Raw genomic sequence first — 50180 nt, 5'->3', positions numbered from 1 at the left:
CCATTTGATCACATGACAAGATGTGCATCTACCTTAAATTTATGATTTTTATCAAAATCATTAGGGGATTCCTCAGGGCTAAGCCCTTAACAGCATTATCAATCTGTCTTGTATAAGGCTGTAACTGATGATACACCGTCAGTTCTTTTTTTAGCTCTGTCACCATAACGCTTTTTGCACCGGCTCGAAGCTGGCTTAAGGAGAGCCCATCTTTGTCATCGATAATAGTATTTAGAAATCCGTGTAGTTCAGATGAAACATGAATACGAAGCTTATTATTTAACGCCTTCTTGACCTGTTGGATAACACGACTGATAAGCTTTTGTAAGACAGTATATTTAGGGATGGCAATTCTATGCGTTGCTAGATATTCAGCGGCTGCATCGAATAGATAACGAGGCTCAAGCCAAGCTTTGCCGACCATAACAAGATGTTCGTACAGCGGCGCAAAGTGCAGACTTTCGTCCCATTTCTGATAGTTTAATAACCTCAGTATTCTTTGATATATACGGTCACGCTGCATCTTATTAATGCTGAAAGGCCTGATCCCTTTGCCTCCTTGAACTTGCGTTGAAATAAACTGCATATCGTCAAAGATGAGGTTAAAGCTAGGTGAAAGAATCACAGGCTTAGACTTAAAATACCCTAATAACGCAATGAAATAGCATCGGTGGTTCCTTAGGCGAATACTTTTCAACTCTGTTAACTCGATCTCGTTTGGCGTAAAATACAATCGTTGTTGTTCAAGTGATAATAGCGGCGGAGAATATAGATCAAGCTGCTCAGCTTTGGTAAGAATTGATAGTTCGTTTTTAATTAAATTAAGTTTAAGGGGTTGTTAACCTCATAATTTGCCATACTTTGGAGAAGTAACCCACCTTTGTATGCCTTTAAATATGGTGAGTATGGCGATTTATGTTACTTTAGAGGGGAAAATCCCTAGAACCCCTATCTGGAACGGCAAGGCCTGCTGGAACGGGATGTCGAAAACAGCTATCTGGCCTCGGATGCGGTGGATGACGACCCGATGACACCCCTGCTGGGGCACTCGATCACTTACCGTATCGCTGTCGGTTCACAGGCGGGGCGAAAGGTGTTCACTTTGCAAACTCTGCCGACCAGTGGTGATCCGTTCGGTGACGGGATTGGCAAGGTAGCCGGGTCCAGCCTGCACGCCGGCGTGGCGGCCAGGGCCGATGAACGCAAGAAGCTCGAACGGCTGTGCCGGTACATCAGCCGCCCGGCGGTATCCGAGAAGCGGCTGTCGTTAACACGAGGCGGCAACGTGCGCTACCAGCTCAAGACGCCGTACCGGGACGGCACCACGCACGTCATTTTCGAACCATTGGATTTCATTGCAAGGCTGGCCGCCCTGGTACCGAAGCCCAGAGTCAACCTAACCCGCTTCCACGGGGTGTTCGCACCCAACAGTCGGCACCGGGCGTTGGTCACGCCGGCAAAACGGGGCAGGGGCAACAAGGTCAGGGTGGCTGATGAACCGGCAACACCAGCACAACGGCGAGCGTCGATGACATGGGCGCAACGGCTCAAGCGTGTTTTCAATATCGACATCGAGACCTGCAGCGGCTGCGGCGGCGCCATGAAAGTCATCGCCTGCATTGAAGACCCTATAGTGATCAAGCAGATCCTTGATCACCTGAAGCACAAAGCCGAAACCAGCGGGACCAGGGCGTTACCCGAAAGCCGGGCGCCACCGGCTGAGCTGCTCCTGGGTCTGTTTGACTGACGAGCCTGAAGGCCAACGATACCAATCAAAATGCTGCGTTCACAGCGCCGCGGCAGGGATCCGCCGTGCTGGTTGTCGGAAAAGGAGCCGCTAGTGGGAAAGAGGAGGGTAAATTTTCAGCGTTGCTGGCTCCCCGTCAGCCGGATTGGGTTGCATCGCAGGGGTGTCGAAAGAGTCAACTGCGGTCCAAAGCTGTTGGACTTGGGTGAAAAGGGCGTTTATTCTTCCTATACGTATGATTCAAACTGCAGATGAGTTACATTTGAAAGAAAAGGTGAAAAAACCAATTGAGAAATTATTGCATGTGCTTAATGCCTCAAATAAAAAATTAATTATTCAATACCGATCATTATGAAACTATCATTAATTGTTGCCATGGATAAAAATTTTGGCATTGGTAAAGACAACGATTTGTTATGGAAATTGCCGGCTGATATGAAATTCTTTAAAGAAACTTCAACAGGTCATGTAGTAATAACCGGACGTAAAAATTATGAATCTATTCCTGAGAAATTTAGACCCTTGCCAAATCGTGAAAATGCCGTTTTAACTCACCAAATCGGCTATCAAGCACCAGGAGCTCATGTCTTTTTTTCACTTACTGAATGTTTAGAGTTCTATAAAAATGAAACCGAAAGAACTGTTTTCATCATTGGTGGGGGACAAATTTATGCAGAAGTTATGCAGCGAAACATCCTTCAAGAAATGTATATCACACAAGTAGATGGAGTGTTTGACGCAGATACTTTTTTTCCTAAATTTTCTGAATCTGAGTGGAATAGTGAAACTGTACTGAAACAGGGTATTGATGAAAAACACGCTTTTGCTTTTGAAATAAAAAAATATACACGTAAATAACTCTAAAACTTACTGTTTTTGTTGAAATGTTTTGTATGTAACGGTTTCAAAACTTCAACGACCTTACTAACTTTGCCTCCTTATGATTTTATGTATAGCTGAAAAACCTTCTGTGGCAAAAGATATTGCCGAAGTAATTGGTGCAAAACAACGCAACAACGGCTTTTATGAAGGAAATGGCTATTGGGTAACCTGGACTTTTGGCCATCTGTGTACATTGAATGAACCCCATGATTACAAAGAAAATTGGAAATACTGGAAATTGGAAGATCTGCCAATTGTACCTAAAAAATTTGGCATTAAACTAATTGATAACGATGGAGTAAAAAGGCAATTTGCTGTTATTGAAAAATTGGTAGCATCTTGTTCTGAAGTCATCAATTGCGGGGATGCCGGGCAGGAAGGGGAGTTGATACAAAGATGGGTATTGGCACCTGGTCAAGAAAGCGGGCCATACCCACCAAGTGGCCAAGACGGGCGCGGTCACCCTGATCCAGCGTTTTGGATCGGCGCTCAATCTGAATGTTCACTTCCACATGCTGTTTCTCGACGGTGTGTATGTCGAGCAATCCCACGGCTCAGCGCGTTTCCGCTGGGTCAAGGCGCCGACCAGCCCAGAGCTCACCCAGCTGACGCACACCATCGCCCACCGGGTGGGTCGCTATCTGGAACGGCAAGGCCTGCTGGAACGGGATGTCGAAAACAGCTATCTGGCCTCGGATGCGGTGGATGACGACCCGATGACACCCCTGCTGGGGCACTCGATCACTTACCGTATCGCTGTCGGTTCACAGGCGGGGCGAAAGGTGTTCACTTTGCAAACTCTGCCGACCAGTGGTGATCCGTTCGGTGACGGGATTGGCAAGGTAGCCGGGTCCAGCCTGCACGCCGGCGTGGCGGCCAGGGCCGATGAACGCAAGAAGCTCGAACGGCTGTGCCGGTACATCAGCCGCCCGGCGGTATCCGAGAAGCGGCTGTCGTTAACACGAGGCGGCAACGTGCGCTACCAGCTCAAGACGCCGTACCGGGACGGCACCACGCACGTCATTTTCGAACCATTGGATTTCATTGCAAGGCTGGCCGCCCTGGTACCGAAGCCCAGAGTCAACCTAACCCGCTTCCACGGGGTGTTCGCACCCAACAGTCGGCACCGGGCGTTGGTCACGCCGGCAAAACGGGGCAGGGGCAACAAGGTCAGGGTGGCTGATGAACCGGCAACACCAGCACAACGGCGAGCGTCGATGACATGGGCGCAACGGCTCAAGCGTGTTTTCAATATCGACATCGAGACCTGCAGCGGCTGCGGCGGCGCCATGAAAGTCATCGCCTGCATTGAAGACCCTATAGTGATCAAGCAGATCCTTGATCACCTGAAGCACAAAGCCGAAACCAGCGGGACCAGGGCGTTACCCGAAAGCCGGGCGCCACCGGCTGAGCTGCTCCTGGGTCTGTTTGACTGACGAGCCTGAAGGCCAACGATACCAATCAAAATGCTGCGTTCACAGCGCCGCGGCAGGGATCCGCCGTGCTGGTTGTCGGAAAAGGAGCCGCTAGTGGGAAAGAGGAGGGTAAATTTTCAGCGTTGCTGGCTCCCCGTCAGCCGGATTGGGTTGCATCGCAGGGGTGTCGAAAGAGTCAACTGCGGTCCAAAGCTGTTGGACTTGGGTGAAAAGGGCGTTTATTCTTCCTATACGTTGTCGGCAGCGGGCCAAAAAGGAATACGTCCATGCCCATCGAGGTGAAACCGGCTGTGAGCGCGGGTTCAAGCATATAGCCCGACAGGCGCGTATCCTTGCCGATCACGACACGATGGCGGTGGTCACCGCGACGAAAGACACGGCCAGCCGCCATGCCGACGCGCAAGGCGGTTTCCGCCGTCATCGCGCCTTCGTTGGCTTTGCCACGAATACCGTCTGTGCCGAAATATTTGCGCACCATAAGGTCGATTATCCTGTCGTCGGGTCGCCCTCAAAGGGGACATGCCTGCTGAACCGCGAATATAGAGAAATATCCCGAATGTGCAGTTAACGAATTCTTGCGGTTTCTTTCAGCGCCGCCAATACCGCCAGCCCGTCGCGCAAGGGGCGCGGCTCGTGTGTGCGGATGAAGTCAGCTCCACCTGCGGCGGCGGCAAGCTCTGCAGCGAGTGTCGCGGCCCCGACATCCCCCGGACCACGGCCTGTGAGCGCGCGCAGAAAGGATTTGCGCGAAACAGACAGAAGCACCGGCAAATCGAAGCGCAGCCGCAATTCATCGAACCGCGCCAGCACCGAGAGCGAGGTTTCGGGAGCAGCCCCCAGAAAAAACCCCATGCCGGGATCAAGGACAAGGCGGTTGCGTTTGATACCGGCACCCGTCAGCGCCGCGATGCGCGCGTCAAAGAACGCCGCAATGTGATCCATGATGTCGCCAGCGGGTGCCTCGCGCCGATCTGCCTGCCCGTCTTGCACCGAATGCATAACGACGAGTTTGGCAGATGATTTCGCCAATTGCGGATAGAACGCAGCGTCTGGAAAACCGCGAATATCATTGAGATAGGCCACACCACGCGACAAGGCATAGGCTTGCGTCGCGGGTTGATAACTGTCGAGCGAGACGGGAATGCCATCTGCCTTGAGCGCGTCCAGCACCGGCGCGATACGCGCGATTTCTGTGTCGGACGAAACAGGCGCGGCGTCGGGATTGCTGGATGCCGGACCGAGGTCGATCACATCTGCCCCCTCGGCCATCAGCTTACGCGCCTGCGCAATGGCTGCGTCTGGCGCCAGATACCGGCCTCCATCGGAGAAACTGTCCGAGGTTATGTTGACGATGCCGAAAATGATGAGCGATTTATTCATGGGGGCTTCTATAATAATAATAATCGAGCATGAGTCTCATACGGATGCTCGGGTCGAAAGGGAATCCCCAGGCGAGTAACCTGTTTGCGGTGATCCATTAGCTGCAGGAGCAGAATAGCATACATCTGGAAGCAAAGCCAGGAAAGCGGCCTATGGAGCTGTGCGGCAGCGCTCAGTAGGCAATTTTTCAAAATATTGTTAAGCCTTTTCTGAGCATGGTATTTTTCATGGTATTACCAATTAGCAGGAAAATAAGCCATTGAATATAAAAGATAAAAATGTCTTGTTTACAATAGAGTGGGATACAGACACGCTTGATATGTTTGGAGATCAGCCATGACAGATCCACTCAAAGCCCTTTTCGGCAAGCCTGATTACTCCCATATCGTAAGGGACACCACGGCCACTATCAGCATCACAGCCGCTGAAATGGCCGCTGTTTTGGAGGCTTACGACAGGGGTATAGACACGCTGGACGGCACCACCAGAACGGCGCTGGATTCCGTTATATCGAAACTCAAGGACGAGGTATGGCCATGAGCATGTATTACATCAAGACAGGTCTGGAGTACTGGAAACCCAAGGGCTACGGGTACACCAAGAGCCGCGAGGAGGCGGGGGTTTTCACCCTCAAGGACATGGAAGAATTGAACCTCGATGGCTGCACCCTGGAACGCGCCGAAGTGGCGTTCCTGGACGAGGACGGCCCCAGTCCCGACCTACCCCACCGCGTCACCCTGCCCCGCGATTGAGCGGGGCGCTGGAGGGTTTCAAAGGGGCACCCTTTGGCACGGGATATGTGTCAAAAACGGAGTTTTTGTAAACATATCCGACGTGCCTGTAAATCCGCGCGATTACTGCCAGCCCTTACACCCCGGTTGCTTAGGGTTGGTTGAAAGTGGTTTAGGGTTGGTTGAAAGTGGTTTAATGTTGGTTAAACAATGGTTTAAGGTTGTTCAAGGTTGGTTAAAGTTGGTTGAAAAGGGTTAACGGCCCCTGCTGCGGTCGCTGCGCTCCCGTTCCCGCTTGGCCTTGAATCGCTCTTTGATCTGCTGGGCGCGCTCCTGCTTCTCCTGCTCGTTCTCCTGCCGCAATTTCACCGCCTGCCGGATCAGTCCCGCTACCTGATCCTTGGATAGCCCCTTAAACGGCTCCTGAAGGGCCTGTAAGCGTTTTTGCTGCTGGGCTAGGGTTTCCCTTAGCTCCTTGGCTCTTCGCTCGTTCTGGGCGCTTACAGCGGCTTTCTCGGCCATCGGCTGCACAGACCCCATTATTTTGGCGTTCAACCTTTGCGCCACCCCTTCGACCGTCTCCACGGCTCCGAACACCTTCTCGGCCAGTGACACCCCCTTGACCTTCTGGGGTTTCAGCTCGTCAGGCGTCAGGTGTGGCACGTCTCGGCCTGCCTGCTGGATCGCCCCATAGTGGGTTTTAACTCGCTGGTGTGTGGCCCTGCTGCCCTCGATGCCCCGTTCAAGCCCCAGATCGGCCACCCGTTCGGCGTAGCTGGTCTGGTCCTGGCTCATCTTCGTCCGGTTGCCAATGAACTCCTTGGCACTCAGGCGCCCGTCAGCCGTCCGAGGCACCACGAACGCCGACAGGTGCGGGGTCAGCTCATCCCGGTGGATCGTGGCCGTGACCACGTTCTCAGCGCCGTACTTGTCGGCCAGCCACTCGGTCGATCGCTTGAAGAACTCCCGCTGCTGGTCGGCGCTTGCGGTCTGCCACCACTCCGGCGAGGCGCTCATCACGTATTCGACCGCCAGCACCGCATCCTTGCGCCGCTTCTCCGGCAACCGCTCCCTGAGCTTGCCCATCGCCTCATCGGTCGATCTGGCCGCCAGGTGATCGTTGTCCGGTGTGCGCTCCTGATCGGCGTTCGGCGTCTCGCGGTCGCGGTAGCAGTGCTGCAACGCAGCCGCCACCGTGCCCATGCTGTTGAGCTTCTTCGCCCTCATGATCGCAAACGCCATCCGTCCCCCTCCGCACTGTCAGATTGCTGCCAGCCCGTCGAGGTACGAATGTGCCTCCGGCGGGCCACTTCTTTGAAGTGTATACTCACTAGACTTTACTCCGTAAAGTACGTGACCGCTACGCGGTTGCAGCGGCCTGCGGCCTTGCTCTACGGGCTTCGCCCTGCGCCTCCCTTCGGTCGTTGCGAACACCTTGGGGCGCTGCCCCAAACCCCGCGTTCGCCACGTGGCAGGGGTGCAGGTGGCCGCGCCGCTTCGCTCTGCTCTACCTGCCCCCTTGCCTGAGCGTGGGGGTCACTCCATCACGTCAAGGGTTCGCTTCGCCGGGTGCTCACCCGATCCCTTCCGCTTCGCTCCAGGGCTGCGGCTTCCGCTCCCGCCCTTGACGCTGCCGGAACGACCCAGCCTCTGGCTCTGGGGTTGGGAACGAAGGGAGCGCAGCGACCGCAGGCCCCAGCCCCCGAGCCTCACGGCGGCGAGTGTGGGGAGTCCAGAGGGGCAAAGCCCCTTTGGGCCTAGCGCAGCGGAAACAAACCCTCTCGCCTCTGGCGAGGCATTAACTCCAAGGGAGCGCAGCGACCGTCAGCAGGGTGCCAAGCGAAGCGCCGGCGGGACGGCAGTCCCTTAGAGGAGAAGGGGAAAAATACTAAATGGGGTTTGTTGCCCATCCCCTCGAAATTAACCTTAAGCCTGTTTCTTAAACAGTAATTTGAGTGTTAAACAATTATCAAAACGTTTTAAATTTTTTGATCTTTACTTAAAATTAGGGGGCGCAAAGTTTTTCAATAACTTACATCAACTGAGGTTTATATCGAGGGGATGGGCGCAAAACCCCAATCTATTTATAGGCGCTTTTGGAGAGCTTCTAAATCAACCGACAACGTGGATGTTGATTTTGGCTGTAACACTATTATTTGTTGCCAAAGTATTTTCACGCCATATCAAAGGGAAAATAGGCGAGTGGGCTTTATCAAAAATATTAAATAAAAAATGTGGTAATAATTGCATAGTACTTGATGATGTTACTCTTGAAGTTTCCGATGGAGATACTACTCAGGTGGACCATGTTGTTATTTCCCCAGCTGGAATATTTGTCGTTGAAACAAAACATTATAAAGGCTGGATTTATGGCAAGGAATCAGATCAATTTTGGACTCAAAAGATATTTAAACGTAGCTACAAGTTTCAAAATCCGTTCAGACAAAACTATAAGCATGTGAAAGCAATTCAATCTCTTTTGCCTAGCATTCCCCAGGAAGCGTTCTACTCGATTGTAGTTATGGTAGGTGAGTGCGAATGGAGGAGTAAAAACACACCAAAGCTACTATTCACATCCGGTTGGAAGGCCGCAGATTATATTTATGAACAATCCAAGGAAAGCTCTTTTATCGACATTAATAGTGTTTATGAGAGTCTAGAGTCTGCACGTTTAGAAAAGGGGCTTAAAACTAACTTTAAGCATGTGAAAAACCTCAAAGCTAAACATCGTGCTTGAACTTAGCACTCAGGGCAGTGTAGTAGCGGTTTGCATCCTACACTGCCATCAGTCACACTCCTTTTCATGTTCTTTGTGAACGGCTCTTTTCATTGCGGCAGGGTGAACATAAAGGTTTGCTTTACTCTCATCACTATCAAGAATCTCAATATAGAAATGACCATGTTCTTCGGCCAACGCTGGTATTTGCTTCCATTTTGAAGAGTTCACAGATAGAGCAATTGGGGCTACTTGCCTCCCATTATCGTCAAAGCCATTATCAATGTGATCAGCTAACAAATAAACTCTATTCGAAACGACAGCAGTATTTTCTTTAAATAACTCACTGTAAATAGCTAACGTACTCTCAATTAAGTTGAGGAATCCGTAAAACTTTTCAACATCATTGCCATAATTATTAACAAGAGATTTGAGCCTCCACAATTGCTCTTCCAACTTGTCACCTTTCTGCCCAGCGTAAATAAGAGCTTTAATATCTTTTCTTGTCTCCTTGTATGCTGCTTTTTTGAGTAAGGATTTCAGATAACGCATAACAATCGCATTTCGCTGGTGGAGAGGCACAAACCGACGTGTATCGCTACATTCCATATAAAGGTGTAACAATGTATTGATTACTAAGTCATTTACCAATTGTGGATAATCACCTCTTTTTCTTCTCATTTATCACACCTCGCACTTAAAGAGTTGGTTTAGAACTGGTGTACCGAAAGTACAGTAATCGGTACACCTTACAACCTGTTCATTCTCGATTTAAACCATAATAACATCCTTAAATATCAGTCTGTTATGATTATTTATCTAGATGCAAAACAATCAAACTGTACCGCCATTCAATTCTAACGTATTAAAGGTACACTTGTTTGTAACTGTACCGTATTTGGCATACTATTGACGGTATACTTGATTTTTTTGAAGAGAAATGATTATGGAAAAGCGGCAACAAAGTCCTGCATTGACTTATTCAGACGTAAAAGGTGTCTGTGACCGTCTACATGCTTCCGGAGAAAAGATAAGCGGCAATCGAGTGATCGCAGAACTTGGCAGAGGTTCCAAAGGAACGGCTCTAGGCTTTGTTAGGCAGTGGCGTGAAGAGCTCGAAGCATCCCAGGCTCATTTAATGGAATCAATGGGATTCAGTGATGCATTTGCTGACTCATTTATGAAAGAGATGGGCAGGTTTCAAACTGCTATTGAATCTCGCTTTGAAGAAACGCTACGTGCTGCTAAAAGTTCCGAAGCAGAGGCTCTTTCTGCCTTAGCTGATGCTGAAAGCAAAATAGAGCGCCTTCAATTTGAAGTTCAAAAGAAAGAACAGTTGGCACAGGAACATAGCGAACAACATGCAGCGGCCAAATCATCTTGGACTACTACTGAACAGACACTGCGTGATCAACTAGAAGAAAAGAGTAGGGTGATTGTTGAACATCGAACTCAGATTGACCGATTAACCACAGACTTAGCCAAAGCGGAGATGCGTCTTGAGGACAGCAGTAAGCTGGTAGAAGAGGCTCAATCTAACCGTGAACAACTACGCTCTGAGTTAAAAGATATCCGCGAAAAACTCACCCAAGCAGAAACACAAAACGCGACTATAAGTGCTCAAAATGAAGCACTCCGTGAATCTTTAAAAGCAGAGAAAGAATCGCATCAAACAACTCAGGATAGAGTTAACCATCTTCAAGAGCGGCTTATGCAATCAGAGAAAGGGTTGGGGCGACTGGAGACAATTAGCGAAGCTCTCGATACCGAAAAAGCAGCTCACGCGGCCACTTCAAAAGCAAAAAGCAAACTTGAATCTGATTTGAATTCCGAACGCAAAGCTCATATCAGTACAAAGAAAAAATTGTCGCAACTTGAGGTGAAAGATTAGTTATGAGCGAAACTAAATTGTTTGGTGAAGCTTTTAAAATCTATAACAAACACCAGCGTGTTGTAGTTCAGTTCCAGTATACAGAGACCCAAAAGGATGAATATCCTTCGGTCACAATCGAGATTGCGCCACTTCTTGGCACTGATGCAAACTGGCAGGAAAAAATTTCCGTCCAGTTGACAAGGTATGAGCTTACCAGCTTTACTCAGGTACTGTTCGGCCTTGCTCGTTTATCTGAGGGGGCTTATCACGGTTCTAAGCGTAACAAAGGTTTCAAATTACAACATAATGGACCCGAAGGGATTTCACTATCCTTATCAGAAGCAGGGCAGGTTAAACAGTGTTTGTTTAATCCGCAAGAACGTACTGAATTAGGTTCGTTTATCATTCGACGTCTTGCTATGGGATGGAAAATGACGGTTGCTGATGTGTTGGCAATACTCCGCCAAAGCGCTTTGCTTGAGAGAACAGCTAAAAAAACAGAGAGCTAGCGTTTTGAAACCATAGCGATCATCAGCAATATTACCCACCAAGGCATAGAAAATACAATTGTGGCAGACATAATAGATACACTGTAAAGCCAATAACCAACCACCATTTCGGTTAGTGGATAATAAGCCTCGAAAATGAAGACAATCCCCGTTAATAACACTCCTACGGCTATCGCTCCCTTCCATGCGCTCTGCATATCAGCTTTGCTTGGTGTCGAGTGAAACGCCACAACGCTGCTGATCAGCATCCAGAGCCAGAACTGAGGCTCCGAGCTCACGGAAAGAATCGCAATACCAGCACCAGAAATGCCGTACTGCACAGCATAGAAAGCATCTTTGACTGGATCGCCCGTTATTCCCATAGGAATTTCTACTATGCGCCAAGCCAGCGTATCCAATAAGCCTGGAAGCATTAGCTTTGTAGTTAAGTATATGACTGCACCAGCTCCTATCAAAGGAGCAATACCAATAAAGAAAAGCCCGACATTTTGCAACGGTGACAACACGTTCCATTGATGCTCGACGTATCCCAAGCGGCCATGCCCAGCTGTGTATTCAAAAAACTTTATTTTGGTTATTCGGTGCCGAAAAAGGAACGCCGCAATAGCATGACTGAGTTCATGAATAGGCACTCCAATAGCTGCTGTAGCTAAGTACACCCCCCGGCTGGCTTTATTGCGAAGCGCAATAGGGGTTAACAACTTTCCAATAAGGTTTTGAATAATGACCACCAGCACAATGGGCTGCAAACCAACTAAAAACCATGTCAGAAATGATACGAGCATGTTAAATTACCAACCTCTTACTTGCATTTCGCATTTGCTCATCTTTGATGCGAATATACCTTTGAGTGGTAGTAACGCTAGCATGTCCCATCATATCCTTTAAGGTCATGATATCAACGCCAGTTTCCAATAAGTCGTTCGCGTAAGTCCGACGCAAATCATGAGGAGAGCAATGCTCTAACCCAGCTTCCATTCGTCGAGTTCTCAAGATTTCGTAGATTGCCTGATCTGTCATTCGACTGTCTTGTACATCATCATGTCGTCGAATTCTTGGAAAAAGAGGCCCAGGCTGTTCACCTCGAACATCATTAACCCACAATTTTAATCTTCTAAGCGTTCCGTCGGGCATAAAGGCCAATCGTTCTTTATTACCTTTACCCATAACTGTAATTGCTTGTTCTCGCCAATTTATATGGCCTAGATCTAGGGCCACTATTTCACCTCTCCTTAAACCGCAGCCTAAAAGCACCCCAAAAATTGCACTATCTCTAACTCCTTTACATCGTGAGTCTTCATCACACACTTTGAAAAGCTGGGCAACTTCATGACGTTCTAGCGCTCTCCCTTTGGGAATTCTTTCGCCACGCACATTCTTTATTTGCTTGATATGGTGATAACTTTCCATATCAATCTGCTTCATTGTCCATGCTTCAAGAGCGACGCCTTTTAACCCAGCAAGATAGGTGTTAATGGTGTCTGGAGCTCTTCCTGCATCAATAAGCAAGTCAATAATACCCTGGACATGGTGGCGTCTCATTGTCCCCCAGTCACAATGAAACATGCTTTGGTTGCCCGTCATTTTGGCTACATTATTCAGGAAGTAACCCATTTTTTGACGGCTAAGCTTTGAGCGGAGACTAAGTAAATAGGCTGATGCCGCGTTAGTTTTTATACTGCTCTTAATCTGTTCTGCGGTGATCAGCTCTCCTTGTTGTTCCGCAGTTATTATGTTGTTAGCGTGATATTCCATGTTGGTTTCTCTTCTTTTCATGCACGTTGTATCGAGAGTAGGGGCCACATTCACTGATTATTTTTTAAGCCCTAAAGCTACCATCAATAAATCTACGAACTTCTGGGATATTGTTGGTTGCTTTTCTTCTTTAGGAGCTTTAGCAGCTTGTTCATATTGCTGGATCAAGGGTTCAAACCGTACTGGATTACATAGCAATTTATATACAGTCATATTTGGGCTCTCAATTGGTTTATTGCTTTCAAAACCGAACTGATCCACCAGGTATTTAGCAACAGCTCCACTGCGTGAACGACCAAAATAGCAGTGAACGTAGATTTTATTCACTCCAGAAGAGATTAGTTGAGATATGAAATTTTTTAGTTTCTCTGCCTGTTCTGAATCAATATAAGAACAATAGCGCATTCGAAACTCATCTTTATGGATGTGGATAGCGTCTTCACTATAGCCTCCATCAAAAAAAGAATCTCTGTATATCAGCTCCCAGGAACCTAGTTCAGCTAAAGGTTTTCCCGGATCGGTGATAGAAATCATTGCTACTCCGGGCTCTGGGTGAATAGTCTCAGCCTCTCTCTGGCTAACAAAAATAACTTTTCCGTTACACATTGGCTTCTCTTCGAGTGTTCTTTTGGGACAATAAAGGGAATTTTGTCTTTGTTTTGTTAGAACAGCTTTGTATCTGGCTGTTTTTTAATTACTTTTACTCTTTGTTCGTTTGGTGCAATCTTGGTTTTGCTCGCTGTTTCACTAGAACAGTCAATACCTGCTTGCGTCTTTGGGGTGGGAATCTAATAGTTCTTTGGCCTGGCGTTCACCTTCTGCTGTATTAACTGGAAGGGTTGTATAAACACCATAATGGCGCATGTCTACAATATAGTCTCTACAGCATAGAGCTACATTATGAACTTTGCCCTCTGCATCGAGACCACCAAAGGTATGACATGGCTGAGTAAACATTCGCTTGCACTTTGAGCAACGAGCGCTGTTTTTGTTGATCACTCTACTTAGAACTTTTTCAAACTTTGTTTTATTTAGCATATGTTACCTCCAGAACCTAAGCATCTTCCGTGACCGCGTAACAAATAAAATCCATAGCTGCTCGTTAACACCGTGCTCAAGAGTATGTTTTTTCATGTCCTCTTTTAGTTTATAGAACTCCCTTTTAAACAAGACATGCCGTATAAGGGTAACTGCAAAACCAAGAGTTGAAAGTACTGCTGCTACTAGTGCCATTTCAGTTAAATCCACGATTTTCCGCCTCCGTACCTTGTTGTGCCGAAATATGAAAATAAAAGTGTGTAGGTAAAATAAAGTTTGCCAACATACAACTCTATGTAGAATAGAGTTCGCCAAAATGGATAACGCCACTGCTAAACCACCCGGTATATCATGGTTTTAGAATAGGACGGCTATCGTTCCTTTTATCCACTCAAAAAGGTGCTTATACGTGACTTTATGCCCCTCGTGCGCGAAAAGTGAGTCGCAAACTATTCGACCTTTAAATTTTACAAGCTCTACTTTGGAAAAGGTACATTTTCGTAAGTAGAGAATTTAAGGTTAATATTACACCAGTTATTGGCTGTTCTGGAACAATAAAGTTTGTACAGTGACCAGAAAGTTTGTACATAAAGGCAGGTTTGGAATAATAAAGTTTGTACACTAATTTCTAACCTTCGCTAAATCAGAACCTTAGAGACCATGAGTTTTGTAGGGCAGAGCTAGGTCCAGACGCAGCAGCAAGCAGACAATACGCGATAGTAACAAAACTTTATTGTACCGATTGCTGTAAGTGCCTGATCTACTGTCCTAGCTGTGTACAAACTATATTGTGCGAAAACATTGGCTTGTGGCGACAAAAAAGTCCTCCCTCAGGTTGCATATTTCACCACCAGCCAATCCGGTTGGTTTTCGGCTAAAGTCTTGCGAATTATTCCACTCGGAATAATTGACCTTTGGGTGTATAATCCCACGGGGTTCTTATGGGTGAAACAGCATGTTCTTGTTAAACAATACAAATTTTGACATTAGCACTGCCGAGGAGATCCCTGAACGCATTCAGTTATTGATTGACTCATCATCTCCGCTAGAGGCAAATCTAATGACAATCGTAACTCAACGGGAAATGTATCTTGCCAACTTTTCCCGGATGAATGATCAAGAGAAATCCAATTTTGTCGCTTCGTTGACGCGCATGTTCATGCGTAACTCGTGGACTAGATAATTTTCAAGGTGTTTTGTGAATTTCTATCAGAAAGGAGGAAGTGAATATTTATTTGTCTGTGACCTGTTTAAGGAGCTTCGGAAAAAAAGCAACTTATCTCAGGCTGACGCGGCCAACCATATCGGTGTTAACCAATCTTTCATTTCCAAGTTCGAAAATGGTCATACTGGGATTGACCTATTTGATGCATTAGCTCTCCTTGACTTGTATGGTATCGATCATGTTGATTTTTTCTATATGCTTGATCAGTTTAAAAAAAAGGAGATTAGAAAAGGTGCTCTACTCGACTACTTTTTATCAAGAAGCTAAACCTAATTACTCCAAATCCCTTTCATTAGATTAAACATCGAGTAGTTTAAATTCTTGCGTTCATCGCCTTGCGGGTAAGGATGCTTGTCATGATGTTCTTTAGGCACATCTGAAAGTAAAGTGTCCATAACAAGCCAATCACAACTTATTCCTTTGCTTATAAGTGAGTCCTGGACAAAAGCTTCAAAAGCCCTGGCTAACATCTCGCTTCTTTCTATCCAGTATTTTCGCGCTCCCTTCTGGCCTGCCAGTTTCTGTGATTGATTGAAATACTTAGTACCAGAGCAAAGTTGCTTAGTAATGATATTCCTCATAAGGAGAATGTTTTTCCTGAACTTATCAGGTGCGTTTTCCATGTCTACGCCAGTAATAAACTCACTGATCAATTTACCCTCATATCCTCTAGACCTTGCCAGAAGAGCATCAACTCCGTGGAACCACTCGTGAGAAATTGCACCAGGTCCACTCCGCCGAGTCAAATTGATGATATTTAGGTCTGGCTCATAATGGGCGCTTGCTTTCCCCTGCCCCCTTGCGCCGAAAGCTATGCCAAGTTGTCCTCCAAGCCCTATCCATCCGTCTGGTATCTCTAATATATGAGCTAATACCTTGAATGCATAAAAGCTATTGTTTACAAACAGTTGACGTTCTTTGTCTGGCATAGAGCTCCCAAACTGAACTCCTCTAAAATTGAACGTGTTTATGAATTGTTCTGGTGTAACATCATAGCTGAGCTGTATGTTTCTTATCGTTTCGATTTTCTTTCTGGGGATATAGGGCGATACATCTAAATTCATGTGACAACGTAATGCATTTATAGCATCCGTTTCACTTTTGAATTTGTTAGGGAACTCTTCTGTTTCTTTATATACAAACCGTTTTCCTTGTATCGAGCACAGTCGGTAGAATCCCCCCTCGAAGGCCACCGGAAATAGGTCAACATTGTATGGCTTGATTGTATAAGGCCACCCTAATTTTGGCAGCAAATGAATTAAAGATGATTGTCGTAGCGTCAAGGCAAACGGAGTTTTGTAGGTTCTATTTTCACCTCTACCAACAGCGTACAATGGGTAAACATCTCTAATATGTTGCCTACCAGTTTTCTTAGGGATACCCATCCGACTCCGAAATCGTTCCGGTAGCAACTTTACATCATCATTGTCAGCTACGTTTTCAAACAACTCTTGCAAAACAAGTAGTGATTTTTCGTATGCGTTTGTCCATTGCTCTTGACTGACAGATGGCTGAGCTGGACGGGGGTTATTCCTCCAACCAGAATAGTAAACCGATAAATATGCGCATACTTCAACTGACAGACCATCATCACACAATTCTTGCCAATTAGGTTCCGGCCAAATTGATTTAAGGCTAATGTTTGTGTCGCCGTTATCTTTCCCTAATACCAAATGCTTCTTTGCAAAAGGTAAATACTCTCCGGTGTCGTCTAACTTGCCCATATAATAAGACTCTTGGTTCTACTATAGAATTACACTTATACACCAGAGAACACTTAGTTAACTAACGCGGAAATGCCCAATCTCGGCAGATTTATAATGCATGAACAAAGCCTTAAAAATCCAGCCTTCTTACCGATGCTTGTTCGCGTACTTGAGTTGGGTTCAATTGAAGTGCTTGGTTCATATGGTGTACTCCTTTCAAATGGGTACACCAACCCCAAGAGGGTGATGTACCCTCGTGGGTTATAAAAAGTGAATTAATGCTGTTTATTTATGGCGACCAGCTATCGCACATCAGCGCTCAAGGCACTTTCCTAAGAAACCTGTTTAGGATGCTTAGGAAAGCGAGGGGTTTCCCCCTGCGCTTTTGAACTATCCCAGGTTAACGACAGGGATACTTGCAACATTGACATTGAATACCCTGTCTATAACACTTTTTGCGAACTCAGCTACGGCGTATCCAATTGCCGAGTCCTTCTTATTTACACATATTTCAATTCGGGAAAAAGGAGTCAGGGGCAATGTTTCGCCTTCATGCTCAGAGCTATATTCAACAAGACATTCCCCATTTTCATCAGTACAAACATAAAGTTTATTGTTTTTAATCAAAAACCAGTCTGTAGCAAAACTATCGTGGTAAGTAAGACTACTAGTTTTTGTTACAACGACAGCCTGATAAAACCTTTGAACCTCTCCACCAGAAGCAATGTGTTCAACAACATTAATATAGTGGTATTGATATCCATCAATATTGCTATCGGTATCAATAATCACTTCCTGCCTTAATGAAGTGTTAAAAATATACTTAATCATTGTTATCTCCTTAGTTTTTAAGGAGAGAGCCCCTAGAGGGCACATCTCCCTCCAGGGTTAAACTGAAAAATTAATATTTATTCATTCAAAGTTAAAAACCATCGCTTCATTGGAACAGTAACTTCAATCATTCCATTACCACAATAAGCTCCCCAAAAGTTATAAGTAGTCTCAAACATATCGAACTCGAATAGTGTTTGAATATGCTTATCAGTAATGGGGTTAAATGGTCCACCGCAGCCAACATGCATCGCTATGCCATAATCTCGCATATCGAAATCATCTAGGTTTTTTCCACCCACAGAAGCTATCAAATTCTCACCTCTGATTTCACCTTCACGTAAAAGCAAGACTGCTTCTTCGTAACTCGCATATTGTGTCGTTAAATTCACAATATGGCCATGCTTAGGTTTGTGTTGTTCCGATAGTGATTTCAGTAGTTGCTTCACACTCTGAAATCTTGCGTAAAGCCCTGGCGTGAATTGTCCTGCGAAAGTTAAGTTCGGACAGATCAACTCAAGCATGTCGTCAGGTATAGAACTAAGCCCCATTTGCTTTGCAAGCGGCTCAGCTTTTTTCATTGCATCTTCAACTACCATTGGGTTTCGAAGATGTTGCGGCATATCCATAGTTATTCTCCTTTGGTGAGACGAACAGACCCATCAGGTTTGGTTCCCCTCAGTAATTAGATGGTCCGGTAGCTAAAATGCTACCGGAGTTTATTAACAATCTGAGCTGCCTGTTCTGCAAACGGCCCAGAGTAATGTATGTCCATTTTTTTTGAACACCAGACAGTTCCAATTATTAATTGGTTGAAGTTTCTGTCTTTGTAACGTTGACGCATCAATTCTAGATAGGCGCTCTCATCACCTTCCCACCCCAAAGGAGGTGAGAAGGGACAAGTAGCTTCGTTACCTGGCTCAGTGTTTACTTCTGCTAGGTTATACACGCCCATAAGCACCTGCCCTACGCGCAATAAACTCGCGGAGTGTACTAATCGGCGGGAATCCCATCTGTCCTTGAGTTACCAGGACATCGTTCCAATCTATACCTTTTGCACGAGGTGGAATGGGCAGCTTAGGTAACAGCACATGAACTGTATATCCTTGCTTTTCAAGCTTAGATTTCAGCACATTTGCGGAGCGTTCCCCTGTTAGCGACTTATCCTTATCTGCAAAGATAACGACAGTGTGGATGTCTAACTCGTCTGGAACTTCAAAGTTTTCCAAAAGAGTAGCATTCACTGTGGACCATGTAGGGATGTGAGTAGCACGGAACCCAGACAATGCTGTTTCCAAGCCTTCTGCCAAACCTAATACTCCTTCTGTTGGCATACCTAAGCGAACTGCACCGCCAGTGACACTCAATCCATCAGGAACAGGCATCATCTTTTTAGCGCATTCTACTTTGGCCTTCTTACCACTTTTGGTCAGATATGTACGATGTAAAGTAACCAAGTTTCCTTTCGCGTCTCGGATGGCTTGTACTGCGGCTGGAAATTTTCCAACCTCATTACCATCTTCATCGTAATAGGACATACTTGGGTGGAATCGCAGGCTGTCTGTCTGTTCTACTACATCATGTGCAAACAAAAGTTTGCGATTGACGAAATAGGCACGTAACGGCTCAGCTGCTGCACAGTTAAAGGGCAAACATTCATTCCAGATCTTCTCAATTTTTTCACAAAGGCGAGCATTGTAAACACGTTCGCGTTGAGCTCTCTTTTGCATTTCCTCTTGAAGTTCCATCAACCAAGGCTTTGACTGCTCAGCAAAGAGCGGAACAACCTTGCTTTCTGAATGTTCTTGTTCAACTACGGCTTCTTGGTGATGCTCAACAGGGCTACATGAAGAATGATTATCCTCATGTTGTTCTGTCGGAACATTTGAATCAGCCCATGACTCTTCGTTATAAGAACCAGGAGCAGAGTGAGAGACATAGCTGCTGTTTGAAACCTTTGCCTGCGCTACAGACTCTGGTTTAGCAGTACGAACACTCTTAGTTTTCACTTCAACCAACCACGTATTGCGATGTGTTTGAACTGGTTTCTCACCAATGATCTCTCCAGTGCCTTCTTCAAATACAGGCTGCATTACGGTAACAGCTTCACGTCCCAAATTTGTGAGAGTGACTTCATCACCATATACAGCACCGCATTCTCCGATTGCTCTTTCTAGATCAACGCCCCAAATCTTACGTTCATTGCCCGTTGATAAACGAATGTAAGCAAAATAGCTTGGTTCATTTATCGGGTCGTCCTGGTAAGGAGCTTGACCGTGAGCAATTAAAGTGCCCTGATACTTAGGGCGACGATTTGGATCGTATTTGGTGTTATTCACTTTTGCCGGAGCAGATTGCTGTGCTCGGCGCGGTGAACTTGTATTATTGGAGCTTTGCTGACGCTTGAAATGCTTTGGAGCCATCAACAAGTCACCAACTTGCTGTAGGCATTCAGCAAAATCCCACCCTCTTGCTTGGTTTAATAGCTCAAAGCCATCATGCCAAGAACCGCAAGAACAAATAGCACCACCTGTTTCGTGAGCATCTTTGAACATACGGAAGTCTTTTTTTCCACCATGAAACGGACATGTAACATGGGACTTTCCCGCTTTTTTGAGTGCTGGTTCCAGTTCAGGCATTAAATGCGCCAAAATGAAAAGCCATTGACCCTTAGCGAGGCTACGAACTTCGTCTGCTTTATAGAAATATGAGTTATCCATAGTGTTTCTCCTTAGCTGAAACCCCGACATCGAGGCTTCCCTAAGTCCCCCCGTATCAGGGGCTTTAGGGAAACCCCGACACCGGGAAAAAATAGCCAAGGAGGCTCCCCTACCGGAGATGCTCTCCCCGGCTGGGGTTTGATTTTGGGCTATTGACCATTAACTCTGCGTATGGCCTTACCCAAGAAGGATTGCATCAGGTGATTACCTGATGATTTGAAGTAAGTTAGCCAGTCGATCCAATTCCACTTAGCGTAATCATCAAGAGATGGAGGATTAAAAGCTCCCCAAATCTTACTGTTTACGCCTTCGCGGAGAACGTAAGCTACTTTCTCGATTACTTCTTCTTTACTCATTAGAGTAGAGATTTTGCAAGGAGGCATCATAATGAGGCTCTCTGCTTGTTCATGAGTAATCTTCTCTATGGTGCCAGCGTTGATATCCACGACAAACGCTTTGGTTTCTGGTCCTTGTTCTGACCAGATCCAATACGTTATATGAACGGGATTAACGCCAAGTCCGACCGGAACGATTTGAGTTCCAGAAGGACGCAGTAACCAAACGAATTTACCGCTTGGGTTGCTTTTGAAACGTTCGAGCTCTTTACCATCAATCTCCAAATTAGATTTGAAATGGAGAGGTAGTTTTTCCGCATTCGAAATTTCAAGCATACGTTGTTGCAGATGTTGCAGAATTGCAATGTTAGACATAGGTGTACTCCTACAGTTTGCAGGTACACCTGGCCCATGTCGGGTTGGTGTACCCGACTGGGTTATGAAGGGTGAAAGAGAACTTTCACTTAAATTGAATGCTGTTTGTTTTTAGCGACCAGCTATCGCGTCTTCACTCTCAATGAGAGTAGAATTCGTCACTTTCCGTTAGGTGCTCTATAACACCTAAGGGAAAGTGGGGGCTTTCGCCCCTCACTGTTAATCATCGTAGAAATATCCTTGCTTGTCACACGACTCTGATGCCGAATAGGCTTCATATCGCGCATTTTCGTTAAACGAAAATTTCAGAGGATAAGCAATTGAAGGCGGAGTTTGCTTTGTTAAACGTCCATTCCATTCATGCTGTTCCATTGTGCCAGATACTCCATCGACGGTGAACATTTCATCATAACCATTTATCTTTACAATCGGGAAGTCAAACAAGCCAAGAGCTTCTATCACCATCACCTTGTCTGAACAAGCATAAACTTGCTTGTTCTTATCTCGGTAAAAATCAAAGCCACAGCTCAGATAAACCCCTATGATCCGCAAAGTTTCGTCATCCATTCCAGATGCAATGTTCTTATCTAAGTTTGCTTTTGCCAGCCAGACATGGGCGTTGACTCCACCAAATATGCCATAGCCCTCGTAAGCATTTTCCTGTAATGGTTTCTGACCATGAGGTTGTAGTAAGTAAACAGTGCGAACTTGACGTCCAGAATATACATTCGAGATGCTTTCTTTTGAATCACACGTTTTCCAGCTAAAAAATCCCATAGTGTTTCTCCTTCAATTATTTAAATCGAAGGGGGTTGCCCCACAAGGGGAGCAAGCCCCCCTCTAGGGTTAAGTAAAAATGTTAGGCCGCTTTACGAACTAACGATTCCTGCATTTGATGATGTTCTGATATAGCATTTTTGAGCTGTATTTTACGAACTTCTGCTATGGCATTACTGACCAATTCGCGGCGGTAACTTCCATAACTTCTGTCATTAACATCTATAACCAGGCCACCTATAGATTCAGATGCTAGTTCCTCTTCCGTCTCTCGGTCGAGGATCTTAGCTTCCAACCTCAGATAGCGCTGCTTACCATCAACAATATCCTGTATTGTTTGTAATGCTAACTCTTCGTCCCAGCATCCAATATCAAAGTCATGCTCGGGATGCTCTTTAAGCTGGACTGTGTAGTCAGCTGTATTAAACTCCCAGGAAACAACTTCTTCGTATGGCGTACCTTCCACCAGCGCATAGCCTTCGGCTTCAAGCTGTTGGGATGTAGATTTGATGTCATGTTCGAGACGACTCACAAAGTCGTTCCAAATGCTTTGCCATCTAGTGATGTGCTCATCAGTCACTTCACCTGTTACCAGACCAGCGGCACGAATCGCTTCAAAATGCTCCTCAGAGAAACTTTCAAAATCGACTTCATGACAAAGATCCATGCAGTTATAGTGGCTGTACCGATGCCCATGAGAGTTTCGCTCAATCGACATTCTGCAACATCCTATATCTGCTTCCCTTAATATTTCCAACATAGATAATGCTTCTTTACGAACCAAAAGGTTTTTTACGCGAAGTACGGCGTTTTCACCTGCTGTATTTGGGTCATAAATTCGCAGCATAAGCTTCTCTACATCATCCTCATCGAGGTTTCCATAGAAACTCATACCATCACCTTGACAGTAACTAAGGCTGTACTCGATTGTCAGACCTTCTGGGTAGCCAAGTTTTTTCAGTTGGTTATTGAAATGAGTTTTAATCATAGCTATCTCCTTGTTTTTTTGAGGAGACACCTCCCCCTAAGGGATTGGTGCCCCCTTAGGGTTTTAATGATTTCGGATTTAATAGTTAAGCACAGATGTCCAAAAGACCTTTCCGAGCGATCAACTGATGCTCTTCAAAGTCTTCCGGTGCAGAAGTGTCATAACCTTCACCATCGCTGTAATCTGGAGTACCCAGCACGATGATGTTGCCTACAACAGGTGAATCTGCACCATGTAATATACAACCGAGCTTGATACCGCTACTGAACAGTCCTTCTTCATCAAGATAAAGACTGACTGTTTTTCCATTCGATAGCTCCCAATCAAAGCTCTGGACCATGCTACAGCCGATTAGCTTATACATAGTTTGTAATCCGTCTTCTTTTGGAATATCGACTGGAGTGCAGCCTTCTGCGGTTATTAAATAGCCTTTGTTAGTGGCCTTAGACATTGCTTCATCACAAATTGACATGGAATCCTCCAAATATGTCATTGAGGGACACCAAGGCCCCAAAGGGGCTTTGATGCCCCGTTAGGGTTTAAAGATTGGTTTACTTATACGGTCACAGCGTCGATATCTAGGTATTGGCGGCAACCTGTTTTAGGGTGACAGCGGTGGCGAAAATTGTGCTTACCACCTTGCGTACCCATGTATTGCCAGCACTCTCCAGTAACTGACTCTTCACAAACCGCGTCGCCATTATTTAATGGATGTTGGGCCAATTCGTTCCACATTTTGTCCCATTCATCTGTATTTCTTTGTACTAGTTTGAAGTCATTATTATTCATACTTCGGTACTCCCAACCCACTGCTTTCCAAGGTATGCCTCAACTCCCATACGGGCCCATTCCGAAGAGATGGTTAACATGGAAAGTGTTTCATGAGTCCAAGGTGCAGTTGGCTTGATTCGTTTGAGCTCTTTGCCTTCGAGATCTGTCAGAATAAGATCTGATTGTTCATTTCCAGCAAGAATATCTGGCTCTCCCGGACGCTGATCAGTAACAAATTTGATGTAGCAACCTTCGTCATCGCTACATGACAGCAATTTATCTACTGACAAGTTAAGTCCAGCACCGAACCATTGATCTATTGCTTCGATCTCAGGGAAATCAGATTTCAACTGAGATACAACGCCAATCATCTTGTCGAGAGCATCTTGGAACTCCAGCGCATTGCCAGCTGCCACTTCAAGTTTGCACTTGATATATGCAGCGTAGGTATCGCAGGCTTTCACCAGTTGCTGTTCATAGCCACCTGGGGCAAATGCTTCCGCGACTGCACCTTGAAGCTCCAAAGGTAGCGTGTGAATTAACTGCTCCTCAGCAGCTTTTTCAAGTCGCTCGAACTCCCTCGCCAAAGTGTCATTAGCCTTTTTTACTGGCGTCACAACATCCTGACAGAGAACTTCGGCTACATCATGTAGTGCTGCGTGGGAAAGCATTTTGGCAAGATCGACCTTGTTCCCCTTTTGGTTTGCGACATGACCAGCGAGAAGAGCAAGCAACGTAACGGTAGCACTATGCTCCAAGACTGATTCAGGCTGTACTGAATGCATCAGTGACCAGCGTTTTATCAATCGTTGACGCAAAGCAAGTGCTAGGAATCCATAGTTTGAATTTGACATAGTATCCTCCAATGAAGTTTGAAGGGTACACAGTTACCACATAGGTCCCGTGTACCCATGTGGGTTAAGTTGTGAGAGTCCTTGTGGACTGTTCTTGAGGTGTATTTTCGGCCTGACACCGAAATATTTAATCAGATTTCTGATGGAATGTATTCCATTCAGAATGTAGTTGCTGCTTGTAGGCCAGCTACCTTTCAACGTCAGCAAAGCCGACATTTTTTTTAGTCTATCGCCAATCCAAATGGTTCACGAAACGTCTATTTGCCCTTTTAGGGCGTTTGGTTCTCATAAGTAAAAAACCCCAGCAAAAATGCCGGGGTTTTTGTTTACTAAGCCACTAATCACATCAGACATCAGCCAGTGTTTGATCACATACAGCTCTCCACCGTGCTTAGTGATCACTACTTTTGCTGCTGAACCGCCAAATTTGGCAATATTTGCAGCGCGAATGAATAACGGGTGTTTCATCAGCACAAACTGACGCAAGCATGTCAAGTTGATGTTGCATAGTATCCTCCGTAAAAAGTATGGAGGGCGCACGCCCCCACAGGGACATACACCCCCGTGGGTTTGATATTGAAATATTAAGGAATGATCGGCAGCCAATTATAAATGCGATATGCAATGTATAAACAAGGCACTCCAAATACGAGCCCCCAGAACTGCGCTACTGCATATTGTTTTGCATTCTCAAACCATGCGGCCATATCGGTAAGTAACGGGGGCCAGTCAAACGAAATGGCGACCAAAAGCGGCACCAAAACACACAAACTACCCACAACAGTCAAAACCGATACAATAATATTTCGTTTTTTATGATCGTATTGATACATAAGCTTATTTCCTTCTAGAGTGGGCTCAGAAGCACCCTTCTGGAGCTTCTGAGCTTTTGGATAGGCGTTAGCCTAAAATGATGGGAGTGATCCCAGTGAAAAAACCAAGAATGCCGAGTAATGCGCCTACCACTCCAAGACGGATTGATAAGCGAATAGAGAAGTCAGGGTGGAACCAGAACCACTGGTAAATTTCCCACCAGCGAGCTCTCCGCATTTCCAGTGATACCTCTTCTTTAAATTTCACTCCAAGAGCATCAACGGCATCGTAATCAAGACCAACAGCATTTTTGGTAATCGACATTGTTCCTGGGTTGCCCATTACATATCGAATTACTTTTGTGCCGTTATCGGGGTTATAGATCACTACTGGCTCACGTCGAAAGAAACGATTAGGATCTTTTCTCTTTGAGTCTACGTTTCGGTTATTTAACCGGACGATATTGTGACCTAAACCTGAATCTTCCATTGGAAGACGAACTACAGATTCAATTTTCATAATTGTCATCTCCATGTTGAATGGAGATAGCCCCCGGCAGGGACTATCCCCACGCGGGTTACAATAAGTACTGTTTGTTTTTGGCGACCAGCTATCGCACATAAGCGCCAAAGGCACTTTCCGAAGAATCCTGCTCTAGGATGCTTGGGAAAGTGCGGGGATATTCCCACACTTACCGCTCATTGAGCATTACTCCTGACGCATCTCATTCTTTGCTCCTTGTAAGGAGATCACATGCGTCGGATCTTCTTTATTTATATCAGCCCAAACCCGCAATTGGAGATTTCCAGCGTTGTTTTCTATCAACAATGGAAATCCAACGTTATCCTCAGAGTTGCAATCTGAGTAGCCTTTAGCACTTAGCAAAAGCTCACCACCGATATTGCCTATCTCAACCGAGGCCGAGACTTTATCACCTAACCCATCGACCAGATCGGTTATATCAGTTTGCAAGGCTGGTTTGTCAAGCGAGTACATCTTTTCGCATAGCGTGTCGATCTCTTCTCCGCTCAACGGCTTTTCGTCAGTAAAATGAGGAAGTCTTGCAAAGAAATCAGACAATTCCTTTGGGTTCGATTGCTCCATCGTCTCCTGCATCCAACGTAACGCGGCCAAAGCCATATTTAGTTCTTGGCTGGTTAATGCTTTCATTTTCCTTCACCTTTTAGTTGTGGGAAAACAAGTACCCAGAGGGCGCTTGTTCCCCCTGGGGTTAATTTACATGCCAGATCAAAGGTACTTGAGCCCGGCTGTTTTGGGATATGTAATGTCAGCAGCTTTGACGTCCGTCAGCAGAGCTTCCAGAGCTTCACCCTGTAGAGTAAATCCAGCAAACACCGCTACGTCGTCGAGCTCGTCACGCCATTGCATTGTGCTATCGAAGTGCTCGATGACACCATGCTCCACCATGATTGGCCGCAGCTTCTCATCTCGTTTCTCACAGCATTCCTTGTACCGGGCATAGCGTAGCTTGTCCTGGTACGCATCCTCAGGCAGGTCTTCGACCGTTCCGAGACAGCTATAAGGAGCTGGGTAGACGATGGTTTTCACACCATTTGAGACGCCTTTCATATCTTTATGAGTGTGCTTCCAGATCAGTTCAATTTGCTCTGGAGTACGCTCTGTTTTATTCACTTCTGTCATGACACTACTCCCTACTTGCGCGAATCTTTACTGGTGAACTGTTCAAACGTTATAGACTCAATCTTTTGAATCTGTTGGCGTAAGGCTGCTAAGCAATCGTGCTTAGCTCGCTCAAAAGCATCAGTCTTGTTGCGCTCGTGTGGGCGGGGCAGATAGTATCCGTCGATCTTCTCTACCGCGCTTCGTAGTGCATATCGGTTTAATTTAGTCATTTCTCTCTCCAGAGTTAGAGAGGGAGCTGTGCCGCACAGGGCGTCAGTTCCCCCTGTGGGTTTGTGTTAATAGGTATCAGACAATTGACATGCCGACTTGTAGTTCACCTTTATAGTCTTTGGGAAGATCTGCAAGCTCCCAAGACATACAAGGCGTTGATACTGGCGTGGTGATCATACAAACATTGTTGCGAACGATGTAATTATAAACACCCCACTCGGCATACTCAGGTTCTCCTTCTTTTGATAAAGCCCATTCGTTACCGAACTGGTCTTCACACAAGTAAACATCGAATTCTGAGTCATGCTCATCAGCTTGTTTAACAACTGTCAGTTTGTGTACGGTTGCAATTTGATCGAATTTTGACATATCTATATCTCCATAAGTTTTTGGAGATAGCCTCCTGCCGGAGAGCTATCCCCGGTAGGGTTATTAGTAATGCTGTTTGTTTTTGGCGACCAGCTATCGCACATCAGCGCACAAGGCACTTTCCAAAAACGTCTCTAACAAACGCCTTTAGAAAATGTCAAGAATGACACCAAGAGGTAAGGATGCAGAGCTATCAAGCTCCGCATCCACCTTAGAGTAAGTTAATTCATAAAGAACAATGAATTAAAATACCATTTTCACTTTTCGCTGCTTCAACTCGCTTGTTTAAACGAAAATCGAAGCAAGCATCCAGAATTTGTCTTTGAAGATACTTAACAAGCTCTCCTGCACTTCGAACTGTTTCTCGTGAACCATTTAATGGCTCAACAAAACAATCATCGTACCAAGAACACGCATCTGGATTATCATGGACATACTTTTTCAACATGCACCAATCTAATGGAGATATAGTTTCTCCCTGCTTAATATTTCCGACGATGCCTTCTATACGTGAATGAATCACCCCGGCTTCGTTATAGCCACTGGGTTCTTGCATTTCGTCATATGGCCCATCATCAATATCGCCACAACCAGCCGGACAGCAATTTGCATCTATGCCGTGGGAGCAATAATGAACGTCATCATTCCAATGCTCTTCATGGCTTTCAGTTTGCTGCTCCGCTGTAATGACTTCGTAACCGTAATTTTCAGCAAGCTTGATAACCTGTTCTTTAACTCCTTTAGGTAAGTCGAGAACAAGGTTATCAATCGCATCTATATACCGGTTTGCGAAGAGTTCATAAATCAGTCCACATCCTTTGTGAGCATCTTGAGCAAGCTTTTCAACCTTCTCAGGGTAATTCTCACAAGGCCACTGGTTTACCTTTTCAAAGTGGTCAATTAACTCATCCAACTCCCAAAAGATATTGTTTATGACTGTACCGAAGACCAAATCGTCTCGGCCAGCTGCGTTGCAAACTGTTTGTATGACAGAATACATATCACTTAAATATGTCACTCTACCAGCTGGACCATCTACAAATTCAGGTTCAAGCTCATCCCCTGTTGAGTGGTAAACAGCTGCACATTTTAGAGCTTCCGTATACGAACCGTGTTCAGCACGATAAATAGATAATTTACACATAGATTTCTCCTGGTAAGGCTGAGGAACCCCTTCTGGGAATCACCTCAGCTATTGGTAGTGTTAAGCGGCCATAACGCGAATTTCATCTCCAGCCATTTGGATTGGAATTGATTTTGCTGGTTGATGACCGCAACTTGTGTCCGGACCATCCGCCGCAGCGAAATAGACCGAATTGTTCATTACATTGATAGGCATACCCAAGGCTTCACCTGCTGGTGCGAGCTTGAGCATTCCTGATCGTTCGATTAAAGCCGGAGCCCAGTGGAAGTCTTCGCCGCCGATATAAGGCTGCTCGGTATCCACCACTTCGACTAGTACCGGAGTCTTGTCCGCCAGCTGCCAGCAGCTTCGGCCTAATTCGTAGGCCAGAGCTTCAAACGCAGGAAAGACAATAAAAGAATCTTGTGAGGTGTGAATGTCGTGTTAAACCATATCGCTTTTCCACTGAAAGCTGAAAAAATCCAGCCCCCCGCTTTAGCTCGATGATTTATAGCTTCTTTTTGTGAATCAAACTCAATAAATTTAGCGGCCATAGGTGTCTCCTTAGATAAAGAGCACACCTGTACCCTACGGGCACAAGTGCGCCCGTGGGCTAGTGTTTGAAATGAACTACCTCATAGGTTTAGGCAGATTCTTGAAGTTTAAGGTTGTCGAGGCAAATTGCATGATATAAGCGATGTCTCTGATCTAGGAGGAAATCCTGATCTGGCCGCCATGTGCTGCGATTGTATTCCTCAGTAAAACCGTTATAAGCGTTTACTTCTGCTGGGGACAATTTCTTACCTGTGTACACACAGGAAAGCCGTCCTACCTCGACAATAGACTGTTTGGGTAGTGGGGTATTAGCCTCTTCAACAGTGTATGAGCGCTTTGTTCGATGGTCGATAATCTTGGACTTTAATTGCTCGTGATTTAGACCTCGTAACGATATATACATGCCTTTCTCCTAAATTAAAGGAGCGGAACTATCCCATAGGACGTTTCCGCCCCTATGGGGTTTATATTTGTTTCTTGATTATGTATTTGTATGGGGGAGAGGTTACTTCGCTTTCCACAAGTTGATGATCCATGTGGCGACAAAAGTCAGGTATATCTCTCGTGGTAGCTGGGTCATCAGCTTTCACTTCGAGTGTTTCTCCTGGCCCCATACGACGAATTGCACGACGAACCACCATTAATGGCTCAGGGCATCGCAATCCCATCACGTCAATAAACTGATCTACATTCATTGGTTATCACCCTTGCCTATAGCAGTCTAATCACGCGACAGAAGACTTACTGTTTTCTTCGTAGCGCATTTTCGCTTGTTCGTTTAAATCAAGTTCACCGTCTTCTAGCTTTAGAATATTTTCTAGAAGATTGGCTTTGTGCATTAAAAGTTCAGCAACAGCCTCATCAATATCCTCGATTATCTGTTTCTGTTTTTTGATGGTGTAGCTATTCAGTTCTTCAACCAGAGGCCACGCTACACTCGAATGAGTATTTAGTGTGGGATATTCTGCTTCAACCTCACAGACAACGCCATTGGCACCTTCTCGACAGTGTGGATAGCCTATACGTAGACCAACGCATCGGTCTAGTTTGGGATAAACACAGAACTCCAAAGGGGTGCGATTAGTAAAAATATCGTTAGTGTTTTTAGACATGATCTTCTCCATGCAATTATTGGTTATTGACGGAGAGCTCCCGACGGGAGGCTCTCCCGTCAGGGTTGATATATTGCTGTTTATTTGCGACGTCCAGCTAACGTACTCAAGCACCAAAGGCACTTTCCAAAAAAGTCTCTATGTACGTACAAACTGCTTTGGAAAGCGAGGGGGCATTTCCCCCTGCGCTTGTTATTTCTACCTTATAGTTTCCTACAAGGCTACATCGTGTGATTCACATTGTTCGATATTCGGCCAATAATAGATTGTACCTTTGCCCATTTGATCTTGACGTGGTGTACCTAGAAATTTGAATAAATTTCCCATGCAACTTGCCACTGCTGAAAGATCTTTTCCTGGGGGGACATCTATCCCAAGACAAGTACGACCATACATAAACCGTCCAGAATATGAACGAACATGGAATTTAGTTTGCTCACTCTCAGGTTCATCTCGATTTACCTTATCTACAGCAAGTACTACCGCTTTGTTTAGAACGATAGTTTGACACGCCTTATCAAGCTCACCGAAGCGTTCAACGTCGATACCACAGAACTTATCAAGTCCCGAGGCAGCATCATGAACAATCAGTTGCTTGGTGTCAGCCAATTCATTTTCCATCGGCTTCCAAATGTTTTCAGCCTCTTTATCAATGAATTGCACTACCTCATGCCATGACCAAAACTCAACATCATCTCTGATGGCACAATGTTCAGGTTCTCGATCTTGCTGCATACATTCCAGCAAAAGCAAATAGCCGTCATACCATGTTCCTTTATATTCATTATTGAATTTAAGGACTTGTGCAGCGGCCAATCCAATTGCTTTCTGTTTCAGTGAAGTAGTCATTGTAATCTCCTCGAACTTGGAGGAGTCCACCAGCAGGTGATCCCCCTCCTGGTGGCTACTTATTTCTTTTAGCTAACTGTCTGAGTGTGTATTGGCAAAGGTTACGCACTTCATCAGGGTCGTAACCAGATAACACACAACAGGTAACAAATGAAAATGGATGAACTTCATCAGAGTTCAACCATTCATAAGCTTCATCTTTTGCTTTTTTACCAGAGCGTCCGTCAGCAAGGACATTTAAGCTATACCGCAAAAATGCCTCTCTTAGCTCTTTAATCTGCCCATCAGTCCAGGTTTCGATTTCAGTTTCAAACTCTTGCTCGACTGTACGATCAGAACATGATGCTACGATTGTTAAGGGAGTAACCTTTTCAATCGGCTCTTCATCATTTTCTAATAGCAGATCATCAAAAATGAAGGGGAGTTGTAATTGTGCATCGTAGGTTAATACGCTTGCAGTATTCACGGGTTGCTCCTAAAAATTTAATTGAGAGGCAACCCACTCCCAAAAGGGCATAGGTATGCCCCTTTGGGGTTAAGTTTCATATGTTAAAATCCAACAATCTGAGAGTTAATTTGCTCTTCCAGCCAAAGCTCCAATGATTCGAGCTCTTTTCTTTCCGACGATGAATTTGCTTTTAAAGCATCACATCTAACGGCCAGCTGCATCGAGCGAACTTCCTCTACAGTTTCCACGTTGTTTCCAGCAAACATAACTAGTTGCGAATTTGGCATGGTCATAACTCACCTCCCTGAGTTTATAAGCCAGTATCTAATGCCTAGATTCAAGGTTGGCGTTAAACCAATCTGCGGGACATTCAATCACCGCATGGGTTACGACATCTCGCTCTGAGTAACCTTGAACCAAAGCATCGGTACACTTCTCAGGAGAAGTACCTTGAGGGACCAACAATTCAAGATGAATTCCATCCGAACCAACCAAATCATCCCCGTAAGGGAAGCCATTGATCGTTTGGTTGTGTCGCTTACACCATTTAATGATATTGGCAATACGACCATGCTCATCTTGACTAGCTATTCGTTTATTCAGCTTCATTGGACACCTCCTGACATGCACCTAGTTCTACCATGCTTTGCATACATAGCTGGTTCATATCCATTGTGAGTGTGTCATTTATGGCCGAATAAACGATCCCCTCTTTCGCAAGTTTTAACACCTGTTTCAACAGAGAAAGAATAGATTGAGCCTCATCGTCTATACGATCTGCTATATCTTTCCATTCCCAATGTTCAAATGGTTGCCATGCAGTTAAATCGGGCTCTTCACCTTTCTCAACGCATTCTATTAGGTACTCGTAAGCCATGAACCAATTGTCAGCACTTCCTAATTCTGACAGGTACTGAGCAGTTGCTTGGGCGTATGCGAGTTCTTCTAATTTTGGCTTGGTGGTTAAGGACATTCTTAAACGCTCTAGAGCTTCTTCTGCATCATTACGAGTTAAGAAGAAGTGTTCTACAGACGAACGGCAACGTTTGCCTTCCGCATAGTAAAGAATGCTTTCCTCTGTACAATCTGGAGTGGCTAAACCGTACTCCTCAATTGTTACAGGCTTGATGGTTAATGACTCGTCACACAATTCATAAACAACAACAGGGAAAGTGCTATTGCGGTAAAAATCGTGATGGTATTGATTGGTCATACATATTTCCTCTTTGTAAAGAGGAGCCCAACCCGTAGGTTAAAGCTCCTCAGGGTTGGGGTTAGATATCGACAGTTACATCTGACGTTGCTGTAGCACAGCAAGGCAAAATTTCACCATCATTAAGATATGCTATAGGTTCAGCACGGTAAGAAATGTTCCCTCTTACCAGCTTGCACCGACATGCTCCGCAATACCCATTTCTGCATTGCGACTCAATAGCGATACCTTTTCTTTCTAGTTGAACCAGTAACGTACTTGTACTGGCTGGTAAGTTGACATGCATTGTCATACTCCTTATTTGAGGAGCATGACTCCCAGCAGGAGAACATGCCCCGCCAGGGTGGTTAATAGATGTGATTTTGCTGTTTATTTGCGACGTCCAGCTAACGTACTCAAGCACCAAAGGCACTTTCCAAAAAAGTCTCTTTGTAAGTTCAAACTGCTTTGGAAAGCGAGGGGGCGTTTCCCCCTGCGCTTATTACCCTGAAACGGTACGTACTCCGATTTCTCGGAGTATTAGAGTATTTCGACATAAATTCGAGAATTTTTCTAATGTGGAACTGCCCTTTCTAGGTGTCAACATTAGCTTTCACTCTGTTAGGGTATAAACCCCAGAATCCACTCGAACAAAATATCGTTCATCTTGCAGCACTTGACGAACCTTGGCTTGCCAGTGTTCGTTTTGTCGGTGTTTCGCGTAAGGTGCAATTTGTTGGTAAATGGCATCTAACGATAAGGTTTTACCCTGTAACACTCGACGCAACACTGCTTTCCATGTAACTCCAACCATATTGGCCGCACGTTTATCTGCTACTGGGATAAGCGAAAGCGATGATGATGCATTTTGCTTTTTGAATACCAGTAACTTTTCATGGGCGATACGAACCAGCTTACTGTTATTGCTGTAGTTGGTCCGGTCAGAGACACAGTTGTGTTGTACCTTGATGATCTCATCAACGAGTTTACCTGGAGCCAAACGCTCAACCAGACTGGACAAGTTATAATACTCGCCTTTACGTCGAAGGTTTCCCATCAAAATACCGTAGTGACCTCCCGGTTCACAGGCATCATGTATATTCATAATGGCTAATTCTAGAGCTTCCACGAACTCTGGCAACGATAGACGGCTCATATCCCATTTATTGGGTTCACCATACATATTGCCAGAAAAAGTGATCATGTCTGCATAAGGGGGGTGCCACCAAATAAGGTGGGCTGGCTCCCCAAGAAATGCAGACAGATCATCTCGCAGCAAATTAAACCCCTGATGCAAGTCTGTACCAATAAAACGAACTTTGAGTTCATTTGCCACATCAGTACTGGTTCCTCCCCCAATACTAGGGTCAACAACTAAGCCATTAGGTTTCATCATATATGACTCAATAAAGTCTTTAATGATGTGTCCGGTGCAATTACCTCGATACTTGTTGTCGCCATAATGACCACGATTCGGGTAAGAGCAAACAGATGTAGTAAACATGGTGTGTCCTCCTTGTGGTGGGCACACCATGCTCCCTATAGGGGCAATGGGTGCCCCTATAGGGTTAAAGGTTGTCGGTGTACCATGCATCAAGGTTTTCGTAATCCTTACGATATATCTCCTTATTGGGAGCTGTCATAAAGACCACATCACCTTCACAGTAGGTACACAATTTGAGCTCACGCTCGTTATACCAGAACGCACTATATGACGAGTCTTGATGAGCAATTCTCCAAGAGTCGTTCAGGTAGCAATTCCAAAAGGTTAGTGTATCTCCTAGTGGAAAGTGACTACGTTCGATAATCGAACCATGCTCTGTTTGTTCTGGTTTAACTCGTCCTGTTTTAAGTCGCTTCTTAATGATGCGTTTGGCACGGTTCAGCAGTGCAAATAAGCGAGCATTGTCACTGCTATACCACTGTGGATTACGCTTATTCCAGTAGAATTTTGCGTGAATCTCACCAGATAAGCGCTCCATTTCATTACGGTTTAAAGTATCTAAGAAACGGCGCATTGCCATGTCATGATTAAGCGTTGATTCTAAGGATGCGAGTGTAGTCATTGTGATTCTCCAGTTAATAGAGACCACTGCCCATTCAGAGCAAGTGGCCCCGAAAGGGTTATTTAAGGACAAGTGAAATTTGTGTTGGCGCAACGTTTAACTTGAAATAACGCTTATTAGCTTTATACGCTAAGTCAAACCAACCTACCGGAATGGATACGCTGCCATCATCACCACCAAATATCATTCGAGCAGTTTCGTAAAAGTCGTCATCTTTGTCAGGATTACATCCGTGAGCATAGACAACAGCACCTCTTGAGCGAGGACTTTCTTTTACATCTGCGTTGTTCAGAAGATACAAACCTTGATCTTTTACCAATAGCAACTGCGGTTCGACTAAAGACTTGTCTATCTGGCTGGAGTCCGGCCATCCAAAATCTTTGTGTTCCTCATCGTTTCCATTGGAATCAACAACTTTGCCTGTTTTGTATAGAGCAGGCTTAAAGAGATCATCCATTGTTGGTGAATAACTTTTCGTCTTATTAAGCTCATCCACCAGCAGTTGTACTTCTTTCATGTTAAATTTTACGATTGCCATAATGGCCTCCATTAAAAATTGAGAGGCCAGCAATGCCCTAGAGGCTTTGATGGCCCCTTAGGGTTTAGGATTTAATTTATTCCTACAAATACATTTAGAGCGCGTTTGATATCTAGCTCAAACTCATCCAAGCATGGCATTGATGCATCCATCTCGTCATACCCTTCTCGCTCTATAATTCCCCAAAAACAATCTGAAAGATTATCAACCAAATCAAATAGTTCACTTTCTTTCCACTTATTTGGGGCTCTTTCTATTTCGTCAACACATCACATCTATAGATGAGGTTTGAATATGGATAAAGATCTACAACAAAGTTATCTTCACCATACCCAAAACAATCTCCGATATTGATGTGGTTGTCCTCTGCATGTTTCAGTACAGCGGTCGTGAAATAGAAATGGTATTTTGCTTTATGTGCGTTTTTTGTGCTCATGGCTGTCTCCATAAAATTGAAGAGGCAACCAACGCCTACCAGGGCGTGATTGCCCCGTTAGGGTTAATGTATTAGATCCGGGCTTCCATAATCTGGAATTGCCCTTTTGTCTCTGAGCATAACTCTTTGAGAGAGCTATACAGTTGCTCTGCCGACAACATTGGTTTACCCAAAGCTTTCATTGCCTCAAGTGCATTTTCAGCTCCATGCTCCCCTGTTGCGTCAAAGACGTTGTAGTGGACTTCACCTATTGAAAGAATGTTTCCGCTCGCCTTCACACCAACCTGCATTTTTTCAACAGTTAATGTGAGTCGCTCACTTAAAGAACCTGAATAAAAACTTATTGTCGTATCATCATGGAATACGCCGTTATAGATTTCATCAAAGTTGATCATGATACTTTGGCTGTATTTTTCGCCAAAATAGAGTGTCAAGCAAACCTCCTCTAGTTCCGTATCTGTCACTAATGCACCATTAGCTTTAATCAGATACGGGCCGTCGATTACAGCCTTCATATCGTCATGAATTGAGTCGTATACATCACCTGCCGTCAAAGTACCATTTGGTTCTTTTTGGACAGATTTAGTACGTGTAAACACTTTTTCATCCGACAACTCAGAACTGTTATCAGTGAAGTAGTCAGGTCTCAGATCTTCTTCTTGGATTTGATAGTATCCTTCCGGAACCACCCACTCCTTCCAACCTTCAACCCAATCTGTTTCAGTGTAATCACTCCAATCAGGACTTCTTTCTCGGTTAATAACATCGAGAACCCCATCAATAGTCCAACCATAAACTTTTTGTGTTTCTAGGTCGGTAACGGGGATATGACGCTCCAACGGAGTTTCAATGGACATCAAACTAAGTTTAGTTTCATGGATTCTGAACACATCCCCATCTAATTCAATGAGGCTTTCTGGGTCCGTTAACAAGCTGTGTTTGCCTTGTGCAAGATCCAGAAAATATTCCACCCCTAGACTGATAGTGCTAACCAGATAGTCAACACTATCGACAAGCTCTGCGCAGGTCTTGAGATGAGATGGTAACAGTCGGCCAGAAAGGCTAATTCCCATATCAGAAATTTTCTTCTCTGGATTTTTGATTGCTACGTTTGCGGCCACACGATATGCCTCATAGGCATCTTGTGCAGTAGGATAATCAAAACCCTCTGTCAAAACGCAAAGGAAAGCTGATTGTATTTTCAAGTCAGTATCGGTGTGAGCGATAGTCATGGTTGTTCTCCATAAAAATTGGACACACCTATGCCGTCGAGCAAGATGTGCCCGAGGGCTGTGATAAAAAGTGAATTAATGCTGTTTATTTTTGGCGACCAGCTATCGCACATCAGCGCACAAGGCACTTTCCTTGAATCTCTCGACTTTCACATGTGAAAGTGAAAGGCTCAAGGAAAGCGCCGGGAAACCCGACGCCTATTTCTGGTAGTTGGCCCACCAGGTTCAAAATGTGTGTGAAGAAAAAGCCCAGATAAGAGACTGGGCGTATTAAATGTTATTAAAATATTGGGAACTGGTCATGAACTTGAGCATCAGCATCAATTTCAATCATGCGATACCCAGCTTTAACTGCCGAAACTAAGATATTGTGAAATTCTTCCCCCATACCGTTATATCCAAGATTGTTCTCAGGTTCATCGTACAGTTTGATGAGCCAGCCAGTATTTCGACCCATTATCATATTGCAGTCTGGAGCATAGGATAGCTCATTTAGTGCTTCATGCTCATCTAATGGAATATGACAAATGCTAACACCAAGCGTCTTATACTGATCGTTAGCCGCAGTAAGTGACCATTCAAAAAATGGATACTCAATGTCACCCTCTAATACAGCAATCATTCTAAAGTCGCGTTCAGGTCTGGTTTTTTGCAGTATTTTAAGTTCTTTAATGGCACTTTGCTCACTTAGAACCGTGCAGGGGTTGTCAGCGCGGTCAATGTTGTCATGCCAATTACGACCATGCTTATCTTCAATTTGATACCCAATAATCATGATTAAATACTCCCTAATAATATACAACGCTATCCCCCTATCAGGGAGTTAGACGCCTAAAATGAATAGGCCCCGTCCCTGACGGGATAGGGCCAATACATGGACTGATTAAGCAGCAAAAGCGGTCAACGATCGCTCCATTAACTTAAACAGTGTTTTTTGTAGATCCGCAGCATCCTCGATGACAATGTTCGTATTGAACAGTCGATTAACGGCTGTAGTTTCAATACCAATACCAATCATTTCTATGTCACTGGCTTCGCACAGTCCGATAACTTTGTGACAAGCCAGTGCATTGTTCGGCGCACCATCTGTCACAACAATCATCATTTTACGTTCCTCTCTGGTTTTGGTTAGCTCAAATGCGCTATACCAAATGCCCTCAGCCATCGGTGTACCACCGCGTGAATTGAAGACAAATTTACCAGTTTGGTTTTGTACTTTTTGACCATGCTTTACAACGCTGTACACAGGAACATTGGAGTTGTTACCGAAAAACGTTACTGCTGGATTAACCCCTGGAATGCTTTCTAAAGCTAATGCAATAGCTAAAGAGGCTTCCCTTGCAATATCTTCCCTGCGCTTACCGTTTCCGGCAGGGCTATCCATTGAGGAGCTCATATCGACCAAAATGTGAACCGCTGTATTAGGGCGCTTCTTAGCTTCTGGTCTCTGGAAAATACGAGTATCTCCAATGACAACTTTATGTAGTTGACGAGTGTCTACACGCTTTCCACTTCTTTGGTTCCTATGAGCAGTTCTTTGGCTGGCTTGCACCAATCCATAAAGCTGCTGTCGGATTTTTGAAGTTGTACTTTTCACATCTCCATTGAGACGCTGCCCTGCTTCTTTGTGATCATGGATATCCATTGCTGACCGTACTGTTTGGTAACGATCATCACCTTCTTGCTGGGCTACCAGATTCAGCTCTTGCTTCAAAGCGTCTTGCGCATTTTTAGGCAAATCACTGTTTCCAGCGCTTAGTACTTGTTGTAGCAATTGAGAAGCATTAGGAGGAGAACTGTTACCGCTCGCGTTCTCTTCACTATTATTACCTTGAACTTCGGGGCTATTTTCATTTTGCTCACTTTGCGCTCCACTACTGCCACCCTGTTGTTCTTGGCTATTTTCATCATTGCCATTAGATGACGACTGTTCCTGCCCATTTGGACTTTGAGAGTCGTCACTACTTTTATCCTTCTGCTCAGGTGATTGCTCACGTTGAGATTTCGGATTTTGCTGCTCTTCACTATCTTTCTCTTCTTCGATCATCTTAATGATGTCATCAGCAAGAGATGCAGCGTTTGCAGTTGATTTGGCGTCCACACATTTACGTAGCAAGGCATTAAGCCTTACAACAACACCTTGAGGGAAAACTCTTTCAAACACAGCTTTTGCGCCATCTAAACGCTCTTGCAATGCAGTTTGACCTACACCAACTGTTTGCAACCAATACAAGCAGTATGCAGACAGGATGGATGCCGGGTGGTCTTCATCTCTCACGGGTTCATAATGGCCTGCTTGAAGCATGTATCGAGCCATCTCGTGCAGTGTCAAAGCTGTTCCTGGATAGACCCCAGGCATTGCTCTTTCAATACGACAATCTTCAATGACGTTTGTTAGGTGAGCGTGCAAGGCGCGTCGCCTTTCTACATTGAAGTCCGTAAACCGAACGTGTGCAGCTTCATGTGCCAAGTAGCCCCAAACAGCATCCATATTTGGATAGTCATCTGGAACATTTGGAATAACGATAGTTTGACCATCAGTGCTTGCGGTATCTGACCCCAAGGCAACTTTAACACCAAACTTCTCGCCATAAGCAGCAGCTACGATGGGTAAAGCATTATAAACAGTACGTTTTTTAGACATATTTCTTCTCCAATTTGGACAGAAGAAACAAACCACCCTCGGAAAGGTGGTTGTCCCTTCCGAGGGGGTTAAAAATAACAATCCTGATCATCAAGCTCAGTTGGTTGCTGTTCAGGTTGACTTACAACATGATCATTAGAGTGAGATTGACCAAAGTCCTTGCCAACATAATCTGCTGGGTCTTGGCTATAGTCTTCCACTGGAATGTCATCACAATTTAGGTCTGCATCCCACAGAGTCTGAGAAGAGACATCGCTTTTGTCTTCCAAAGCATCATCTTCCTCGTCATCTTGGTTTGCACTGGATGTGCGGTTGGCTAAAAACGCTTCGAAGTCATCCAAAATAGTTTCAGGTTCTAAGTTATTAACTTGTTCACCATCTTCTTGGTTAACTTCTTGGCTTTGCGTTTGAACGTATGGTTGTTCCAGTGCCTCATCACTCTCAACACCTTCACTTTCATCTTCTTGATCAGAAGCTCCAGACTCTAATGAGCTGAGTTCATCTCTGGTCAAGGTTTTGGCTACATCATCAACACTAAGCGAACCACCAGCGTATTCTTGAATACGTTTGCGATCACACATGATTAATACAGCGGCCATAATTTGAAAGACGAACATACCTTCAATATTACGCTTTCCAGCTCCGTGCTTTTCGTACCCTGCTAGTGTTTGATCGAGCAGGCTAACGAGCGGAGTGAATGCGCTGTTCAAAAATGACAGTCCATCCACTTTATCACGTAGGTTTTTTAGCGTTGCGCCTGTAGCTGTTGCTACATGCATCTTCCCAGCTAAACGTTTGTTGTAAAAATCATTGGCATCATTTACCACCTCAGCAATGAGATCATCGCCCAACTCCTCAACCTTACGATTAAGTCTGTGTGCGCTTTGCTCATCTTGAGTAGGTTGAACCATAAACACCTGATATTCAAAACCAATTCGTTTTTCTACTTCTTCACGAGGAAGAGCTCCAGCACGAATAGCAGTCTCGTATTCAGGGTTTTCTCGACACCATTCATCAACGGCATTGTTGTAGCCAGTAACGAACTCGTGTTTTAACTGTTGAACTTCGACGTCAATCTTGTCCAACTTGGCGCAAATCTCATCAGTTTTTGCTACGGGTACAGCATAGCCATTCATGAATGGCATACCATAGCTAAGCAAAAAACGTCGAGTTTCTGTTTTCAAGCGATGAAAGCCTTTCAGCTTCGCTGGATCACAGATTTTTTTCGACCCTAATTGAGCTACTTTCTCTGGTGGAATTTCACCACCAGCACCCAATTTAAAGTCAGATGCAGACAAACGAGTTTGCCCACTCCAGATATCAAAATCAGCATTAATAACGCATAGATTTTCGAGATGTTTAACTTTTGACATGGTTTATTCTCCAGCAAAGTGAAAGCACACCATGTCCCGAACCGGGCATGATGTGCCCGGTTGGGCTATAAAGTTAAAGTGAGTTACGCAGGAATAATCATCCAGGTAAAGGTGGATGGAAATGAATTTCCAACACGTTGAACATTGTCGTACAAGGTGTCATTAAATACTCGGGTCATCCAGTTCGGAGAACCTTTCTTTTTATAACATAGCTTGTAGTTTTTCATGGTTGCCTCCTAGTGCAATAGACAGGAGGCTAACTCCGAACAGGAGAAGCTCCCCTGTTGGGTTAAATTGAAATGAGTTTGATGCTGTTTGTTTTTAGCGACCAGCTATCGCGTCTTCACTCTCGATGAGAGTAGAATTCGTCCTTTTCCGTTGAAGACCGAAAAAGCAATCTTCAATGGAAAAGGGGGGGAATACATTCCCCCTTTCATGTCTACATTTCACATAGGCTCAATGTACCAGGTAACACTTTTTGGGAAAGAGTTTGCCACTCTTTGTACATTGGCATAAATCGTATCTTTGTAGATACGTTCTAGCCAGCGGCCACCATGTAGGTACATGAGCTTGAAGTTCTGTGTTTTCATTGTAGATGCCCTTTGTTGCTTGTTTCTAAAACACACTGACGCGATATGCTTTAGAAACAAGCCCCAAAGGGCTTGTTATTTATGCCTAAAAATAGGCTGACTCTACTTCTAGAGACACATCGTTTAAAGGGGCTAAAACCTCTTCATCTTGAATGTACCTCGGGTTAACAGAGCCTGTAACCGTTACTCGGTAACGCTCTGAGGTCTCCTCTCTATACGAGTTAAGATCCTCAGGCTTAATATTCGAACCTTTTTCTTCAAGTAGCTTTTGGTAATTTACCCGACCAGCGGCTTTGTACTTAGTGATCATTACACCGCAATAATCCGCATGGAAATATTCACCCATCAAAGATTTCATTTTATCAAGGTGAGGTTGCCGCTTATCTTTCAACGCTTGCAACCTATCTTCCAACTGCTTAATTTCTGCGTCATAAAGTCGGTACTGCTCCGCTTCGTAAATCCACTCGTTCACTTCCTTACCTTGCGGTATAAAAAGATCTCGCTTGGGGTCTTTCTCAGGCTCTTTACGCTCAGTGACTCTTTTCCAGAAGATTGTGCCCTTAGCCACAATTTCTTTTATCATAGGCTCATCTCGGGTGATAACAAACTCCTTGAGTTGCCCATTTCGGTAGAAAACTAGCCACCCTTGCTTTGCACCAGTAACTAACAACTGATGTTGAACTTGAGGGTAATATAACTGATAAGCCTTGCTGTTTTTTAGTTCAGAACAAACATCGTTCCAGACCGTTTCGCTAGGACATTTCAGTTCAGCAGGTTCACCATTGCCTCGTAGACCATCGAGCGATGCTCTAAACAATGGATATTGAACTGACTCGACACAAACAGGTAAGAGAATATCATTGTACTTCTCCTCAAATGCACGTCTTGCTTTATCTTCGTTTTCAACCCCTTGGCGCACCAGAGGGTTTAGACTTAGATCGACTTCACGAGCATAGCCTGTTTTTTCAGCCCAGAGTCGCCATTCCGTTTTATAAGGAGAACGATTTAGTAGGATGCAGGCGTCAGTAGCAGTAATACCACCTTTACGCCATTCCAACCATTGTTCGCTCCTTTGAGATAGATTGACGATTTTCATAGCTCTCTCCTGTATTTAACAGGAGGAGTCCCCATCGCGGGGGAACTCCCCCGCAAGGGGTTAAAAGTAGTTGCCGTCACCACCCTCTTCCAGTTCAGGATCAGGTTCGTGCAAACCTTCTTCTATAGGATCAGGATCATGCTGAATCGGCTCATCTGGTAACTCAGATTGAACATCGTCAACATTTCCCTTTTCCTGGATAGAAGCTTTTTGGGTTACAGCTGGTTCCATGCTATCAATCTCTGCATCACGCAAATATTGAACCGCATACTCCAACTCGGCACCAGAGAACCGACTTTCAACATACTCGTGAGTTGCTGACCACGCATTTTGCGCAATAGCTCTATCTGCAAGTTGTTTTAAAAGTGGGTCCATTTTCTTTTTATGCTCCAAGGCCAATGGACTTGAGGCTTCAATGACAGCTGGTTGTTTTGTGGTTTGTTCTGACGATACAACATGCGCTTCACCTTCAATTATGCGTTCAGCTTCATCTTGATCGTAAATTCCAGAAAACCCCAAACCGATACGCAGACCTTGGATAAAGCCTTTGTGTCGTAACTGTCGTTTCGTGTGAGTCTGCCAAGGGCCAATAACAGTGTAAGGACCGTACTGACCCGTTGCTTCGACTGGTGGACGATAGACTTCATCAAGATATTCTCGAATACGTATAGACCGTGTACGGTCCTTTCTGTAAACGATACACTCCACCCATTCTGGACATTTCACCTTTGCTCCGGGCATTTCAATAAGATTTTCAGAGTATTCAAACTCCACCCCATCAAATTGCTTGTGCTCGTTGGCAATCCGGCTCCAGCCATCAACACCAACAACAGGTACTATGCCGCCGCTTTTATCGGGGAAAGCGTATATTTCTCGCGTAAACGGATTCAGATTGTACTGCTCCGCTACGATGAGTAATGCCATCATCTGCTCATCAGTTGGTGCGCTTCCGTCTCGCTGCTTAAAGGCTGTTAGCTTTAAAGTTTCAAAAAACTTCTTAGCATCAACCCCAAACCGCTGAGCCATTCTTTCAACTAATGATTTCGTTTCTGGTTTTGTAGACATGGTGTTCTCTCCGTTGAGATGGAAGGGACACCATGACCCCTTAGGGCACAGTGCCCCTCTAGGGGTTAAAAATAGGAATCTTCGGTTTCGCAATCAATGTTATCCAATCGAAATAGTTCGGCGACTAAACCAAGACGTTCTGCCGCTTCTCTAACTTCGTTGTAATTCCATCCGAACTCAAAAAATATTCCTTCCAAAGAATCAAATCCGTCATAAATAAACAGATCACCATCTTCTCCACAGATTTTAACCAAGCGTTTTTCATCATCTTTAAAAAACTCCTGCTCAAATCTGCGTTGTAAATAAATGAACATCAGTAAAGGCTCATAGCCATCCGAAGCAGTTAGCGTCCCAGCACCTTCCAACATCGTTGGACAGATGGTGTTTTCGCTAGCGCCGCTTTTTACAGTTAGCTCATACCCTTTATTGGTTCTCATTAAAACATCAGGTAATTGAGATTGAGATCCTTTCTCTCTGGCAACATCGAAGCCAAGCTTTGATGCACCATCAGTAAAGACCCCGACAATAAACCCTCGGAGTAGAGCATGATTTGAAGCATCAACAGGCGATGACAACAACCAGCTCAGTGAGTAACCATCTTTTGATTCTGTTTCGGCTTCAAGAGAAGACACAGCTTTTGTTGTGGCGTTTACCTGCACTTCATCGAGGAAGGAGTACCCCTCTTTAAGCAGATCATCAACATGCTGATTTTCTTTCTCTTTCACGGTGACAGGAATCGTATCTAAGCTGGTGGCTCTGATTATCTGCCCATCGAGCAAGATAGTCTCTTTCCACCCGTTTAACTCAAAGAACTCTACCAATTGGTATTCAGTTGGCCCATCAGGATCGATGGACCATTGAACTGGCTTGTAACCAAGCATTACCTTGTCGATAGTCGTTCCACGTTCACGGATGTAACGTTTGCAAATCATGTTTTGCGTATCCATGAGATCCCCCTATCGCCACTGCTCACCGAAAACGTCTTTCGCTATGCGAATGACAGCTTCTTTCTCCTCACTTGAGGCTCGGATTAGCAATGATTGTTGTAAGGCATACTCAATGGCATTTGGCGCACCACGAAATTGCAACGTTAGTTTTGCCCAGCGCACAAGTGTCCGCGTAGACATTGTGATGCTGATTTGTCCATCATCCCCGTTTTCACCCATAAATAGTTTACGAATTTCATTAGCAATTCGAACCATACCATTACGAATGTTGTCAGGAAGACGAGGAACTACTCGCTCCAGAACGCCGCGTTCATCTTGCTCTGCCATATATGGCACAACAGAGAAACGATAACGATCCATTGCGGCCAAGTTCTGCATCATTACGCCTTGGTATAATCCTGATGGATCACCTGAGCCTGTACTGTTACCAGTGACAATAACGCGGAACATTGGATGTGGTTTGATGATTTCTCCACCATTCTGAGCGATAACCAGTGGACGACCTTCAAGAATGTCGTTTAAACCGGAAAGCTCTGCTGGGTCAACCAAATCAACCTCGTTAATGAGGAGGACATGGCCTTCACGCATAGCGATTGCTAAAGGGCCATACATGAATTGCATGACGGGAGTTTCTCCAGGCTTTGGTGAAATCAAGGCATGATGTCCAACTAAATCTGTGAACTCTAAACGACCATTAGCCGTAATTTGTTGCACAGGCCAGTTGAGACGCCCTGTAATTTCTGTAATGCCAGAAGTTTTACCAGAACCTGTTGGTCCGGTGACATAGTACGCATCACCGCAGGGATCATTCAAAAATGCTAAGCATTCTCTCAAGAACTCCTTTCGGAAAACGTAATCGGCGTGAGTTTGTGGAATAAAAGGATTGCTGCTATCGGCATAGCCTTTAGCGAGAATCTTTTCCGGAATATCCGGCATACCAAAAACATCACGTACTTTGAAGTTTGCATATTGTTGAGACATAGGTGCGCTCCTAATTGGTTGTGGGCACACCTAGACCCGTACCGGGCTAAGTGTGCCCGGTTGGGCTATTTCAATTAACGTTAATTGCTGTTTGTTTTTAGCGACCAGCTATCGCATCTTCACTCTCAGATGAGAGCAAAAATCTTTTTAGGCATAATTGTCGTATGCCTAAAAAGACTTGGTAAGTTCGGCCCTAAACTGGGCCGAATTTGATTATGAATACGCGGATATAGTGTCATTTTGACCAATAATACCTAAACGCTTAGCCCAGTCAGTAATAACCTCTTGAGCTTCAATAACACTACAAAATTGTCGTGGATTGATAGATATCGTTCGGCCACTGGCTAAATACAACACACCCGCGCAATCATCATACAAGTGAACTCTCATACTATCTTATCCCCAATGCAATAATTCTCCTGACCCAATTTGCTTTGAATGAACATTTACATAATGGAAAACGAAACACACGCTACTCAGAGACAGTGAACTATTGCTGTATAAAAAGGGACGTAATTTGTATTGGATCTTACTTGGCATGAACTGTCCTCCTTAGCCTGTGTCCTTCATTGTGTAACAAAGAGCCAGGTTATGGAGGCTTTGAATTTGAAACGCCAAATACCTGAGTACCGCTAAAAGCAATACCTGATACTGGCATGTTTTTTACCATACATGACTCCTATGACGCTTGTTTTCAAAACACGTACCACTACATGCTTTGAAAACAAGCCCCATTGGAGCTTGTTTATCTTGGCTATAAAGCTAAATCAACACATTCACAACAGGAACAGATACATACCCCGTGGGTAATTGCTGACCTGTGCGTTTAACAATTTTTGCTTCTTCAAGTACATCCAGAATACCAGCCAACTCAGAGTAATCTCTGAGATCGCTGACTGGTGTGGCTTGAACTTGAAATCAGGCAAACAAACCGTTGCAACACAAACTGGCTCTCCAGGAATAATACCTTGCTGACTATTATTCTTTGTGTCCGAGGCCACCAGCTCTAGAGCTAATTGTTGATTTGGATATTGGATCTTTCTTACATCACAATCATATCCACAAAAGTGTACAGTATTCATATAAGTTACCTTGCTTGTTAAGCAGAGATACCCTATCCCTTCTGGGGTAGGTCCCCCGCCAGGGTTAAATTACTGATCACGATTATCGTGCTTTTTGTTTAACTTTTTTTCTACAATCTTCTTGGTTATCAACCCAATAACAATGATAGCTATCAGGCCCCCCAAGATGAGCGAAAAATATAACAGGCTTCCTGTTGTCATTGTTCTGTCCTCAAAGTGTCATTCAGATCCTAACGAAAATTAAGCTCAAAATTGAGCCTATTTATCCACTGTCACTAAATGCTACCAGAATGATAGAACCAACAACGTAAGCTGCCATGAAAACTAATCCCATAACAACAGCAGCGACATTAGCTCCGAGCACAGCTGCGGGATGTACACCACCAGTCATAAGACCAATACCACCAGTAATAACAGCACCAGTACCTAAGCCCAGCACTACATTCAAGATGGCTTTCCAGAAAGTAAATGTAATTTTGTTCATGATTTGTCTCCTTTTTGAACGTTTTTAAACGACAGAGACAAACTCACCCCTACGGGGTAGTTGCCCCCGTCAGGGTTTTTATTTTTAGAGATGAAAGATGAGATGTACGTGTTGTACATCTCATCAGTCAAGTCTTTTGGTTGAGCTATACCCTTAAAGATCTACTTACCAAACCAGCGTTTTTCCTTTACGGATATACGTTGGAATTTCTAGATAAGCATATTCATCGACAGGTTTAGCCGGAGTCGGTTGTTCTTGAGCAGGCTCAGGAACAACAGCAGTCTGAACAGCTTTCGCTTTTTGTTCAGCTTTTTCTTTGATAACGGCCTGTACAGACCGCGCTTTGTTACTCGCTTTGTTCCAAAAGAACAAACCTAAGTTCTGGAACTGCAACGCAAGAAAAGTAAATGCTTTCGCAAATACCATTGCTCCTACGTACAATGCGCCAAGACTAGCTACGATAACAAAAACGAAAGTGATGATGTGCATGGTGTTACTCCTTATAAAACTAAGGGGAGCAACACCCTTGGTCGGGGTATTGTTCCCCCGATTGGGTTTTGAAATGCCATACGGCATATGATTAATGCTGATTGTTTGTGGAGACCAGCTATCTCACATAAAGCCGCAGAGCGACTAAAGAGTCTTTACTATAGCACTTCTCGTAAAATGTAATAAATCGTTCTATCTGCCCGTTCTGGGCACATTTGTAGCTAAGGATTCGTCAATAGACCTTTTATCCTGTATCTGCGTTTATCTGTATCTGTATTCAATTGAAGGAGAAAGAAATGACAGACTTAGCAGAAACCTCTTTGGAACAACAACCAACCAAAAAAGAGCGCAACAATGCGGACCTTTCTCGCCCTGTATTCAAACGAGTGCTGAAAGTGAACAGTCTGCAAGCTCAACGTGTAGTCGAACGCAGCTTTCAGCGCGTTTCCGATTCACTGTTTTCGATTGATGTTATTTTGCGAATCATTGGTGAACAAGATGAAATTGACCAAGTAGAAAGCATCATCCAGGAGCACATCGAGAAAGTATCCGTTGATCTTGATACCGCCACTAATCAGCTACAAAAGCTGATGGAAGACAACGGAATTGAAGGCGCTCCAGAATATACAAGCCCAAACCAGTACGATATCGAGATCAACTCACCACAAGTAGCTCAATTTGCTCACCTAGTGCGCAAGTTAGATAACTTGATGTTGTTAGTCGATACTCTATGGCTAAATAGTATCCTCACAAGCAAACAGCGCAAAGACGCCACTTATCAATGGCAACAACGCTTAATCAAACTTGCTGGCCGAATTATTGGTATTGAGAAGAGAGCTCGCATCTCAGCGCACTCCAAAGGCAAGAAAGATGAAGTTGAAGCAGCTGCTCCAACTCAAGAAACTACTGATGAAGAAATTGCATCCGAAGCCGACAATGCTGAATCTGGGGAAGATGAAAAGGCAGCTTAACGCTTTATGTCGGTTATCTATTGAGAGCCCTTCTACAACAGAAGGGCTTTTTTGTGTTTCTCACTTTCACATGTGAAAGTCAAAAATGTCATCATTAACTTTAACTATTCGCTATTAGCCACGAGTCATCTGGAATGTGACCATTGCGTACTGCGATTTTATAAAAATCGGTAATCGTTGTTACTCCACGTTGCAAGGCATACTCAAGATAGTCACCCGATTGTCTACTTGGAACATATTTGCTCATTTGTTCTGGAGTTTTAATGTAGTGACTCAGCTTGTAATCGACCCAGCCAGTCTCTGCGTTCGGCGTCAATGTCACTGTAACTACCGTGGACATACCTTTTAATCGGAAAGCATAACCTGATTGAATGGGCTCATAGTGTTCTATCGCTTCATTTTCAAACACACCATCAATTGTCCAGCCTCGCTGGTTGTTGCTACCCTTTTCTCCCGAAATCATCTTTAAAATTTCCGATGAGTATTTCAATGTACTGTTGAAGCCATTACCACGACTATCAATTCGTGACGATTCATCATTCATCAATCGTTTGTTAGGGTTTAACAATGCGTACAACAGATTTTTATCTTCTTCACTGTTCAGATCTCCGTACAACTTTTCAAGTGTGTATTCAGGATGACTCTGCGTGTGGAAAGTAATAAATCTATGATCTTTCAATCTCTCAGAGATATGAGTACGGCCAACGAGATTGAATTGCAATAACCAGTCACGGAAAACACACCAGTCATTTAGCACGTCAGCAGGGATCGTTTCCGCTCCCCAAACATCTAGTGAAGCTCTAATTTTCCAATTACTACTAGATGTATCACCTTTGGGCTTGAGATAAATCAATTCTACATCGCGGCGATTAGGATCTACCTTAAATGCTTTTAGGGCAGAATGTTCCATAAGTACTGCGTATACATTGAATGGTGATTCTGAAAAATCGAGCTTTAGAACAGGCACATAATTTTTTCGCGTTGCCGCAGCGTTTATTTCATCTCGTATTTTCTCGAATGACCCAGAAAAATACTTACTCCCTTCATCAAGCATCATAGGCAATTTTGCTTCTGGGTGAGTATTAGACAAAACCACTTCGGCGTCATTCATTTCTAAACTTGCCCTTTCAATAATTTGAGGAGGTATATCTGGCATCTTTGACGAGAATGTTTGACTGATCGCAGTTCGAATGCTCTCGTG

The 50180-nt window shown here is 44.6% G+C and carries 61 protein-coding genes and 4 pseudogenes (1 of these 65 cut by a window edge); 11 read left to right on the top strand and 54 right to left on the bottom strand.

The genetic code is table 11. The features are described from left to right. Positions 1–73: 73 nt before the first annotated feature. Positions 74–817 (bottom strand): annotated as a pseudogene (locus R7P69_RS17170) (DUF4158 domain-containing protein); the annotation flags it as partial. 132 nt (positions 818–949) lie between these two features. Here R7P69_RS17170 and R7P69_RS17165 point away from each other — a divergent pair. From R7P69_RS17165 to R7P69_RS17155, 4 genes and pseudogenes are all read left to right on the top strand, one after another. Continuing rightward, a pseudogene (locus R7P69_RS17165) lies at positions 950–1747 on the top strand (IS91-like element ISVsa3 family transposase); the annotation flags it as partial. Positions 1748–2092: 345 nt separating this feature from the next. Continuing rightward, positions 2093–2605, top strand: a complete 513-nt coding sequence (locus R7P69_RS17160; protein WP_086371372.1) for a dihydrofolate reductase — start codon at positions 2093–2095, stop codon at positions 2603–2605. 82 nt (positions 2606–2687) lie between these two features. Further along, positions 2688–3023 (top strand): annotated as a pseudogene (locus R7P69_RS25385) (toprim domain-containing protein); the annotation flags it as partial. Between the two features lie 13 nt (positions 3024–3036). Further along, positions 3037–4065 (top strand): annotated as a pseudogene (locus R7P69_RS17155) (IS91-like element ISVsa3 family transposase); the annotation flags it as partial. 175 nt (positions 4066–4240) lie between these two features. On the opposite strand, the gene R7P69_RS17150 reads toward R7P69_RS17155, so the two are convergent. Together R7P69_RS17150 and sul2 are read right to left on the bottom strand one after the other, a co-directional pair. After that, entirely contained in the window at positions 4241–4543 is a 303-nt protein-coding gene (locus R7P69_RS17150) for a phosphoglucosamine mutase (RefSeq protein WP_000251875.1), read from the bottom strand. Positions 4544–4629: 86 nt separating this feature from the next. Then, on the bottom strand, positions 4630–5445 hold the full coding sequence (gene sul2, locus R7P69_RS17145) for a sulfonamide-resistant dihydropteroate synthase Sul2 (protein ID WP_001043260.1): 816 nt from the start codon (positions 5443–5445) through the stop codon (positions 4630–4632). A gap of 336 nt (positions 5446–5781) precedes the next feature. On the opposite strand from sul2, the gene R7P69_RS17140 reads away from it, so the two are divergent. Together R7P69_RS17140 and R7P69_RS17135 are read left to right on the top strand one after the other, a co-directional pair. Then, on the top strand, positions 5782–5985 hold the full coding sequence (locus tag R7P69_RS17140; protein WP_000131876.1) for a hypothetical protein: 204 nt from the start codon (positions 5782–5784) through the stop codon (positions 5983–5985). Continuing rightward, positions 5976–6197, top strand: coding sequence for a hypothetical protein (locus tag R7P69_RS17135; protein ID WP_001251694.1), 222 nt, complete (start codon positions 5976–5978; stop codon positions 6195–6197). The genes R7P69_RS17140 and R7P69_RS17135 overlap by 10 nt, the downstream gene beginning before the upstream one ends. 234 nt (positions 6198–6431) lie before the next feature. Here the strand turns inward: R7P69_RS17135 and mobV are convergent, their stop codons facing one another. Then, complete coding sequence (gene mobV / locus R7P69_RS17130; RefSeq protein WP_000852935.1) at positions 6432–7418, bottom strand: MobV family relaxase; 987 nt, start codon at positions 7416–7418, stop codon at positions 6432–6434. A 709-nt stretch (positions 7419–8127) separates the two neighbouring features. Between mobV and R7P69_RS17125 the strand changes: the two genes are divergently transcribed. Continuing rightward, positions 8128–8913 carry a nuclease-related domain-containing protein gene (locus R7P69_RS17125; RefSeq protein WP_101905929.1) on the top strand — a complete coding sequence of 262 codons (786 nt, stop codon included), beginning with the start codon at positions 8128–8130 and terminating at the stop codon, positions 8911–8913. Between the two features lie 48 nt (positions 8914–8961). Here the strand turns inward: R7P69_RS17125 and R7P69_RS17120 are convergent, their stop codons facing one another. Then, positions 8962–9573 carry a DUF2913 family protein gene (locus R7P69_RS17120; RefSeq protein ID WP_014386795.1) on the bottom strand — a complete coding sequence of 204 codons (612 nt, stop codon included), beginning with the start codon at positions 9571–9573 and terminating at the stop codon, positions 8962–8964. Between the two features lie 265 nt (positions 9574–9838). Between R7P69_RS17120 and R7P69_RS17115 the strand changes: the two genes are divergently transcribed. Both R7P69_RS17115 and R7P69_RS17110 read left to right on the top strand, forming a co-directional pair. Continuing rightward, positions 9839–10783 (top strand): DNA-binding protein, encoded by a 945-nt coding sequence (locus tag R7P69_RS17115; protein ID WP_014386794.1) that lies wholly within the window; start codon positions 9839–9841, stop codon positions 10781–10783. Between the two features lie 2 nt (positions 10784–10785). After that, complete coding sequence (locus tag R7P69_RS17110; protein WP_032073030.1) at positions 10786–11274, top strand: hypothetical protein; 489 nt, start codon at positions 10786–10788, stop codon at positions 11272–11274. On the opposite strand, the gene R7P69_RS17105 is transcribed toward R7P69_RS17110, so the two are convergent. Genes R7P69_RS17105 through R7P69_RS17095 form a run of 3 tightly spaced genes read right to left on the bottom strand, consistent with a single transcriptional unit; the run spans position 11271 to position 13635 of the window. Continuing rightward, positions 11271–12059 carry a hypothetical protein gene (locus R7P69_RS17105; RefSeq protein ID WP_014386791.1) on the bottom strand — a complete coding sequence of 263 codons (789 nt, stop codon included), beginning with the start codon at positions 12057–12059 and terminating at the stop codon, positions 11271–11273. The genes R7P69_RS17110 and R7P69_RS17105 overlap by 4 nt on opposite strands. Position 12060: 1 nt before the next feature. Further along, positions 12061–13029 carry a tyrosine-type recombinase/integrase gene (locus tag R7P69_RS17100; RefSeq protein WP_014386790.1) on the bottom strand — a complete coding sequence of 323 codons (969 nt, stop codon included), beginning with the start codon at positions 13027–13029 and terminating at the stop codon, positions 12061–12063. Between the two features lie 57 nt (positions 13030–13086). Then, complete coding sequence (locus R7P69_RS17095) at positions 13087–13635, bottom strand: dual specificity protein phosphatase family protein (RefSeq protein WP_014386789.1); 549 nt, start codon at positions 13633–13635, stop codon at positions 13087–13089. 1630 nt (positions 13636–15265) lie between these two features. Between R7P69_RS17095 and R7P69_RS17090 the strand changes: the two genes are divergently transcribed. After that, on the top strand, positions 15266–15559 hold the full coding sequence (locus R7P69_RS17090) for a helix-turn-helix domain-containing protein (protein WP_014386779.1): 294 nt from the start codon (positions 15266–15268) through the stop codon (positions 15557–15559). Positions 15560–15561: 2 nt separating this feature from the next. Here R7P69_RS17090 and R7P69_RS17085 read toward each other — a convergent pair whose 3' ends face one another. The 45 genes from R7P69_RS17085 to R7P69_RS16865 all read right to left on the bottom strand — a co-directional run bounded on the left by R7P69_RS17085 (position 15562) and on the right by R7P69_RS16865 (position 48008). Next, complete coding sequence (locus R7P69_RS17085; protein ID WP_014386778.1) at positions 15562–17016, bottom strand: LPD1 domain-containing protein; 1455 nt, start codon at positions 17014–17016, stop codon at positions 15562–15564. Between the two features lie 372 nt (positions 17017–17388). Continuing rightward, on the bottom strand, positions 17389–17829 hold the full coding sequence (locus R7P69_RS17080; protein WP_014386777.1) for a hypothetical protein: 441 nt from the start codon (positions 17827–17829) through the stop codon (positions 17389–17391). A gap of 77 nt (positions 17830–17906) precedes the next feature. Beyond that, complete coding sequence (locus R7P69_RS17075) at positions 17907–18458, bottom strand: hypothetical protein (RefSeq protein WP_032073025.1); 552 nt, start codon at positions 18456–18458, stop codon at positions 17907–17909. A 312-nt stretch (positions 18459–18770) separates the two neighbouring features. After that, entirely contained in the window at positions 18771–20549 is a 1779-nt protein-coding gene (locus R7P69_RS17070; protein WP_041154738.1) for a toprim domain-containing protein, read from the bottom strand. A gap of 149 nt (positions 20550–20698) precedes the next feature. Beyond that, positions 20699–21259 (bottom strand): hypothetical protein, encoded by a 561-nt coding sequence (locus tag R7P69_RS17065; RefSeq protein ID WP_014386773.1) that lies wholly within the window; start codon positions 21257–21259, stop codon positions 20699–20701. A gap of 219 nt (positions 21260–21478) precedes the next feature. After that, complete coding sequence (locus R7P69_RS17060; RefSeq protein ID WP_014386772.1) at positions 21479–22036, bottom strand: hypothetical protein; 558 nt, start codon at positions 22034–22036, stop codon at positions 21479–21481. A gap of 82 nt (positions 22037–22118) precedes the next feature. Then, entirely contained in the window at positions 22119–23024 is a 906-nt protein-coding gene (locus R7P69_RS17055; RefSeq protein ID WP_138221991.1) for an NgrC, read from the bottom strand. An 85-nt stretch (positions 23025–23109) separates the two neighbouring features. Continuing rightward, complete coding sequence (locus R7P69_RS17050) at positions 23110–23496, bottom strand: hypothetical protein (protein ID WP_014386770.1); 387 nt, start codon at positions 23494–23496, stop codon at positions 23110–23112. Between the two features lie 83 nt (positions 23497–23579). Further along, positions 23580–23813: a hypothetical protein gene (locus R7P69_RS17045; RefSeq protein WP_014386769.1), complete on the bottom strand. Its 234-nt coding sequence runs from the start codon at positions 23811–23813 to the stop codon at positions 23580–23582. Then, positions 23810–24649 (bottom strand): 5'-deoxynucleotidase, encoded by an 840-nt coding sequence (gene yfbR, locus R7P69_RS17040; RefSeq protein WP_014386768.1) that lies wholly within the window; start codon positions 24647–24649, stop codon positions 23810–23812. Before yfbR ends, R7P69_RS17045 begins: the two co-directional genes overlap by 4 nt. A 285-nt stretch (positions 24650–24934) precedes the next feature. Then, on the bottom strand, positions 24935–25117 hold the full coding sequence (locus tag R7P69_RS17035; RefSeq protein ID WP_138221989.1) for a hypothetical protein: 183 nt from the start codon (positions 25115–25117) through the stop codon (positions 24935–24937). A gap of 116 nt (positions 25118–25233) precedes the next feature. Then, positions 25234–25482, bottom strand: a complete 249-nt coding sequence (locus R7P69_RS17030; protein ID WP_014386766.1) for a hypothetical protein — start codon at positions 25480–25482, stop codon at positions 25234–25236. 67 nt (positions 25483–25549) lie between these two features. Then, positions 25550–25981, bottom strand: coding sequence for a hypothetical protein (locus R7P69_RS17025; protein WP_014386765.1), 432 nt, complete (start codon positions 25979–25981; stop codon positions 25550–25552). 189 nt (positions 25982–26170) lie between these two features. Then, positions 26171–26632: a hypothetical protein gene (locus tag R7P69_RS17020; protein WP_014386764.1), complete on the bottom strand. Its 462-nt coding sequence runs from the start codon at positions 26630–26632 to the stop codon at positions 26171–26173. Positions 26633–26710: 78 nt separating this feature from the next. Then, positions 26711–27124 (bottom strand): hypothetical protein, encoded by a 414-nt coding sequence (locus R7P69_RS17015; protein ID WP_014386763.1) that lies wholly within the window; start codon positions 27122–27124, stop codon positions 26711–26713. Between the two features lie 11 nt (positions 27125–27135). Beyond that, positions 27136–27336, bottom strand: a complete 201-nt coding sequence (locus R7P69_RS17010) for a hypothetical protein (protein WP_014386762.1) — start codon at positions 27334–27336, stop codon at positions 27136–27138. A 76-nt stretch (positions 27337–27412) separates the two neighbouring features. Continuing rightward, positions 27413–27706, bottom strand: coding sequence for a hypothetical protein (locus R7P69_RS17005; protein WP_014386761.1), 294 nt, complete (start codon positions 27704–27706; stop codon positions 27413–27415). A 226-nt stretch (positions 27707–27932) separates the two neighbouring features. Further along, a complete protein-coding gene (locus R7P69_RS17000; RefSeq protein WP_014386760.1) occupies positions 27933–28850 on the bottom strand; it encodes a hypothetical protein in 918 nt (305 codons plus the stop codon). Between the two features lie 60 nt (positions 28851–28910). Beyond that, positions 28911–29081 carry a hypothetical protein gene (locus R7P69_RS16995; RefSeq protein WP_159408529.1) on the bottom strand — a complete coding sequence of 57 codons (171 nt, stop codon included), beginning with the start codon at positions 29079–29081 and terminating at the stop codon, positions 28911–28913. Positions 29082–29203: 122 nt separating this feature from the next. Further along, positions 29204–29383 (bottom strand): hypothetical protein, encoded by a 180-nt coding sequence (locus R7P69_RS16990; protein ID WP_014386758.1) that lies wholly within the window; start codon positions 29381–29383, stop codon positions 29204–29206. A 465-nt stretch (positions 29384–29848) separates the two neighbouring features. Further along, positions 29849–30079 (bottom strand): sulfurtransferase TusA, encoded by a 231-nt coding sequence (gene tusA / locus R7P69_RS16985; RefSeq protein WP_014386756.1) that lies wholly within the window; start codon positions 30077–30079, stop codon positions 29849–29851. A 30-nt stretch (positions 30080–30109) separates the two neighbouring features. Continuing rightward, positions 30110–30496 (bottom strand): hypothetical protein, encoded by a 387-nt coding sequence (locus R7P69_RS16980; RefSeq protein ID WP_014386755.1) that lies wholly within the window; start codon positions 30494–30496, stop codon positions 30110–30112. Between the two features lie 213 nt (positions 30497–30709). After that, positions 30710–31345, bottom strand: coding sequence for a hypothetical protein (locus R7P69_RS16975; RefSeq protein WP_014386754.1), 636 nt, complete (start codon positions 31343–31345; stop codon positions 30710–30712). A 55-nt stretch (positions 31346–31400) separates the two neighbouring features. Next, positions 31401–31811, bottom strand: coding sequence for a hypothetical protein (locus R7P69_RS16970; RefSeq protein ID WP_014386753.1), 411 nt, complete (start codon positions 31809–31811; stop codon positions 31401–31403). A gap of 83 nt (positions 31812–31894) precedes the next feature. Next, complete coding sequence (locus tag R7P69_RS16965; protein WP_014386752.1) at positions 31895–32086, bottom strand: hypothetical protein; 192 nt, start codon at positions 32084–32086, stop codon at positions 31895–31897. Positions 32087–32117: 31 nt separating this feature from the next. Next, positions 32118–32402: a hypothetical protein gene (locus tag R7P69_RS16960; RefSeq protein WP_014386751.1), complete on the bottom strand. Its 285-nt coding sequence runs from the start codon at positions 32400–32402 to the stop codon at positions 32118–32120. After that, entirely contained in the window at positions 32389–33006 is a 618-nt protein-coding gene (locus R7P69_RS16955; RefSeq protein ID WP_014386750.1) for a hypothetical protein, read from the bottom strand. Before R7P69_RS16955 ends, R7P69_RS16960 begins: the two co-directional genes overlap by 14 nt. Before the next feature lie 61 nt (positions 33007–33067). Next, complete coding sequence (gene yfaE, locus R7P69_RS16950; RefSeq protein WP_014386749.1) at positions 33068–33292, bottom strand: class I ribonucleotide reductase maintenance protein YfaE; 225 nt, start codon at positions 33290–33292, stop codon at positions 33068–33070. A gap of 306 nt (positions 33293–33598) precedes the next feature. Next, positions 33599–34489 (bottom strand): restriction endonuclease subunit M, encoded by an 891-nt coding sequence (locus R7P69_RS16945; protein ID WP_014386748.1) that lies wholly within the window; start codon positions 34487–34489, stop codon positions 33599–33601. Between the two features lie 64 nt (positions 34490–34553). Beyond that, on the bottom strand, positions 34554–35051 hold the full coding sequence (locus R7P69_RS16940) for a hypothetical protein (protein WP_014386747.1): 498 nt from the start codon (positions 35049–35051) through the stop codon (positions 34554–34556). Between the two features lie 58 nt (positions 35052–35109). After that, entirely contained in the window at positions 35110–35589 is a 480-nt protein-coding gene (locus R7P69_RS16935; RefSeq protein WP_014386746.1) for a DUF3085 domain-containing protein, read from the bottom strand. Between the two features lie 253 nt (positions 35590–35842). Beyond that, a complete protein-coding gene (locus R7P69_RS16930; RefSeq protein WP_014386745.1) occupies positions 35843–36025 on the bottom strand; it encodes a hypothetical protein in 183 nt (60 codons plus the stop codon). Positions 36026–36096: 71 nt separating this feature from the next. Further along, positions 36097–37257, bottom strand: coding sequence for a hypothetical protein (locus R7P69_RS16925; RefSeq protein ID WP_159408530.1), 1161 nt, complete (start codon positions 37255–37257; stop codon positions 36097–36099). 280 nt (positions 37258–37537) lie between these two features. Continuing rightward, positions 37538–38032: a hypothetical protein gene (locus R7P69_RS16920; protein ID WP_014386743.1), complete on the bottom strand. Its 495-nt coding sequence runs from the start codon at positions 38030–38032 to the stop codon at positions 37538–37540. Positions 38033–38140: 108 nt separating this feature from the next. After that, positions 38141–39901 (bottom strand): VWA domain-containing protein, encoded by a 1761-nt coding sequence (locus R7P69_RS16915; protein ID WP_014386742.1) that lies wholly within the window; start codon positions 39899–39901, stop codon positions 38141–38143. A gap of 68 nt (positions 39902–39969) precedes the next feature. Next, positions 39970–41274: a DUF3150 domain-containing protein gene (locus R7P69_RS16910; protein WP_014386741.1), complete on the bottom strand. Its 1305-nt coding sequence runs from the start codon at positions 41272–41274 to the stop codon at positions 39970–39972. A gap of 446 nt (positions 41275–41720) precedes the next feature. Continuing rightward, on the bottom strand, positions 41721–41864 hold the full coding sequence (locus R7P69_RS16905; RefSeq protein WP_164496844.1) for a hypothetical protein: 144 nt from the start codon (positions 41862–41864) through the stop codon (positions 41721–41723). A gap of 85 nt (positions 41865–41949) precedes the next feature. After that, the gene (locus tag R7P69_RS16900) at positions 41950–42960 is read right to left on the bottom strand and encodes a YqaJ viral recombinase family protein (protein ID WP_053309197.1); all 1011 of its coding nucleotides are present in this window, start codon (positions 42958–42960) and stop codon (positions 41950–41952) included. Positions 42961–43020: 60 nt separating this feature from the next. Beyond that, positions 43021–44025: a phage recombination protein Bet gene (bet, locus tag R7P69_RS16895; RefSeq protein ID WP_014386738.1), complete on the bottom strand. Its 1005-nt coding sequence runs from the start codon at positions 44023–44025 to the stop codon at positions 43021–43023. A 65-nt stretch (positions 44026–44090) separates the two neighbouring features. Further along, entirely contained in the window at positions 44091–44972 is an 882-nt protein-coding gene (locus R7P69_RS16890; protein WP_014386737.1) for a hypothetical protein, read from the bottom strand. Between the two features lie 9 nt (positions 44973–44981). Continuing rightward, on the bottom strand, positions 44982–45953 hold the full coding sequence (locus R7P69_RS16885; protein WP_014386736.1) for an AAA family ATPase: 972 nt from the start codon (positions 45951–45953) through the stop codon (positions 44982–44984). A gap of 213 nt (positions 45954–46166) precedes the next feature. Further along, entirely contained in the window at positions 46167–46343 is a 177-nt protein-coding gene (locus R7P69_RS16880; protein ID WP_014386735.1) for a hypothetical protein, read from the bottom strand. A gap of 386 nt (positions 46344–46729) precedes the next feature. Further along, complete coding sequence (locus tag R7P69_RS16875; protein WP_052481498.1) at positions 46730–47035, bottom strand: hypothetical protein; 306 nt, start codon at positions 47033–47035, stop codon at positions 46730–46732. Positions 47036–47297: 262 nt separating this feature from the next. After that, a complete protein-coding gene (locus R7P69_RS16870) occupies positions 47298–47519 on the bottom strand; it encodes a hypothetical protein (RefSeq protein ID WP_014386733.1) in 222 nt (73 codons plus the stop codon). 165 nt (positions 47520–47684) lie between these two features. Next, the gene (locus R7P69_RS16865; protein ID WP_014386732.1) at positions 47685–48008 is read right to left on the bottom strand and encodes a hypothetical protein; all 324 of its coding nucleotides are present in this window, start codon (positions 48006–48008) and stop codon (positions 47685–47687) included. 296 nt (positions 48009–48304) lie between these two features. On the opposite strand from R7P69_RS16865, the gene R7P69_RS16860 reads away from it, so the two are divergent. After that, positions 48305–48979 (top strand): DUF1845 domain-containing protein, encoded by a 675-nt coding sequence (locus tag R7P69_RS16860; RefSeq protein WP_014386731.1) that lies wholly within the window; start codon positions 48305–48307, stop codon positions 48977–48979. 100 nt (positions 48980–49079) lie between these two features. Here R7P69_RS16860 and R7P69_RS16855 read toward each other — a convergent pair whose 3' ends face one another. Beyond that, positions 49080–50180 carry the 3' portion of a hypothetical protein gene (locus R7P69_RS16855; RefSeq protein WP_138221979.1) on the bottom strand. 228 nt of this gene lie beyond the right edge of the window, so only the last 1101 of its 1329 coding nucleotides appear in the window; its start codon lies off the right edge, out of view; the stop codon is at positions 49080–49082.

This window comes from Vibrio sp. 661 (assembly GCF_033339315.1).
Lineage (GTDB): Bacteria > Pseudomonadota > Gammaproteobacteria > Enterobacterales > Vibrionaceae > Vibrio > Vibrio alginolyticus.
Note: the sequence above shows the minus strand (reverse complement) of the source record. Positions and strands in the feature narration are given on the sequence as shown.

Coding starts and splice junctions, on each gene's coding strand:
- R7P69_RS17035 (WP_138221989.1), bottom strand. CDS start 25,117: ATGAAACACCCGTTATTCATTCGCGCTGCAAATATTGCCAAATTTGGC.
- R7P69_RS17075 (WP_032073025.1), bottom strand. CDS start 18,458: ATGGATATGCCGCAACATCTTCGAAACCCAATGGTAGTTGAAGATGCA.
- R7P69_RS17000 (WP_014386760.1), bottom strand. CDS start 28,850: ATGTGTAAATTATCTATTTATCGTGCTGAACACGGTTCGTATACGGAA.
- R7P69_RS16930 (WP_014386745.1), bottom strand. CDS start 36,025: ATGAGCACAAAAAACGCACATAAAGCAAAATACCATTTCTATTTCACG.
- R7P69_RS17085 (WP_014386778.1), bottom strand. CDS start 17,016: ATGGGCAAGTTAGACGACACCGGAGAGTATTTACCTTTTGCAAAGAAG.
- R7P69_RS17025 (WP_014386765.1), bottom strand. CDS start 25,981: ATGAAAATTGAATCTGTAGTTCGTCTTCCAATGGAAGATTCAGGTTTA.
- R7P69_RS17055 (WP_138221991.1), bottom strand. CDS start 23,024: ATGATTAAAACTCATTTCAATAACCAACTGAAAAAACTTGGCTACCCA.
- R7P69_RS16860 (WP_014386731.1), top strand. CDS start 48,305: ATGACAGACTTAGCAGAAACCTCTTTGGAACAACAACCAACCAAAAAA.
- mobV (WP_000852935.1), bottom strand. CDS start 7,418: ATGGCGTTTGCGATCATGAGGGCGAAGAAGCTCAACAGCATGGGCACG.
- R7P69_RS17110 (WP_032073030.1), top strand. CDS start 10,786: ATGAGCGAAACTAAATTGTTTGGTGAAGCTTTTAAAATCTATAACAAA.
- R7P69_RS16965 (WP_014386752.1), bottom strand. CDS start 32,086: ATGACCATGCCAAATTCGCAACTAGTTATGTTTGCTGGAAACAACGTG.
- R7P69_RS16905 (WP_164496844.1), bottom strand. CDS start 41,864: ATGAAAACACAGAACTTCAAGCTCATGTACCTACATGGTGGCCGCTGG.
- R7P69_RS16915 (WP_014386742.1), bottom strand. CDS start 39,901: ATGTCTAAAAAACGTACTGTTTATAATGCTTTACCCATCGTAGCTGCT.
- yfaE (WP_014386749.1), bottom strand. CDS start 33,292: ATGCATGTCAACTTACCAGCCAGTACAAGTACGTTACTGGTTCAACTA.
- R7P69_RS17070 (WP_041154738.1), bottom strand. CDS start 20,549: ATGGATAACTCATATTTCTATAAAGCAGACGAAGTTCGTAGCCTCGCT.
- R7P69_RS17045 (WP_014386769.1), bottom strand. CDS start 23,813: ATGAATAATAATGACTTCAAACTAGTACAAAGAAATACAGATGAATGG.
- R7P69_RS16865 (WP_014386732.1), bottom strand. CDS start 48,008: ATGCACATCATCACTTTCGTTTTTGTTATCGTAGCTAGTCTTGGCGCA.
- tusA (WP_014386756.1), bottom strand. CDS start 30,079: ATGAATGTAGATCAGTTTATTGACGTGATGGGATTGCGATGCCCTGAG.
- bet (WP_014386738.1), bottom strand. CDS start 44,025: ATGTCTACAAAACCAGAAACGAAATCATTAGTTGAAAGAATGGCTCAG.
- R7P69_RS16960 (WP_014386751.1), bottom strand. CDS start 32,402: ATGAAGCTGAATAAACGAATAGCTAGTCAAGATGAGCATGGTCGTATT.
- R7P69_RS16990 (WP_014386758.1), bottom strand. CDS start 29,383: ATGGCCGCTAAATTTATTGAGTTTGATTCACAAAAAGAAGCTATAAAT.
- R7P69_RS17135 (WP_001251694.1), top strand. CDS start 5,976: ATGGCCATGAGCATGTATTACATCAAGACAGGTCTGGAGTACTGGAAA.
- R7P69_RS16890 (WP_014386737.1), bottom strand. CDS start 44,972: ATGGATACGCAAAACATGATTTGCAAACGTTACATCCGTGAACGTGGA.
- R7P69_RS17005 (WP_014386761.1), bottom strand. CDS start 27,706: ATGTCAAAATTCGATCAAATTGCAACCGTACACAAACTGACAGTTGTT.
- R7P69_RS17050 (WP_014386770.1), bottom strand. CDS start 23,496: ATGTCAATTTGTGATGAAGCAATGTCTAAGGCCACTAACAAAGGCTAT.
- yfbR (WP_014386768.1), bottom strand. CDS start 24,649: ATGTCAAATTCAAACTATGGATTCCTAGCACTTGCTTTGCGTCAACGA.
- R7P69_RS17030 (WP_014386766.1), bottom strand. CDS start 25,482: ATGTATCAATACGATCATAAAAAACGAAATATTATTGTATCGGTTTTG.
- R7P69_RS16920 (WP_014386743.1), bottom strand. CDS start 38,032: ATGATTATTGGGTATCAAATTGAAGATAAGCATGGTCGTAATTGGCAT.
- R7P69_RS17105 (WP_014386791.1), bottom strand. CDS start 12,059: ATGCTCGTATCATTTCTGACATGGTTTTTAGTTGGTTTGCAGCCCATT.
- R7P69_RS17010 (WP_014386762.1), bottom strand. CDS start 27,336: ATGACTAAATTAAACCGATATGCACTACGAAGCGCGGTAGAGAAGATC.
- R7P69_RS16940 (WP_014386747.1), bottom strand. CDS start 35,051: ATGACTACACTCGCATCCTTAGAATCAACGCTTAATCATGACATGGCA.
- R7P69_RS16900 (WP_053309197.1), bottom strand. CDS start 42,960: ATGAAAATCGTCAATCTATCTCAAAGGAGCGAACAATGGTTGGAATGG.
- R7P69_RS17120 (WP_014386795.1), bottom strand. CDS start 9,573: ATGAGAAGAAAAAGAGGTGATTATCCACAATTGGTAAATGACTTAGTA.
- R7P69_RS17150 (WP_000251875.1), bottom strand. CDS start 4,543: ATGGTGCGCAAATATTTCGGCACAGACGGTATTCGTGGCAAAGCCAAC.
- R7P69_RS17100 (WP_014386790.1), bottom strand. CDS start 13,029: ATGGAATATCACGCTAACAACATAATAACTGCGGAACAACAAGGAGAG.
- R7P69_RS16880 (WP_014386735.1), bottom strand. CDS start 46,343: ATGAGAGTTCACTTGTATGATGATTGCGCGGGTGTGTTGTATTTAGCC.
- R7P69_RS16925 (WP_159408530.1), bottom strand. CDS start 37,257: ATGACTATCGCTCACACCGATACTGACTTGAAAATACAATCAGCTTTC.
- R7P69_RS17080 (WP_014386777.1), bottom strand. CDS start 17,829: ATGATTAAGTATATTTTTAACACTTCATTAAGGCAGGAAGTGATTATT.
- R7P69_RS17095 (WP_014386789.1), bottom strand. CDS start 13,635: ATGTGTAACGGAAAAGTTATTTTTGTTAGCCAGAGAGAGGCTGAGACT.
- R7P69_RS16885 (WP_014386736.1), bottom strand. CDS start 45,953: ATGTCTCAACAATATGCAAACTTCAAAGTACGTGATGTTTTTGGTATG.
- R7P69_RS16980 (WP_014386755.1), bottom strand. CDS start 30,496: ATGTCTAAAAACACTAACGATATTTTTACTAATCGCACCCCTTTGGAG.
- R7P69_RS17020 (WP_014386764.1), bottom strand. CDS start 26,632: ATGAAAGCATTAACCAGCCAAGAACTAAATATGGCTTTGGCCGCGTTA.
- R7P69_RS17140 (WP_000131876.1), top strand. CDS start 5,782: ATGACAGATCCACTCAAAGCCCTTTTCGGCAAGCCTGATTACTCCCAT.
- R7P69_RS17015 (WP_014386763.1), bottom strand. CDS start 27,124: ATGACAGAAGTGAATAAAACAGAGCGTACTCCAGAGCAAATTGAACTG.
- R7P69_RS17115 (WP_014386794.1), top strand. CDS start 9,839: ATGGAAAAGCGGCAACAAAGTCCTGCATTGACTTATTCAGACGTAAAA.
- R7P69_RS16955 (WP_014386750.1), bottom strand. CDS start 33,006: ATGACCAATCAATACCATCACGATTTTTACCGCAATAGCACTTTCCCT.
- R7P69_RS16875 (WP_052481498.1), bottom strand. CDS start 47,035: ATGAATACTGTACACTTTTGTGGATATGATTGTGATGTAAGAAAGATC.
- R7P69_RS16995 (WP_159408529.1), bottom strand. CDS start 29,081: ATGCTCAAGCTCGCACCAGCAGGTGAAGCCTTGGGTATGCCTATCAAT.
- R7P69_RS16870 (WP_014386733.1), bottom strand. CDS start 47,519: ATGAACAAAATTACATTTACTTTCTGGAAAGCCATCTTGAATGTAGTG.
- R7P69_RS17065 (WP_014386773.1), bottom strand. CDS start 21,259: ATGTCTAACATTGCAATTCTGCAACATCTGCAACAACGTATGCTTGAA.
- R7P69_RS16910 (WP_014386741.1), bottom strand. CDS start 41,274: ATGTCAAAAGTTAAACATCTCGAAAATCTATGCGTTATTAATGCTGAT.
- R7P69_RS16935 (WP_014386746.1), bottom strand. CDS start 35,589: ATGGCAATCGTAAAATTTAACATGAAAGAAGTACAACTGCTGGTGGAT.
- R7P69_RS17060 (WP_014386772.1), bottom strand. CDS start 22,036: ATGGGATTTTTTAGCTGGAAAACGTGTGATTCAAAAGAAAGCATCTCG.
- sul2 (WP_001043260.1), bottom strand. CDS start 5,445: ATGAATAAATCGCTCATCATTTTCGGCATCGTCAACATAACCTCGGAC.
- R7P69_RS16975 (WP_014386754.1), bottom strand. CDS start 31,345: ATGACTACTTCACTGAAACAGAAAGCAATTGGATTGGCCGCTGCACAA.
- R7P69_RS16945 (WP_014386748.1), bottom strand. CDS start 34,489: ATGTTTACTACATCTGTTTGCTCTTACCCGAATCGTGGTCATTATGGC.